The sequence below is a fragment of the Bradyrhizobium sp. T-1 genome (assembly GCF_053592855.1).
Genome location: NZ_CM132115.1, coordinates 449,865 through 507,535, shown reverse-complemented (window position 1 = coordinate 507,535; position 57,671 = coordinate 449,865). Strand labels below are relative to the sequence as shown.

The window sequence follows — 57,671 nt, the reverse complement described above, 5'->3', positions numbered from 1 at the left end:
ACGCAAGCGGGCGCGCACTGATCAAGACCGGGCAGAGCTGCAACGTCGCGGTGCCGCTGACCTCGGTGCAATATTCATCCGCCGGCACCGTGGTGCAGGTGATCCGCCGCAATCGCGTCGAGACCAAGCGCGTCGAGACCGGATTGATGTCGGGCGGCAATATCGAGGTCCGCGACGGCCTCAACGAAGGCGATATCGTCGTCGCCCGCGCCGGCGCGCTGCTCCGCGAAGGCGATCCCGTGCGACCGGTGATGGCGAGCGAGGCGGCGAAGTAGGTGACGATCTCGTAGAGTGGGCAAAGCGACTTGTCCGCCGTAGCTCGAAGAGCGAAGGCGGAAGCGTGCCCACGTCTTTCTCGCGAATGTCGGAAAGATTGGTGGGCACGACGTGTTGCGCCTTTGCCCAACCTACAAAAGCTCGCGAGCTCTTAGAAAATTAGCCGCCGGCCTGGTCGAAGTGCACGTCCTCGAGCAGCGAGGAGGAGACGGTCGGGACCTGATCGCCTTCGGAAGCGCGGGAGATGGCGACGCGGGTCTTGTTGAAGACGCTTTCGGCGCTGCTACCCTGCGCATTGAGATTGATGAGCAGCTCGCTGACCAGCGTAGAGTGCTCGCCCTTGCCGTCGTCGACGACCTTGCCGGGCGAGGCGGAGGAGAGGATCAGCGCGTTGTCGGGCGTGCCGATCGGCGCGAGACCGTGCGAATAGGAGCGGAAGCGGCGCTCATAGGGATTGCGGCGGGACGCATCGACCACGACGAGCTTGGCCTTGGCGCCCTGCTGCTTCATCATATCGAGCACGCCCTCGATCGAAACGCCCTGGCGGCGGACGTCGCTCTCCTTCCAGATCACGGCATCGACCGGCAGCATGTAGCTCTCGCGGCCAGCCTGCACGCCGTAGCCGCCGAAGAACAGCATGACGACGGTGTCGTGCTTGATCCGCGACTTGAGGCGGTTGACGGCGCGGACCATGTCGTCCTTGCTCGCGTCTTCCACCATGTCGACGTCAAAACCGTTCTTGCGCAGCGACGAGGACAGCGCGCGCGCGTCGTTGATCGACTGCGCCAGCGGCGCGCTGGCGTCGGGATAGTGACCGTTGCCAATGACAAGCGCCAGACGCGAGGTCTGGCCGACCGAGCCCGTGATCTGGTCGGTCGAAACGGCCTTGGCGGCGTCGAGCGCACGCATGTTGAGGGCAGCGTGGGCGCCGATCGCCAGCGACACCGTACCGACGAGGGCCGCCGCGAGCGCAATCGAGCGTCTGGAAATGTCGAGCTGCCTTAAATTCATCTCGGTTCATTCCTGTCAGTGCCAAAGACCTGCCAAGCGCGCGCACACTGTTTGAGTAGCGCGATGGCGTCTTTAGGTTTGAGGGATTGGCCGGGGGAGTGCCCCCGAATTGCGCGCAATTTGCGGCGCCGCACCAAACAAACCCTTAACCGGATATCGCCGGCCCGGCAATAGACCGCCCAAAATTTGATCTAAGCCGCTGAATATGCTCGTTAATTTAACCCTCCAGAATTCTCCATTTTTGGCCCCTCCGTAGCCTTCCGGAGGTCGATCATGCAGCTCCCGTGCCGAGTTTTTCCGTGACGTCAGTCACATTTGTATTTCCTGCGAATCCGGGTAGCTTTTTCAAAGACTTGCAGGGGCGGGTCATGGACCAGGCCCCCGGATAAGTCCCCCGCGACCAGGTATTTCATGAGCTTTCATTATTTCGCAGGTGCCGCGTGCCGGGCGCTGACGGCCCGGAAAGACGGCCCCTCCCTGTATGACGTCTGCGATCCCGTATTGTCGGGACAGGCCGGCGGCGATCCGCACCTCGCCAAGTTCTACAAGACGGCGCTCGGCAATCCCGCATTGCGGGTGCTGCTGCGGCGCGCCGGCCTGCCCGAGCTGCGTGACGAGGCCAGGCTCAGACGGCTGCGCGAGGCTTTGGTCCGCGCCCGCGACGATGCCGAGCCTGACTGGGCAGCGGTCGGCCAGCCCGTGGCCGAACTCGTCGACAGCATCGCGCTCGATCATCCCAAGCCGCCGCCCGCCATGTTCGTCGGCGCCATGCCAGCGCCGGCGCAGATCGACGGCGTGATCCGCGACTGTGCGCAGCATCTGCTCGGCTCGTACCGCAAGAACGGTTTCCTGCCGACCTATGCCGCCTTCAACCTGATCGGCGATCCCGACCTCCGCGGGCGCGAGCTTATCATGGCGCTCACCGGGCTGAATGCGCGCGGCTACAAGAATTCGTCGCTGCTGTTCAACCTCGCCCGCGTCTTCATCGCGCGCTCGGAGGCCCGCGCCGTGGTCAATCCGCCCTGGAGCGGCATCGCCGAGCCGATGTGGGAGCCGGTGCAGATCCGTCACCGCTCGGCCTATTACGATGCGTTCTTCATCGAGGCATTGCTCAGCTATGTCGAGACCGGGCTCGCCTCACCGGCCGACAAGACGGCAGCGGAGCGCGCGATCGCCGACATGGTCGATTTCTGCGTCAACATCAGCCGCGAAGAGGTGGTGGCGACCGGCGGCCAGCGGTTCAACGTCATCACCGCGCTGGCGCCCGCGCCGCATCCGCGCTTCTCCCGCTATTTCGCCCAGATCAAGCAGGACCTCGGCTTCGGCGTCTATGTGCCGGACTGCGACACCACGGCGTGCTCGATCTCGGCGGCGACGCAGGCCGGCTGTACCGATCCTATCCTTGAGCAGCCGCTGCTGGATTTCTACGCCGGCTACCAGGTGCATGCCGGCGTCAACGAGCCGCGCGTGACGGTGCCGCTCAACGACAATATCGACTACGAGGGCGGCGTTGCGACCTGGATCGACAACCTCCGGGGCGAGCGGCCCTATGGCAACGACCTCGATCCGACGCTCAATCTCGACGTTCTCGAGGTGAGCTTTCGCAATCTGGCGCGCTGGAAAGTTCTGGAGACGCCGGCGCGGCTCGCAACCGTGCATCGCATCATCGGCTTCCAGAAGCGGCTGGCGGCGAGCGGCGCCTTCGCCAATCCGCGCTCGCACATCTACTATCTGCCGGAGCTCTACAGCGCCTATTTCGGCCGCTGCTATGCCGCCTTCCTGGCGCTGCCGCTCGCCGCGCAGGCCGCGATCGATCCCGACGGCGATTTCGACTTCATCCGTCACCGCGTGCTGTCCTACGTCCAGGGCGAGCTGATGGCCGCCGAGATGAACGTGTTCGACGCGGCACTGGCGCTGATCGCGCTCGGCCATCTCGGCGCCGACCCGCGGGCCTTTGCGCCCGCTCTCAACGTGATCGTCAATGCCATCGGCGAAGGCGGCCGCCGCGGCCCGTTCCGCGCCTATGAATGGAACAAGATGAAGACGCCAACGCGGATCCTGGTCGGCGGACCGGAGGTCACGTCGGCGTTCGTGCTGATGGGGCTGGCGGTGGCAAGGCGGCGAATTGTGAATGGCGAATAGCGAATGGGGTTGGTCGACCCCCATTCGCCATGCCCTACTCGCCATTCGCCCGCAGCAATGACGGGAAGTTGAAAGCCTCTGTGTTCGGCATATGCTGGCCGAGTGGCCCAAAGCCGACCACAATTGCGGGCACTATCGAGATTGTTTTCACACGCGGACCGGCATGTTGCGAAAAATCCTGATTGCGCTGTCTCTGCTCGCTGTCCCCTCGCTCGCGGCGGCAGCTGACATCACCGGCACCGCGAAGGTCCGCGATGGCGACTCCGTCCTGATCGGCAACACGCGGATCCGGCTCGGCGGCATCGACGCGCCCTCGGTCGACCAGCTCTGCCTCAACACCAAGAGCGAGCGCTGGACCTGCGGCGTCGCCGCGCGCGACGAGCTCGCCAAATACAGCGAGGGCAAAAACTGGGTCTGCCATGCCCGCTCGATCGACCGGCGCGGCCGCACCGTGGCGCGCTGCGAGGTCGGCGGCGAGGACGTCCAGAAATGGCTGGTGCGCAACGGCTGGGCGCTGGCCTTTGTCCGCATCTCGAAGGACTACGAGGCGGACGAAGCTGCCGCGCGTGAGGCCAAAGCCGGGATGTGGCAGGGCGCCTTCATCGCCCCCTGGGACTGGCGCGTACGCAACAAGAAGACGACGATCCTTGGTGCCACCAAGCCGCCGGAAGGGGCCCATTCGGTGCTGCTCGCCTCGGCCTCGGGGCCGGTCGCGCCCTCGCCGGACTGCACCATCAAGGGCAACGTCAACTCGTCGGGCGAGTGCATCTACCACCAGCCAACCAGCCGCTGGTACACCCAGATCAAGATGAAGATCAGCAAGGGCACCCGCTGGTTCTGCTCGGTCGAGGAGGCGGAGGCCGCCGGCTGCAGGGAAACCAAGAGATAAGAGCCCCAGACCTGCGTTTTGCGCGCTTTTCTCAGGCGCCCACGCCGCGTAGAAGTGTAGATCAGCGACCCACCAGACAGTCTTCACGACACAAGGAAGATAGCAATGACCGTTCGCGCGGGCCGGGAATTTCTGGCCATCCCCGGGCCCACCACGATGCCCGACGCGGTGCTGCAGGCGATGCATCGTCCGGCGATCGACATCTACTCCAAGGAGATGCTCGACCTGACCGAAAGCCTGCTCCGCGACATCTCGACTCTGTTCGCGACCAAGGGCAAGTCCTACATCTACATCGCGAACGGCCACGGCGCCTGGGAAGCCGCCTTGAGCAACGTTTTGTCGCGCGGCGACAAGGTGCTGGTGCTCGAGAGCGGACGGTTCGCGATCGGCTGGGGCAATGCGGCAGCGCTGATGGGCGCCGATGTCGAGGTGCTCAAGGGCGACTGGCGCCGCGCCGTGCGGCCGCATGAGGTCGAGGAGCGGCTGCGCCGCGACACCGAGCACAAGATCAAGGCCGTCGTCGTCGTCCAGATCGACACGGCTTCGGGCGTGCAGAACGACATCGAGGCGATCGGCAAGGCGATCAAGGCGGCCGGCCATCCCGCATTGTACATGGTCGACACCGTGGCTTCGCTCGGCTGCATGCCGTTCGAGATGGACAAATGGGGCGTCGACGTCGCTATGTCCGGTTCGCAGAAGGGCCTGATGACGCCTCCCGGCCTCGGCTTCGTCTCCGCCAACGCGCGCGCGCTGGAAGTGCACAAGAAGGCCAACATGGCGACGCCCTATTGGAGCTGGAGCGAGCGCGAGGGTACCGAGAACTATCGCAAATATGCCGGCACGGCGCCGGTGCATCTCTTGTTCGCTTTGCGCAAGGCGATCGACATGCTGAACGAGGAAGGGCTGGAGAACGCCTTCCGCCGTCACAGCCTGCTCGGCGAAGCCACGCGCCGCGCCGTCGGCGCATGGACGGAAGGCCAGGTGCTCGGCTTCAACGTCGCCGAAGCCAGCGAGCGCTCCAACACCGTGACCACGGTGACCATGAGCAACGGTCACGATCCCGCGGTGCTGCAACGCTATTGCAAGGATAAATGCGGCGTCGTGCTCGGCACCGGCATCGGCGACCTCTCGGGGCAGGCTTTCCGCATCGCCCATATGGGCCATGTCAATGCGCCGATGCTGCTCGGTACCTTGGGCGTGATCGAGGTAGGCCTCAACGCGCTGAAGATCCCGCATGGCAAGGGTGGGTTAGAGGCAGCGGTGTCGTATCTCGGCGAGCAGGTGGCGGTGTAAGGCACTGCTGTCGTCCCTGTGAACGCCTCCTCTTTCTTCCTTCTCCGCTTGTGGGAGAAGGTGGCGCGGAGCGCCGGATGAGGGGGATCTCTCCGCGCACAGAGCCGCCTACTGCGTTCGCGGATAGATACCCCTCACCCGTCTCGCCGCTATCGCGGCGATCCACCCTCTCCCCGGTCTGAACACCCACAAGGGGAGAGGGAAGATCAGCGCTCGACACGATACGCTTCGACCTGCGTCCTCAGCTCATCCAACGGTGCAGTCGGCTTGTTCGGATCGACGCGGTATTCTCCAGTCGCCAGCCATCGCAGCACCATCGCGTCCACCACCGGCGAATGGTGAATGACGTCGCCGTAATTGCCGAGATCGTGCGTCACCGCCTTGATCGCACGGAAATCGTGAAGCCGCACATTGGGAAGCTTCGTCAGGCGCTGCGCGATCACCGCTGTGAGATCCGCGACGATCTTCAGCGTCTCCGGCGAAGCATCGCGCATGGCGACGAATTGCAGGATCGAATAGGGCGGGAAATAGATGTCGAAGGTCACGTCCGGATGGCGCGTGATCAGGCCGACGGCGTCCTGCTCGAAGTGCCGGACCATGGCGTCGTAGCCATAGCCTTCGCCGAGGAAGCGGCTGCGCGAAGGCGCGGTGATGTAAGCGAAGGAGGCGAGCGTCTTCTTCGCATTGTAATCGCGCGGCAGGTCGAAATCCCGCGGCAGCGCATAGATGTCGTCGACATCTGCCAGCGCGAACTTGACCGGAAGATACGGCGCCGCCCGGCTCAGCGGCTCCCGTAGCGGCGGAACAGAGCGCAGCAGTGCGAACAGGGATTCCTTCGCCATCTCCGCGCTGAACAGATAGGACGCGATGCCCTTGGCCGTCCTGCGGTAGAGATCGACGGAGAGATACGGATCGGCCTCGATGTCCGCAGCATCGACGAAAATAAAGTCGTCCATCTCCCAGATCACGCGCCGGGCACCGCGGTCGATCGCCTGCTCCAGCACAAAGCTCTGCTGACGCGAGTTCGATCCGGTCATGGCGAGCTTGAGCGAATGCACGCCGAGCACGCGATCGATGTCGCTCTGGCGAAAGTGAATGGCGAGCGAAGTGCCGATGAAGGCCGTATCGAACGACTGGCTGCGGATCAACCCGGCGTTCTGCACGCGCGTGTCGTCGGAATAAAAGGCCTCGCGCGAAGGGCGAAATAGTTGCAGGGGATCGACGAGATAGGTGAGCACTGCTGCACCCAGCATGCAGGCGACACTCGCGAGCAGAAGACGCACCAGATGTGTGAGCGTGCCGCGCATCAGAACCGGAAATAGATGAATTCGCTGTGGCTCTGGATGCCCAGGATGCCGAAGGCGAGCACGAGCGAGGCGCCATAGAGGAACAAGGGCCGCATGCGCCCTGCCCGCAAGGCTTCGCCGACCGTGCGATTGCCGTGATCATATCCCATCAGCGATTGCGTGTTCGGCGCCAGCCACACCAACGCGGCATAAACGGCGACCAACACCAGCGCCGCGATCTCCTCGCGGCCAAACACGATGTTCGAGGGATCCGCCATGGCGCGGAGCACCCGCAGCGCCCACGCAACGCTCTCGGCCCGGAAGAACACCCAGGCGACGACGACAGCAAGGAACGTCAGCGCGGCGCCGACAATGCGGGCCGGGCGCGCAAGGATCGTAGGCACGTTCGGCACGAGCGCGTTGAAGACGTGATTGACGCAGAGATAGGCGCCGTGCAGCGCGCCCCACACCACAAAGGTCCAGGCCGCGCCATGCCAAAGGCCGCCGAGCAGCATCGTGATCATCAGGTTCACGTAGCGCAGCACGCGACCCCGGCGGTTTCCCCCGAGCGGGATGTAGAGATAATCGCGCAGGAATTGCGACAAAGTCATGTGCCAGCGGCGCCAGAAATCGACGATGCTGGTGGCCTTGTAGGGCGAGCTGAAATTGACCGGCAGGAAGATGCCGAACATCAGCGAGATCCCGATCGCCATGTCGGAATAGCCGGAGAAGTCGAAATAGAGCTGGAAGGTGTAGGCCAGCGCGCCAAGCCAGGCCTGGTCGAAGCTCGGCGAGCGCGCCTCGAAGGCGAGCGCGACCAGCGGCTGGATGCCGTCGGCAAGGCAGGTTTTCTTGAACAGGCCGGTCGCGAAAATGATGATTCCGCACAGGATCAGATGCGCGTCGGGATGCTTGGTTTCCTCCCGCGCGAATTGCGGGATCATGTCCTTGTGGTGGAGGATCGGTCCCGCGATCAAATGCGGGAAATAGGTCACGAACAGCGCGTAATGCGGCAGCGCATAGGCCGCGACCTGGCCGCGATAGGCATCCACCAGGAACGCAATCTGGGTGAAGGTGTAGAAGGAGATGCCGACCGGCAGCAGGATGTGGAGCGCAAGATGCGTGCCGGCCAGCGCATTGACGTTCTCGGTGACGAAGCCGGCGTATTTGAAGATGCCGAGCACGAGGAGATCACCTGTGACACCAATCACGAGTGCGGCCTTCCGTCGTGACGGCCCGAGCTTCGCCACGATGAGGAGATGACCGACACCGTAATTGAACACGATCGAGAGCAGCAGCAGGGCCACGAACTGCCAGTTGCCGATCGCGTAGAAGACGATCGAGGCCAGCGCCAGCCAGATCACCGGGGTCAGATTGCTGCGCCGCCCCAGGGCAAAATAGCCGGCCAGCACCACGGGGAGGAACAGCAGGATGAACGGATAGGAATTGAACAGCATCAGGCTGGACCAGGGGACGGGATTATCGCTCCTCAAAGCATAGAAGGGGCGGATCAACAACCCGTCGACTTGGCGCAGTCCTTGGCGCTGCGGCGCTGGCAATTCGCGGAATCGGGACGATATAAGGTAGAACGCGCAATTGAATGAGGATCGAGTGACCCAAGCCAAGACACCTTCCCAGCCACCCGTCGCCCCGCGCCGGCCGCATTCCTTGACCCGGCACGGCATCACCGTGACCGACGACTATGCCTGGCTGAAGGACGCGAAATGGCAGGAGGTGCTGCGCGATCCCCAGGTGCTCGATCCCGATATCCGCAAATATCTGGACGAGGAGAACGGCTACACCGAGAGCCTGCTCGGCCACACCGCAAGCCTGCAGAAGACGCTGGTGCGCGAGATGCGCGGACGAATCAAGGAAGACGATTCCAGCGTACCGTCGCCGGACGGCCCGTTCGCGTATTTCCGCAAATTCCGCGAGGGCGGTCAGCATGAATTGTTCGGCCGCATGCCGCGCGACGGCGGCGACAGCCAGATCGTGCTCGACGGCGACGCGCTCGCCAAGGACCACAAATATTTCAAGTTCGGCGGCAGCCGCCACTCGGACGATCACAAGCTGCAGGCCTGGAGCGCCGACACCAAGGGCTCGGAGTATTTTACGATCCGCGTCCGCGACTGGGCGAGCGGTCAGGATCTCGACGACGTCGTCGAGGAGACCGACGGCGGCGTGGTCTGGAGCAAGGATGCGAAGTCCTTCTTCTATGTGAAGCTCGACGACAACCACCGGCCCATGCAAGTGTGGCGGCATCAGCTCGGCACCAGGCAGGCCGACGACACGCTCGTCTACGAGGAGCAGGATTCCGGCTGGTTCACCCATCTGCATGAGAGCACCAGCGGGCGCTTCTGCGTAATCGCCGGCGGCGATCACGAGACGAGCGAGCAGCGGCTGATCGATCTGGCCAACCCCGACACGCCACCGCGCCTGGTCGCGGCGCGCGAGGAAGGCGTGCAATATTCGCTCGCCGATCGCGGCGACGAGCTCTTCATCCTCACCAATGCCGATGATGCCATCGACTTCAAGATCGTCACCGCGCCGCTTTCTTCACCCGAGCGCAAGAACTGGCGCGACCTCATCCCGTATCGTCCCGGCATCTACATCATCGACCTCGATATCTATGCCGGCCATCTGGTGCGGCTGGAGCGCGCCAATGCGCTGCCGGCGATCGTGATCCGCGAGCTCGCTGGTGGAGAGGAGCACGCGATTGCCTTCGACGAAGCCGCCTATTCGCTCGATACGATGGGCTCCTACGAATTCGAGACGACGAATTTGCGCTTTGCCTATTCGTCGATGACGACGCCGTCGGAAGTCTACGACTACGACATGACGAAGCGGACACGCACCCTTCGCAAACGCCAGGAGATCCCGTCCGGCCACAACGCCACCGACTACGTCACCACCCGCATCATGGCGAAGGCGCAGGACGGCGCCGAGGTGCCGGTCTCGATCCTTTATCGCCGCGGGCTCAAGCTCGACGGCGCGGCGCCGCTGCTGCTCTACGGCTACGGCTCCTACGGCATGGCGATGCCGGCCTCGTTCAGCGCCAACCGGCTGTCACTGGTCGATCGCGGCTTCGTCTACGCCATCGCCCATATCCGTGGCGGCGCCGACAAGGGTTGGGGCTGGTATCTCGACGGCAAGCGCGAAAAGAAGACCAATTCGTTCGACGATTTTTCCGCCAGCGCGCGCGCGCTGATCGATGCGAAGTACACGAGCGCCAAGCGCATCGTCGGCCATGGCGGCTCGGCGGGCGGCATGCTGATGGGCGCGGTTGCGAACCGCGGCGGCGAATTGTTCGCCGGTATCGTTGCCGAAGTGCCGTTCGTCGACGTGCTCAACACCATGCTCGACGACACGCTGCCGCTGACGCCGCCGGAATGGCCCGAATGGGGCAACCCGATCGAGAGCGAGAAGGATTTTCGCACCATCCTGTCCTACTCGCCCTACGACAATGTCGCAGCGAAGGAATATCCGGCGATCCTGGCGATGGGCGGCTTGACCGATCCGCGCGTCACCTATTGGGAGCCCGCCAAATGGATCGCCCGCCTGCGCGCGACCATGACCGGCGGCGGCCCGGTCCTGCTTCGCACCAACATGGGCGCCGGCCATGGCGGCGCCTCGGGACGGTTTGACCGGCTCGATGAAGTCGCGATCGTGTACGCGTTTGCACTGTGGGCGACGGGGATGGCGCAGGCCTAGCCCGTAGGGACGGGGGCGCAGCTACCGTATCGACGCACGCAGTCCTTCGGCGTGCAGCGCCGTGGTTTCCCAGATATCGAAGCATGGTCGATTGAGGCGCCGACCGCAACTGCGCTTGGCGCCGATGGGCTGCGGCGGCAAGGCGACCGCTGGGGACGGCGCGTAGACCAGCCACGTTCCGTTCACGGTGCCGCTTACCACATAGTTCGGATTGGTGAGCGTGCCGGTCACGCGAAGCACATAAGTGCCTGCAGCACTCGTATTGCTGATCCCGAACGAGTTGGAGAGACCCGTCAACGCGCTGGCGGTATCGCTGTTCTGCAATCCGCCTGCGGACAGCCCCGGATTGCGCGACGCGAGGCCGTAGAACGAGAAGCCGCCAAGCGCCGTCACGACCACGGGCGCTGGATTGACCGTCCAGCTACCCGCATTGGTCCCGGCCAGGGTGTAATTGCTGTTGGTCAGCGCGCCCATCACGCTGAGCGTATAGGTGCCGGCATTGGTCATGTTGCTGACGGCGAACGAACTGGACAGCCCGGTCAGCAGGCTTACGGTCTCGCCATTCTGCAAGCCGGTTGCCGACAAGCCCGGATTGGATGGTGACGAACCGTAGGTCGAGGAGCCGCCGAGCGCGGTCACCGTCACCGGCGCCGGATTGACCGTCAGGGTCCCCGTGCTGCTGAACGCCAGTGCGTAGCTCGATGTCGTCGACAGCGAGCCCTGCGCGATCGTGATGGCATAGGGACCGCCGCTGACCGAGGCGCTTGCGGCCGATCCGCTCGAGGTCACCACAGGACTGCCCGTGAACACGGAGCTCGCGCTGTCGGTGGTAAAGGCGCCGCCGACGCCCTGATATCCTGAGACGCTGTAGCTTAATGCAACCGCAGAGGTCGCATCCGCGCCATATGTCTTGGTGGCGTTTGTCGACGTGAATGTCAGTGTCGGCTGGTAGGAAAACACGTATCGATTGCCCGTGGCGGTGACGTTGGCCGGCGGCAGCGTCGCGTAGGTCGCATTCCAGATCGCCGTGTTGGCGCTGTCCAGCCCGCCGAAAACATCCGAGCCGGGCGCGCTCGAATAGATCAACCACCGTCCGGATGTGGCGGTCACGGCGCTGCTGCCGACATGATTGATGAAGGCGCCGGTCGCGGAGAGGACCGGACTGATGGCGCTGACGGGCGATGCGAGGGTGAGATCGCCCGACGTTTGGATCGTCGCAGTGCCCGTCGCGGTGACGCCCGACGTTGCCGCGATCGATCCGATCGTGAGCGACGCGCCGTCAATCACGGCAACGCTGCCGGTGTTCGCCGCGAGGGTCGCGATGCTGTTTCCGCCGGCAGTAAGGATGAAGGTGCCGTTCGCGCCCGATAGCAGCAAACTCGCCGCGCTGATCGTGCCGGTCGCCTGCGTGAAAGTCCCGTTTTGCGAGAGGCTCAGCAGCCCGCTTGTCGAGGAGATCGATTCGTGCAGGTCGGTATCACCCGATGCAATCAGCGCCAGCGTGCCCGTGCCGTTGTTGGTGATCGAGCTCCCCCGGAGCCGCAGGGCGATGGCCGAGCTTGAGCTGCCCGACAGGCTCAGATTTCCGGTCGCCGCCGTCACGGTGGTTCCGCTGGCAAGGAAAAAGCCGTAGCCCGAGGTCGATGTTCCCGAGATCGACATCGTCCCCGATGTCGTCAGCGACGCCGAGGTCTTCACCTCGGTCCCATAACCGGACGTATTGGTGCCGCTGATCGAAAGCGAGCCGCCGCCGGTGTTGGCGAGCGAGCTCGTCCCGCTCCAGAGCACGCCGGCGCTGCCGGAATTGGCGGCGCCGGCATCGTTCGACGTTCCCAGGACCGTGAGAGCGCCACTGCCGGAATTGCTCACGATCGTTCCGGCGAAGCGCGTCCCGGTGGTCGATCCTGACCCGCCGGTCGCGCTCGACATTCCGTTGACCGTGACATTGCCGCTGGCGACGTTGAAGGTCACTGCCCCGAATTGCACACCCGTTGCCGTACTCGACGTTCCCGATATCGAGACCGTCCCCGATGTCGTCAGATTTGCATCATCCTGCACGCCGTTGCTGCTGGCGGATTGGCCGGTGATGGTGATCGAACCGCTGCCACTCGCGCTGAGGGCGCTGGCTGCGCTCGTGAAGCGGACACCGAGGCCGGAGGTCGAGCTTGTTCCGCTCAAGGTGCCCGTCCCGCTGCCGACATTGATCGTCGCCCCGTTGAGGGTGATGGCCGTCGTGCCGTCGGTCGTCGTACCGCTTGCCGTCAGGCTGCCACCCGATGTCGAGATTGCCGCATTGGCGATGCTCACGGCGCGGCCGGCATTGAGCGCGAGCGCTCCGCCATTGGTCGTCATGCCGGCATTGACGAGAATATCTCGTCCCGCAGTCAGGCTCACCGCATTGCCGCTGGCGCCACTCACCGCGGTCGCGACGGTGATGTCGCTGGTGCCGCTGGTGGTGATCGTGATGCTTGCCGATGCCAGCGCGGAAATGCCCGATATCCCCGAAACGGTGCCGATGGTCAGTCCCTGATTGTTGACCAAGGACACCCAGCCGACGCCGGTCGCCGCAATCGTGCCGACCAAATTGGCCTGCCCGAGCGAAAAGCTCCCGCCGCCGGACAGCAGGAGGCTGCCTGCGGTGATCGTTCCCCCCGACTGCGTCACCGCACTGGTGTCGCCGATCGCGAGAACGCCGGATGAGGAAGTGATGGTCGCAGCCAGATTGGTGCCGCCGGTGCCGTTGAACGTCAGCTTACCGCTGCCGCTGTTCGTGATCGTGTTGCCGCTCGACGACAGGTCGATCCCGAGAGATCCGGAACTGGTCGCGCCGCTGATCGTCAGATTGCCGCTCGACGCCGTCAGCGTGTTGCTGCCCTTCGCGGAAAATCCCGAACCGCTGGTCGAGCTGCCCGACAGCGTGACGGTACCGGACGTGGCCAGGCCCGTGCTGGTGTTCATCCTGATGCCGTTGAGGCTCCCACTGACGCCGCTCAGGGCAAGCGTTCCCGCACCCGAATTGGTCAGCGTCGTCGTCCCGGCATTGAACCAGACCCCGTTGGCCGAGGTGGAGGTGCCGCTCAAGGTCAGATTGCCCGAGCTGTCGGTGATCGTGTTGCCGCCGTTGACGTACAGCCCATAAGCCTGCGACGCAGAACCCGTGTTCGTGCCGGAGATCGAAACCGAGCCGGACGTCGTGAGATTGGTGTTCAGCGCCACGCCGTAATTGGTGACGGTCGTGCTCGAATTCCCGGTGATGGTGACCGAGCCCGCGCCGTTCGCCGAGAGCGTATTGGCGCCGGTGGTGAAAAAGACGCCCTTGCCGTTGGTCGCCGTGCCCGTCAGCGTGGCGGTGCCGGTCCCAACGCTGATGGCGGCGCCATTGAGCGTGATGCCGGTGGTGCCGTCGGTGGTGCTGCCGGTTACGGTCAGAGCGCCGCCTGACGTGTTGATGGTCGTATTGGTCATGGTGACGCCGCGGCCCGCATTCAGCGTCAGTGCACCGCCGTTCGTCGTGATGTTGGCGTTGACGACAATGTCCCGCGCCGACGTCAAGGTGAGCGAGTGGCCGCTGCTCCAGGTCACCGCATTGGCGACCGTGATATCACCGCTCTGTGCGCCCGCACTGCCGGTGTTCACCGTGACATTGGCCGTCGCCAGCGCAGCCTGCAATGTCGCCACGTTGAGAACGGAGCTGTTGCCCGACGGCGTGAAAGGCGTGCCGGCGGACATGTTGCTGTTGCCGCCGGACGATATCGTCACGTTATAGGGATCGAGCAGCAGGGTCCCGGTGATCCCACCGGCGGCGGTGACGTCGACATGTCCGTCGTAGCCGAGCACACCATGGCTGGAGACTTCGACCGCACCGCCTGCTCCCGACCCGGCAGCGGTCGCGGAGATCGTGCCGCGAAAATCGGTCACGGCATCGGACCAGATCACGACATTGCCGCCGGCGCCCGCACGTCCGTTGGCCGAGATGAGCGCGCCCTCGTCGATCGACGTCGTCGCCGCCGTCCGCACCGGCATGCTCACGAGCTTCGCGGCGGCGTCCGTGCCGCCGCGCATGTCTCCGCCGATCAGCACCGCGCCGCCGGTCGCACCATCGGCGGACACGCGCGCGGTCGACGTCAACGTCACCTTACGGCCGGTCGCGACGATGACGCCGCCCTTGCTCACCTTGTTGCCGTTGGCCGAGAGCCTGCCGGAGACGGTGACCGCACCGCCATCGCCGCCGTCGAGGATGATGTTTCCGCTGCGGCCCCTGACGCTCCGCGCCGTCACGCTCCCCGACACATTGATGACGTCGCGCAACAGCTGCTGCGCCGTCGCCGCCTTGATCTCGACGCGCCCGCCGGCCGACTTGATGCGGCCGGTGACATCGATCAGCGCCCGGCCGTTGGCGGCGGTCGCGCCGGTGGGAATTGCGACCTGAAGAAAACCCTCGCCGGTCGGATCGAGCGTCACCGCTTCGCCCGAGCCGAGCCCGACCCTGCCGAGCGGCACATTGATGGTGCCGCTGTTCGAAACGGTGCCGCCGATCAATCCAACGAAGGAGCCCGGAGCGGCCGAGATCACCCCGGCATTGCTGACCGCCGCGGACGCCCCCTTGCCGACGAAGCCGAGACGTCCGGCATTGAAGTCAGCCGTATCGATATCGAGCGTCGAGGCGACGAAGCCGCCGCCAACCTGGACCGTTCCGGTCGAGGTGATGGCAATGCCGTTCGGATTGACGAGAAAGACCTGACCGTTCGCATTGATCTGACCGGCGATGACCGAGGACGTCTGCCCCGTGACCCGGTTGAGCGTGGCCGAGCCGGCATTGGGCTGCACGAAATTGACGGCGCCGGTCTCCCCGACCGAGAACGCGTTCCAGTCGATCACCGACCGTAATGAGCTCTGCGTGATCGTGAGCGCATTGCCGGCAGCGTCGATCCTGGCCTGGCCCGAGACGACCTTTCCGCCCTGCGGCAGCAAGGCTTGCGCAAATGTTTGCGAACACCAGGCCATGGCCTGCGAGCAGACGAGCAGCGCCACCGCTCTTGCGCGATGCCTCCACAGCTGCGCCGTGGGACGACAGGCCGGCATCAATAGGCCACCGAGGCGATGGCGTTGGCGCGCCATCCAAGCCTTGTTCCCGGCAGGTCCGTGAATCCGCGCGCGGCCTCCAGTCCGAGCGAGGCCCCCGGCAGCACGCCGACGGCGTCGACGGCGCTGCGCAAGCCGGCGCCGACCGAGCCGGCATTGAATGCGGAACGTTCGACGACCGTCGCGTTTGCCAGCCAGCCGCGGCCGGCGGCACCGAAGACGTAAGGCGACAGCGTCGCGCGGACGGCGTCGAGCCGGAACGAACGGGACAATTCGCTGCGCAACGTCGCGCCCTGGTCGGCCGTCAGGGTGCCCGACGCAAAGGCCGAGACCGCGTCGGCGCCGTCGAGCGAGATCTGCTCCGAACGCAGCATCGGCTTGTCGAAGCTCGCCTGCCCGGAGCCGATCAAGTCCCAGCGAACGCCCCATAGCAGGGGCTGGGCCAGATGAAAGTTGGCCGTCACCTTGGTGAAATCCGGACTCGCGCCGAGCCGCGACAGAGGAATCCCGGATGACGCAACGTCAAGGACGTACCGGCCGCCAAGCCCGCCCGAGAACGTCATGCCGGCCTGGATGCCGGCGCCCCATGGCAGTGTGGTCGCATAGTCCGGGCCGAAGCGCGCGACGGCGTAACGGTCATGGCTCAGCATCACGCCGAAGGTCGGCGCGCTGATCTGCTGGTCGACATGCTCGATCGATGCGTTCGCGTAGAGCGATGATGCCCGCGTCAGGCTGATCGGCGCCCGCAGTCTGACGGCGACGCGCTCGAACGTGCCGAACGAGCCGACCACACCCGACGCCTCCGGCGTTCGCGTCGTCGAGTGCGTGTACTCCGGATTGACGGTCAACCCGTCGACGCCGACCGGGACGATCAAGCCTCCGCCATAGACGGCGAGCGGAGCTCGCCCCTGTGCTGCAGCTTCGAGGTTCGCGCCGAGGCCCGCCGAGCCGTAGACCTGCTCGCCCAATCCGAGCGCGCTGTTGAGGGCCAAGGTGCCGCGAAGCTGCCACGTACCGGATGAAGCCGGCAGTCGATCGTCGGCGCCCGCCGATGCCGAAACCAGTCGATGCGCGCCATCGAGGATCAGCTTAGTGCCACCCTCGCTATCGCCCCGCATCAGCGTGCTCCGAAGCGCGAGGCCCGGCAGGTCGCCCGCGATCAGCAGCGCCCGCTCGAGCTCGGCGAGCCGCAAATGCCTGCGGCCGACCAACTGCGCGGTTCGCGCCGCGACGACCGATCTGGCGCGCGACGGCACAGCGTCGACATTGATCGTCTCGATGAAGCCATCGATCACCAGGAGCTGCAACACTCCGCCATCGACGAGGCGCTGCGGCGGCACCGCGACACGCACGAGCGGATAGCCGGCCTCGTGATAAAGGCGCTCCAGTCCGGATGCGACGGCATAGATGTCCGTCACGCTGATCCGTCGGCCGCTCAGTCCCGTGGTCAGGGTCCTGCCGGCGGCGGCGACCTCAACGAACTCACCGCCAATCCGGACCTCGCGGAGCAGCACCGTCATGCTGCGATTGCCCGCCGGAGGCGCGGCGACCGACGCTCCCGGGAGAACTGTCGTCTGTTCACCCGTCAGAGCGGGCGGGCGCAAATCCTGCGGCGTAAGCTGACTTGGCGCAGTGACCTGCGCGCGGGCCCATCCAGCAAATGACCCGACGCCCAGTCCAGCGCAAATCGCCATGCGAAGACAGCCGCGGAGCATTCAAGACATCTCGAGCAATATTCATGGAAAAATCGCACCCGAGAACAACTTCAAGCGCGCACTTTAAAAGGTCGACCTGCGCGCGAAACTGCAGCGTTAACTTTAACAAAGCGTTGCGAATTGAGGATTGGATACCACTTCCTCGTGAGAAGGGTATGATGATGCAATCGCATCACGGCGCATGTCCGTAATCCCACGGACACGCGCCGCAATTCACGCGCTACACCGCGCCGTGGGCTTCCACATAAAGCGCGTAGATGGAGTGGCAGCTCGCCATGTAGAGGCGGTTGTTCTTGGGGCCGCCGAAGCAGAGATTTTCGCAGCGCTCCGGCAGCTTGATGAAGGCGAGCGGCTTGCCTTCGGGGTTGAACACCATCACGCCGTCGAGATCCTCCGGCCTGCCCTTGAGCTGGTAGACCTTGCGGCCGCCGACATCGGCCGGCTCGGACTGCAACGCGCCGTTCGAGCCCCAGCCGCACCAGAGATTGCCGTCGCGGTCGACGCGAAAACCGTCGAGCGAGCCCTGGTCGGCGGCATCGATCAGCTTGGTCTTGCCGCTGAGCGAACCGTCATCGCCGACATTGTAGCTCCAGATGCTGCGATTGGGCGTGCCCTTCCATTCGACGATGTAGAGCTTCTTCTCGTCCGGCGAGAAGGCGAGGCCGTTGGGATTGACGAGATCGGTGAGAACGGCGGAGAGCTTGCCGTCCTTGGCGATACGATAGACGTTGGTGGTGGCCTGCTCGGGCTTCTCCTTCTTGCCCTCCCATTCGCCATTGATGCCGAACAGCGGGTCGGTGAACCAGATGCTGTCGTCCGACTTCACCACGATGTCGTTCGGCGCGTTCAGCCGCTTGCCCTCGAACTTGTCGGCCAGCACGGTGATCTTGCCGTCCTTCTCGGTGCGGGTGATCCGGCGGGTGACGGAGTGCTCGCAAGTGACGAGGCGGCCCTGGCGATCGCGGGTATTGCCGTTGGCGTAATTGGCGTTGGCGCGAAACACGCTGGTCTGCCCGGTCTTCTCGTCGAATTTCATGATCCGGTTGTTGGGAATGTCGGAGAACAGGAGATAGCCGCCTTCCGGGAAATAGACCGGACCTTCAGCCCAGCGCATGCCGGTCGCGACTTGCTCGAGGGTCGAGGAATAGAGCCGGTACTTTGCGAAGCTCGGATCGAGGATCTGAACGGCGGGGTCCGGATAGCGTTGAGCCGGCGTGAACGGAAACGACTGGGCGCCGGCGACGCGGGCGAGAAGCGTCGAAGCCGCCGCCGCACCGGCGCCGGACAAGAGATTGCGTCGCGTGAAACTCATAAAAGTCCTCCCTGCTTGATAAAAGGCCGGCACTTGATGTGGCCGGCCTGATGCTTGAATCGTTTGTTTCTGGCGTGAACGGCCTTAGCGGCCGTTCTTCTTGCGCCATTCCGCGAAGTCGGTGAGCGTCTGCGGATCGGTGGCGGGATAGAGGCCAAAGATGCCGCGGCCCTTGCCGACTTCCTCGGCAACGAAGTCCTCGAACGCGGTCATCTCGAACGTTTCATTCGCGATCTCGTCGGCGAGATGCGCAGGGATGACGATCACGCCGTCGGCATCGCCCAGGATGACGTCGCCGGGAAACACCGGCGCATCGCCACAGCCGATGGGAACGTTGATCTCGATCGCCTGATGCAGCGTGAGATTGGTCGGCGCGCTCGGGCGATGGTGATAGGCGGGGATGCCGAGCTTGGCGATCTCGGCGGAATCGCGGAAGCCGCCGTCGGTGACGACACCGGCGACGCCGCGCTTCATCAACCGCGTCACCAGGATCGCGCCGGCCGAGGCCGCGCGTGCATCCTTGCGGCTGTCCATCACCAGCACGGCGCCGGGAGGACAATCCTCCACGGCCTTGCGCTGCGGATGCGAGCGGTCCTTGAAGACGTCAATCGTGTTGAGATCTTCACGCGCCGGCATATAGCGCAGCGTGAAGGCTTCACCGACCATGGTCGGCTGGTCCGCACCGAGCGGATGCACATCCTGGATCATCTGGATGCGCAGGCCGCGCTTGAACAAAGCGGTGGCGACAGTGGCGGTGGAGACGGATTTGAGCTTGGTACGGGTGGCTTCGGAAAGTTTTGTCATTGGTCGAACTCTCTCATGGTCGTCATTCCGGGGCACGCGAAGCGATGAGCCCGGAATCTCGAGGTTCCGGGTTCGATGCTTCACATCGCCCCGGAACGACGGTGGGTGAAACTAGTAAATCGACGGCTCGCCGATCGGCGCGCCGAAATCGGTCTCCAGGAAGTCGAAGTCGCAGCCGTCGTTGGCCTGCTTGATGTGCTTGGTGAACATCCAGCCATAGCCGCGCTCGAAGCGGCGCTCAGGCTGCTTCCAGGCGGCGCGGCGCTTGGCGAGCTCGGCCTCCGGGACGTCGAGATTGATGGTGCGCGCGGCGACGTCGAGCGTGATGCGGTCGCCGTTCTGCACCAGCGCCAGCGGGCCGCCGATATAGGACTCCGGCGAGACGTGCAGGATGCAGGCGCCGTAGCTGGTGCCGCTCATGCGCGCATCCGAGATGCGGACCATGTCGCGCACGCCCTGCTTCACGAGCTTGGTCGGGATCGGCAGCATGCCCCATTCCGGCATGCCCGGCCCACCCTGCGGGCCCGCATTGCGCAGGATGAGGATGTGATCCTCGGTGACGTCGAGATTGGGATCGTCGACCGCCTTCTTCATCGCGGGATAGTCGTCGAACACCAGCGCCGGCCCGGTATGCTTGAGGAAGCGCGGCGCGCAGGCAGACGGTTTGATGACGCAGCCGTCGGGAGCGAGATTGCCCTTGAGCACGGCGAGCGCGCCTTCCTTGTAGATGGGATTGTCAACGCCGCGAATGACATCGGCATTGTGCACTTCAGCGCCGTCGATATTTTCGCCGAGCGTCTTGCCGGTCACGGTGATGCAGTCGAGATGCAGATGGTCCTTGATCTGGCCCATCAGCGCCGGCAGGCCGCCGGCATAGAAGAAGTCTTCCATCAGATAGGTATCGCCACTCGGGCGCACATTGGCGATCACGGGCACCTTGCGGCTCGCGATCTCGAAATCGTCGAGCCCGATGTCCTGTCCGGCGCGCCGGGCCTGTGCGATCAGATGGATGATCGCGTTGGTCGAGCAGCCCATCGCCATCGCGACCGCGATGGCGTTCTCGAAGGCTTTTCGGGTCTGGATCGTCTTCGGCGTCAAATCCTCCCACACCATCTCGACGATGCGCCGACCACATTCGCTGGCCATGCGGATGTGGTTGGCATCCGCAGCCGGGATCGAGGAGGCGCCAGGCAGCGTCATGCCGATCGCCTCCGCAATCGCGGTCATGGTCGAAGCGGTGCCCATGGTCATGCAGGTGCCGTAGCTGCGGGCAATGCCGGCTTCGATGTCGAGCCAGTCCTTGTCGGAGATCTTGCCGGCGCGGCGTTCGTCCCAATATTTCCAGCCGTCGGAGCCGGAGCCGAGCGTCTTGCCCTTCCAATTGCCGCGCAGCATCGGACCCGCCGGCAGATAGATCGCCGGAATGTTCATCGAGGTTGCGCCCAAGAGCAGCGCCGGCGTGGTCTTGTCGCAGCCGCCCATCAGCACCACGCCATCAACGGGATGGCTGCGCAACAGCTCCTCGGCCTCCATGGCAAGGAGGTTGCGATAGAGCATGGTGGTCGGCTTGAGAAGCGATTCCGACAGCGACAGCGCCGGCAATTCCACCGGCAGACCGCCGGCCATCAGGATGCCGCGCTTGACGTCGTCGACGCGCGACTTGAAATGCATGTGGCAGGGCTGCGCGTCCGACCAGGTGTTGATGATCGCGATGCACGGCCGATCCTTCCACTCCTCAGGGGCGTAGCCCATCTGCATGGCGCGAGAGCGGTGGCCGAACGAGCGGAGGTCATCGGGCGCAAACCAGCGCGCGCTGCGGAGCTGGTCGGGTGTTTTCTTCTTGGTCATGATTGGGTGCCCCATTTCTGGACGGTGTTCCGCTCGATGGCGCGGAAGATCAGGTTCTCGACAAAGAGCCCGATGATAATCACCGTCAAGAGACCAGCGAACACTGCGGGTATGTCGAGCAGGTTGCGGTTCTCGAAGATGAACCAGCCGAGCCCGCCCTGCCCCGAGGACACGCCGAACACCAGCTCGGCCGCGATCAGCGTGCGCCACGCAAAGGCCCAGCCGATCTTGAGGCCGGTGAGGATTGAGCCGAAGGCGGCGGGGATCAGGATTTTTGCCACATAGGGCAATCCGCGCAGGCCGTAATTGCGGCCGACCATACGCAGCGTGTTGGAGACGCTCTTGAAGCCGGAATGGGTGTTGAGCGCGACCGGCCACAACACTGAATGGATCAGCACGAAAACAAGACTGCCATTGCCGAGCCCGAACCAGATCAGCGCAAGCGGCAGCAGCGCGATCGCCGGCAGCGGGTTGAACATCGCCGTCACCGTTTCGAGGAAGTCGGTGCCGATCCGGGTGGAGATCGCGAGCACGGTGAAGATCGCGGCGAGCACGATGCCGGCCGAATAGCCCATGAACAGGACTTTTAGCGAGGTCCAGGCCCGCAGCGGAATCGTGCCGTCCTTGACGCGCTCGAACAGCGTCAGAATCGTATCGTGCAGGGTCGGAAACAGCAGGGGATTGTCGAGATAGACGCCGTAGGCTTCCCACACAGCGGCCAGGAACAGGATAATGACGCTCTTGCGGACGAAGCCGTCGTTCCAGAGCAGCTCGGCCACGCTCAGCTTGCGCTCGACCTCGCTCGCACCGGTCGCCGCAGCAACCGGCGTGTCGCGCAGTAGAATTCTTGCTTCGCCCATGAGCGGCTCCCCTAATGCGCCGTGGCTTCGCCGGCGAACAGGAGATCGTGGATCTCCTTCTCGAGCCGTCCGGCGCTGCCGTCATCATTGCTGACCTTGTCGACGTCGATCACCTCGGCCTTGACGCGGCCGGGATGCGGCGACAGCAGCAGGATGCGGTTGCCGATGCGGATCGCTTCCGCGATCGAATGGGTCACGAACAGCACGGTGAACTTGGTTTCGCTCCAGAGCTGGAGCAACTCGTCCTGGCAGGTCCGGCGCGTCAGCGCGTCGAGCGCAGCGAACGGCTCGTCCATCAGCAGGATGTCCGGCTCCATCGCCATGCCTCGCGCGATCGCAACGCGCTGCTTCATGCCGCCGGACAGCGTGTGCGGATAGGCATCGACCACGCGGGTGAGACCAACTTTCTCGATATAGGCCCGCGCCCGCATTTCCGCGTCCTTGCGCGAAAGCTTTCGCGCGGTGAGCAGAGGGAACATCACGTTGGCCAGCACGCTCTTCCAGGGCAGCAACTGGTCGAACTCCTGGAAGATCATCATGCGGTCGGCGCCGGGACCGTGGATCTCGCGGTCGCCGATCGTCATGCGGCCTTCGCTCGGCGACATGTAGCCGCCGACGGCCTTGAGCAGGGTCGACTTGCCGCAGCCGGACGGTCCGAGCAGCACGAAGCGGTCGGACTTGTCGACGGTGAAGCTCACTCTCTCGGTGGCGGTGACGACGGCGCTGGAGGTCTTGTAGCGCAGCGTCACGGAGCTGACGTCGAGCAGCGCCATCAGTTGCCCTTCAGATCGTGCGCCACGGGGAGATAGTAGTCGGTCCAGGCCTTGGGCTGGGTCTTCAGCGTGCCGGTCTTGTAAAGATGGGCTGCGAATTTCATCGTGCCCTGCGGCTCGAGATTCCACTCCATCATGCCGGGTTGCTTCAAGAGATCGAGCAGCTCCTCCACCGAGGTCTTGTCGCCGGTGATCTCCTTGTAGATCTCGACCGCCTGCTTGGTGTCGCTCCGGATCAGGTCCTGCGCTTCCTTGGTCGCGTCACGCACCGCCTGGATGATCTTGGGATTAGCGTCGGCGAATTTCGTCGTAGTGAAGAACTGCGCCTGGCTCAGCGGACCGCCCATCACATCAGGCGAGTTCAGCACGACGTGCGCGCCCGGCACGTTCTTCAGCTCCAGGAAGCTGAACGGCGGGATCGAGAAGTGGTTGTGCACCTCGTGCTTGGGATTGGCGAGCGCCGCATAGGCGTCGGGATGGCCGAGCTGCACGGTGTTGGCGTCGAGCTTCGACCATTGGTCGGCGCCGAAGGTTTCGGCGGCGGCGATCTGCAGCACGATCGCCTGGGTGGAAACCTTCACCGTCGGCACCGCGATCTTGTCGCTCGGCCCAAAATCCTTGATCGACTTGATGTTGGCATCGCGGCTGATCAGCGTCATCGGCTGCGCCGAGGTCGCGACGATTCCCTTCACGCCGCCGCGGGTGCGATCCCACAGCAGCAACAGATTGCCGGTGCCGGTATTGAGAATGTCGACGCCGCCCGCGAGCAGCGCATCGGTCTGCGCGCCACCACCGGAGAAGGTGACCCATTTGGTGGTGACATTGGGCACGCCGAGGCTGGCGGCGTGCTTCTCGATCAGCTTCTGCTTCTCCATGATGTGGCTCGGCATGTAGAAAATACCGGGCTGCCGCGACAGGGAAATCTCGGATTTCTGCTGCGCCCGCGCCGGCGAGGTCGACAAGACGGCCGAGGCGATCAGGGCGACGGCTGCACAGCCACGCTGGAATTGTGTGATCATTGTTGTTCGTTTCCTCCGGCTGGCATTGACGCGCAGCCTAACTGATGCACTAATGCATTAGTGCATCAAAGGCAAGCCCGCCGGAGCCGCCATGGAACCAGCCCATCCCGCGCCACACGCGGCCGTCCGCCCCGGCGCGCGGCTCGACCGTGCGCGACAGGCCGCGCCGCAGGTGTTCGAGCGGCTGCGCAATGCGATCATCGCGCTCGAATTGCCGCCGGGCTCATCGCTGTCGCGCACCGACCTCGCCGCGCAATTCGGTGTCAGCTCGACCCCGATCCGCGACGCCTTGATGCGGCTGGAGGAAGAAGGGCTGGTCGACGTCTTTCCACAGCACGCGACCGTAGTCAGCCGGGTCGATGTCGGCCGCGCCGAGCAGGCGCATTTCCTGCGCCAGGCGCTGGAACTCGAGATCGTCCGGCTGCTCGCCGAACACCATGATCCCGCCCTGGTCGTCCGCCTCGATCATGCGATCGCGCTCCAGCAGCAATTCGCCAAGGCCGGAGATTTCGAGAGCTTCATCGCCGCCGACAATGATTTCCACGCCCAGCTCTATGCCGCCGCCGGAAAGCAGGACCTCTGGATGCTGGTACGAAGCCGCAGCGGACATATCGACCGGCTGCGCCGGCTGCATCTACCTTCGCCCGGCAAGGCGCAGAACATCGTGCGCCACCACAGACTGATCATGCGTGCAATCGAGGCGGGCGAGGCCGATGCTGCACAACAGCATCTGCGCAAGCATCTGTCCGGCACGCTGAGCGAGCTCGACACCATCCGCAGCCACCATCCCGAATACCTCACAGACTGACCGCACGGGCTGCTCTGACGGCTTGCGCATGCAAGCATGCATATGAAAACGCGTCGGAATTCGCCCGCCATATGCAAACTCGTCCGATCGGCCGCGAAGTGCTTGCAGGACAGGTACAATCCGCGCAACAATTTCGCATTTGGAGCTTTGATTTGGGTCGCTGGGTGCATTCCCATCCGGCCCGGAGGTTTTAACGTGGCCAACATCCTGATCGTGGATGACGATCCGGCCGTTCAGTTGACAATCCGACTGCTGTTGGAGCGGGCCGGTCATCACGTGACGGTCGCCGGCGACGGCCGCAAGGGGCTAACTCTGTTCGAGGGCAGCCAGTTCGACCTGCTGTTCCTCGACATCTTCATGCCCGGCATGGACGGGCTGGAAACGATGCGCCACGTCCGGGCCCTGCAACCGGCGGTCCCGATCATCGTCATTTCCGGTCGGTCGATCACGCCGGACGCCTACGCCGAACCGGACTTCCTGAAGATGGCGACCAAGCTCGGCGCGGTCGCGAGCCTGCAGAAGCCGTTCCGGGCCGACGCGCTGCTGGCGGCGGTCGACGGTTGCCTGAAGTCGAGGGGGTCCGATGTCAGTGCCAGCCGCCGATGAGGGGAGCATCACCGCCCCCCAAGGCCAGAGCAGGCGCGATCGTCCAGGGAGCCCCGCGAATGTTCCCGTGAGGCTCGGAACGACGCTTGCGACACGTCTCGCCATCGCCATGATTCTGCTGGTGGCGATCACCGTGGGCGCTGTCGGTTGGCTCGGCTATCGCAACACCACGCAGGCAGTCATCCCGCGCGTCCTGGAGCGGGTCGGAGCCCAGTCACGCCTGTTGGCGAGCAATCTTGAATCCTATGTTGCCGGAGTGCGCGGCGATCTGATCGGCTATCGCGCCGCAGCGGCCATCAACGGCCTGATCCGCGCCCACACCGGTGGCGGCACTGATCCTGCTGACGGGGTCTCGGAGCAAACCTGGCGCGAACGGATCGCGGCGCGGCTCGCAGCCGAGATTGAGGCCAAGCCCATCTATGGGCAGTTTCGGATCATCGGTGTTGACGACGACCAGCGCGAGCTGGTCCGGGTCGATCGCTCCGGACCGAACGGAGCAGCACGGATCGTTCCCGACGGCGAACTGGAGCGCAAGAGCGACCGGGCCTACTTCCAGGAAACGATACGGCTCGGGCCGGGCGAAGTTTATGTGTCGCCCATCGATCTCGCCACCCGGCACGGCGGGACGACGGCCCTGCACGTTCCGACGCTGCGCATCGCGATGCCGCTGTTCGCGCCGGACGGCAAGCCCTTCGGCATCATCATTGCCAACGTCGACATGCGGCCGGCGCTCGATAGTGTCCGCTCGACCGAATCCTCAGGCGGCGCGATCTACGTCGTGAATTCGCGGGGAGATTATCTCGTTCACCCCGATCGCGCGCGGGAATTCGGCGCACCACACGATCGCCTCAATGACTGGCGCAAGGACTTTCCATATTTCGCCTCCTTGATTGGCACGCTGGACGCTTCCACGCGGCTCATGACCGATGGATCTGGCCGGCCGAGTGGCGCCGCGATCGCGCCCGCGCTGCTCGCGGGCAAGGATTGGGTCGCCATCATCGAGACGATTCCGGCGCCTGTGTTCGGTCTCGTGCCAGCGGCCATTAAAAAGACCTCCTTGCTCGTCGGTGTGCTGGCCGTCCTCGCCGCGGCCTCGCTCGCCGTGCTGCTGGCGCGCTCGCTCACCCGTCCGATCGGGCGCTTGACTACGGCAGTGGAGGCCATCGGCAGCGGACGCTCTGCGGACATCCCCGTCGATGCACCGGGCGAGACCGGCGCACTCGCGCGGGCCTTTGCCCAGATGGTCGAAGAAACGCGCGCGAAAGCGGCCGCGCTCGAACGCGAGGTTGCGGAGCATCGCCGCACCGAGGCCGCGCGAAACCATCATGCGGCGCGCGAGCTGCTGTTCAGCGCCGCCGTCGAATCGTCCGACGATGCGATCGTGATGCAATCCCTCGACGCCATCATCACGGGCTGGAATCCTGCGGCCGAGCGTCTCTATGGATATTCGGCGAACGAAGCGATCGGGAAATCCACCTCCATCATCGTCCCGCCCGACCGTCGCGAGCACGGCAAGGATTATTTGGGGCGGATCTCGAGGGGCGAGCCGATCGAACGCTTCGAGACGGTCCGGCTGCGCAAGGACGGCACGCCGGTCGAAATTTCACTCAGCCTATCGCCGATCAGGGGACCCTCGGGCGAGATCATCGGCGCCTCCGGATCAGCGCGCAGCCTGACCGAGGCGCGGCGCGCGGAACGGGCGCTGCAGCAACAATTGGAGGAGCGGCGGCAGCTTTTCGACACCTCGCAGGATCTGATCATGATCATGAACGCGCGCGGCCAGGTCGTGCAGATCAGCCCGAGCAGCGAGACCATTCTCGGCTACCGGCCCGACGAGATGATCGGGCGCAGCGGCGCCGATTTCATCCATCCCGACCACCTCGATCAGTCCCGCGAGGAGATGCGCGAGCTCAAACGCGGCGGCCATCCCAAGCTTGCCGACACGCGCTGCCTCCACAAGGACCACCGCGAGGTCTGGCTGTCATGGCTCGGCAACTGGTCGGATCAGGCCAAGCGCTACTTCTTCGTCGGGCGCGACATGACCGAGGCGAGGTTGGCCGCCGAGTCCTTGCGTGAAAGCGAGCAGCTTGCGCGCAACATCGTCGAGACCGCGCTCGACGCCTTCGTCCAGACCGATGAGCGCAGCACTATCCTGAACTGGAGCTCGCGAGCCGAGGAGCTGTTCGGCTGGCGGCGCGACGAAGCGCTCGGCAAGAATGCGGTCGACATGATCGTCGCGGAGAGCGAGCGCGAAAGGGTCAGGGCCGGCCTCGCCCGTTTCCTCGAATCTGCGGAAGGCCAGACCCTCAACCGTCGCCGCGAGCTCAAGGTTCGCCGCCGCGACGGCAAGGAATTCAAGGCCGAGCTGAGTGTCACGGCGCTGCGGCGCCGCGAGGGCATCCTGTTCAACGTGTTCTACCGCGACCTCACCGACAAGATTGCCTCCGAGGAGCGCATCCGCCACGCCGAAAAGATGGAGGCAGTTGGCCAGCTCACCGGTGGCGTGGCGCACGATTTCAACAACATCCTCACCGTCATCACCGGCACGATCGAAATCCTGGCCGATGCAGTGGCGAAGGAACCGGGGCTTGCCGCGATCACGAAGATGATCGACGAGGCCGCCGGCCGCGGCGCCGAGCTGACCCAGCATCTGCTCGCCTTTGCACGCAAGCAGCCGCTGCAGCCGCGCGAGATCGACATCAACTCGCTGATCATCGACACCGCAAAGCTGCTACGGCCGACGCTGGGCGAGCAGATCCAGATCGAATCCGTGTTCGAGGACGAGAGCTGCGTCGCGGTCGTCGATCCGAACCAGCTCACCACGGCCATTCTCAACCTCGCGCTCAACGCGCGCGACGCGATGCCGCGCGGCGGCAAGCTGATCGTGGAGACGGGCGCTGCCTATCTCGACGAGGTCTATGCCAGCGCCAACGATGTCCCGCCCGGACATTACGTGCTGATCGCGGTGAGCGACACCGGCACCGGCATTCCCGCGAGCATGCTGGCGCGCGTATTCGACCCCTTCTTCACCTCGAAGGGGCCGGGCAAGGGCACCGGGCTCGGACTCTCCATGGTCTACGGATTCATCAAGCAGTCCGCGGGCCACATCAAGATCTACAGCGAGGAGGGCCACGGCACCACGATCAAGATGTATCTGCCGCCGGGCAAGACCCCCACGGCCGTGAGCGACGGCGTGACGCCGATGGCAGCCGAAGGCGGACACGAGACGATCCTCGTGGTCGAGGACGACCGTTTGGTGCGCGAGTATGTGCTCGCGCAGCTGCACTCGCTCGGCTACGTCACCCTGCAGGCCGCCAACGCAGCGGAAGCATTGGCGATCGTCACCGCCGGAAAGCCGTTCGACCTGCTGTTCACCGACGTGATCATGCCCGGCAAGATGAACGGGCGACAGCTCGCCGACGAGGTGCTGAAGACGCGTCCCGACCTCAGGGTGGTCTATACGTCAGGCTATACCGAGAACGCGATCATCCACCACGGCCGGCTGGATTCGGGCGTGCTGCTGCTGGCGAAGCCGTATCGCAAATCCGATCTGGCGCGCATCATCCGCAAGGCGCTGAGCGCGTGATGTTTGGGAGTCGTTCCGGACGCGCGTAGCGCGACCCGGAAGCTCGAGATTTTCAGGTGCGCAATTGCGCACCATAGCTGGATGCTCCGCATCGCCCCGGAATGACCGAAAGAAACGTCCGCGATGCAACCGAGCCCTAGGACGCCCGCTGGGCTGCGGTCATCACGATGCGGATGAGATCGGCGGCATTGCGTGCGCCGAGCTTCTTCATGATGTTGGCGCGGTGATCCTCGATGGTGCGCGGGCTGATGCCGAGCGTACGGCCGGCCTCCTTGTTGGAGGCGCCGGCAGCGAACTGCTCCAGCACCTCGCGCTCACGGCGGGTCAACGGCTCGCGTCCGGGGAAATGCAGTGAGCCGAATTTCGGTGACGCGTTCTCCGCCTGCCTGCGTGCATAAGCGCCGATCGCCTCGTCGAGCCGGCCGACGATCTCGCTGCCGCGGAATGGCTTCTCGATGAAATCGAGCGCACCGCTCTTGATGGCGCCGACCGCCATCGTGATGTCGCCTTGCCCGGAGATCATGAAGATCGGAGCCGGATAGTCCTCGCCGTGCAGCTCCTTCAGAATGTCGAGACCCGACTTTCCGGGAATATGCACGTCGAGCAGGATCGCAGCGGGTGTGCGGTTTCGCGCCACGGACAGCAGTGCTGCGCCGTCCGCAAAACAGATCACCTCATAGCCCGCCGCCTTCAACACCATCGACAAGGTGTCGCGAACAGCAGGGTCGTCATCGACCACGAAGATCTCACCACGGGAGCTTTGTTCGACCATGTGCCACGTCCATTCGCCAAATCGATCGCCAAAGTCGATCGCAAAGTCCATTCGGCATTCAAGGACTCGCGTCCGCGCCTAAAGTCATGGCTTTCGGCGCAGATTCGGCCCACCCCGCATTTGTACGGGACATGAACTTAACGCACAAGTAGCGCTGAGGTGCCTTATTGCGGGAGACGGAGAATATCCATGCTAAATTACGCAGGCACGCCCCCGCTTGCCGCGATGGCTGAAACGGACAGCCGAGAGCTGATCGCAGCTGAACTTCGCTCCCTGATCGCCCGCATCGAGATCAGTATGCGTCTGATCGACGCGGCGATGGAGCCCGACGACGATCGCGCTGTCGTGAGCGCCGACCTGGGTTCCACCGAGATTGTCGTGCTCGACGACGTGACGCCCCGTTATGCCACGGCGAGCGCCGCCCTCAACGCCTGCCGGGCGGAGCTCGGCCAGGCCCTTCAGAACCTGTCGGAATCCGTCAATCCGGCATAGGCCGGGATTGGCGCGGCCGATCGGCCGCAGCCGTTGCATGGCAGCTCCGCACCTCAGGCGCGGTGCCGCTCCACGATTGCGTCGGTGGCGACGCCGCCCCAGGTATGGATCGTCGGCAATCCCATCGCGGTCTTTCCGAGATTGGCGAGGCTGATGCGCAACGCCGCGAGGTCCAACGGCTTCGGCAAGCTCTGAAGCTCGATTCCGACGGAGCGGGCGAAGCTGCGCGCAGCGCTGCGGCGCTTGCCGTCCATGCCGCTGATCACGATCACCGAGCCCGAGAATTTCGCCGCCGCCATCTCGCGCAGCACGTCGATGCCGTCGCCGTCCTCCAGCACCAGATCGAGCGTCACGCAGTCGAAGCGCGCCGCGCGCAGCTTTTCGATGGCTTCCGCAACCGACGGCGCAACGGCAACTTCGTGGCCGGCCTGCTTGGCGGCGACCGTGATCAGGCTGCGCTGGGTGGCGTCGTCATCGACCACCAGGAGCTGAAGCGCGCGCCGTTCGGCGACGTCGGACAGGTTTGACGAAATGGGAGAGAGAGAGCTTCTTGGCATGGCCGGCCCCTGAAATTGCGACCTGCCGTTGATACATGGCACGCGCTTAGGCCACGTAAAGCCGGGTCTGCGAATTCGGTCGGATGTTTTCAGAAAATGTGAAGCAATGCGTCAGCGGAGGGCGGCGCCGTTCGCGTGGCGATCACGCCACTGCATCATGGCCGCTGGCGGCGCCGCGCTTCTTGCGGTTCTTGCCGCGCAGGAACTGGATGTCCATCTCGGCGCCGTTGACGCGCACCAGCTCGCAGCGGCGGTAGGCCAAGCCCGTGGACGACAGCAGCAGGAAGAACTCCTTCAGGTTCAATCCCTGGATCGAACCTTCCACCGTGAGGATGGCATCGGTGTCGGAAATCGCGTTGAGCGTACAGTCGCGCCGCCACGTGCCGTCGATGGCCATGATGCAAACATCATAGCCCCGACTGAAGGTGACGCGCTCTGCGCCTTTGCCATCCTCGGCCATGCCTATCGTCCTGCCATCGCCGCCATCCGCGGCGCCTCGGCGGCCGGCCTGGCCGCCGCCGCACGCGGATCGTTCGGCTTGTAGAGGCCGCGGCGATCCGCAATCGGCCGGAACGTATCGGTCAGTCCGACCACGGTTTCAGCCGCGCCGAGCACCAGGAAGCCGTCGGGCTCGATCTGGCGGGCCAGACGGTTGAAGATGTTGATCTTGGTCTCCTGGTCGAAATAGATCAGCACGTTGCGGCAGAAGATGACATCGAACGTACCGAGGTGGGAGAAGTCCTGGAGCAGATTGAGCTGCCGGTGCTGGATCATCGCGCGCAGCTCGGGATTGACCTGCCAGGTCTCGCCGGTCTGCTTGAAATATTTCATCAGCATCTGGATCGGCAGGCCGCGCTGCACTTCGAACTGGCTGTAGACGCCGGACTTGGCCTTCTCGAGCACCTCCTGCGAGAGGTCGGTCGCGATGATCTCGACACGCCATCCGGTGAGCGCCGCGCTCATCTCCTTCAGGGTCATCGCCAGCGAATAGGGCTCCTGCCCGGTCGAGCCTGCGGCGCACCAGATCCGCACGCTGCGGCGGCCGGCCCGGGCCTTGAGGATTTCCGGCATGATGGTATCGCGGAAATGGTCGAACGGGACCTTGTCGCGAAAGAAAAAGGTCTCGTTCGTGGTCATGGCTTCGACCACGCTGGTGATCAGCGCGCTCGAGCCGCCTTGCAGCTTCTGCACGAGCTCGGGGATGCCGGAGAGGCCGGCCTTGCGCGCCAGCGGCAGCAAGCGGCTTTCGATCAGATATTGCTTGTCGGCGGACAGGTCGAGACCGGAGCGCTCTTTCAGCAACTTACGCAGATACTCGTAATCAGGCGCGTTCACAGGATACCTCTTGACGCTACTGGCAGGTGTGTTTTCAGGCGGCCGTCTCTTCTTCGCGCGCGACCAGCCCGACTTCCTGGAACTTCGCCAACACGATTTCCTTGTCGAACGGCTTCATGATGTACTCGTTGGCGCCGCCGCCCATCGCTTTCGTGATGTGGTCGATGCCGTTCTCGGTGGTGCAGAACACCACCTTGGGTTCGTCGCCGCCGGGCATGCGACGCAACGTCCCCAGGAACTGGAAGCCGTCCATGACGGGCATGTTCCAGTCGAGCAGGATGGCTTCCGGCATGGCCTTCTTGCAATGGACCAGGGCTTCGACGCCGTCTTCCGCTTCGATGACCTGGAAGCCCAGCGCTTCGACGATACGGCGCGCGACCTTGCGAACGATGCTGGAATCGTCAACCACCAAACAGGTCTTCATCTTGGTTCTCCGGCTTAAATGTCTTTCGTGAAAGTTCAGGCAGCCATTTGCACTTCGGTCTTGAGCTCGAGGACGCGATCGACGTCGAGGACGACCATGAGCTGGCCGTCGAGGCGGTGGACGCCGCCGGCGAGCTTGGCCATGCGGGGGTCGAGGTTGACGGGGTTCTCTTCCTTGCTGTCCTCGGCCAGGCGCAGCACCTCGCCGATCTGGTCGATCAGCAGGCCATAGGATTCACCGCGCAAATCGACGCCGACCGCCATCGCCGTCTTGCCGTCCTCAGGCTTGGGCAGGCCGAGCCGGGCGCGCATGTCGACCACGGTGACGATGCGGCCGCGCAGGTTCAAGACGCCTGCGATCTCGCGCGAGGCCAGCGGCACGCGGGTGACGCGCTCGGGCATGAACACGTCCTGGACGCGGGAGATCGGCAGGCCGAACAGCTGGCCGCCGATCATCGCGGTGACGTATTCGACCATGGCGCCTTCGGTGGACTGCGTCTTCTTGCTCATCTCGTGTCTCCTCAGGTCCCGCTCAGGCTGCCGCGCGGCTCAGCTCGGAGGCGCCGGCCGCACCTGCGGTCTGCTCCTTCAGCGCCGCGATCAGACCGGGACGGTCGAACTTGGCGACATAGTCATGGAAGCCGGCCTGGCGGCCGCGCTCGATCGCCGCCGGCGACACCAGCGCCGAGAGGCCGATGATCGGCATCGCGCCCAGATTGCTGTCGGAGCGGATCACTTCCGCGAACTCGAACCCGTTCATGTCGGGCATCTCGATGTCGGTCAGGACCACGTCGAAGCTCTGCGCGCGGAGCGCCGCCAGGCCCTCCTGCGCAGTCGGCGCGGTACGGACGCGATAGCCGGCCGCCTTCAGCACCGGCGCCAGCATGTTGCGGAAGAACGCCGAGTCGTCGACCAGCAGCACCGACTGCGAGTGCATCGACGGCTTCATCTCCTTGCGGGTGAACCAGTCGGAGAACGCCATCGGCAGGAAGTGGCCGACGTCGATCACCTCGGTGGCCTGGCCCTTGATCACGGCCGAGCCCAGAATGCCGCTAGCCGAGCCGCCGACCTCGATGTTGAGCCGTTCCTCGACGATGTCGATGATCTCGTCGACGACGAGGCCCATGGAGCGGCCGTCATCGGCAAACACCAGGATCGGCTGGGCGCCTTGCGAGGCGATGGTGACGCCGTCCATGGAGACCAGCGGCATCAGCTGCTCGCGGTACTGCACCATGTAGCGGCCGTTCGAGAACTCGATCTTGTCGGCGGGGAGCTCTTCCAGGCGGGTGACGAGCCCGAGCGGGACCGCCTTCGGCTGGGACGAGCCGGCGCGGAACACCAAGAGCGAGGTGGTCTGCTCGCCGCTTCCGATGTGGTGCGCGCCATTGTCATCGGCCATGTCATGGGCCGAGGAGCCGGCGGCGCCGAGCGCCTTGGCAATGCCGTTGGGGTCGATGATCATGATCACCGCGCCATCGCCCAGAATGGTGTTGCCGGAGAACATGTCGATGTGACGCAGCTTGGTCGACATCGGCTTCACGACGATCTCTTCCGTATGGAAGACGCCGTCGACCACGATACCAAAGGTCTGGCTGCCGACCTGCGTCACCACGATGAAGCCGTTCTCGGGATCGGAGGCCGCGCCGTCGTCGATCTTGAGCAGCTTCTTCAGATGGATCAGCGGCAGCAGCTTGTTGCGCAGCCGCAGCACCGCGGTGTCCTTGATCCGCTCGATGCGGTGCTCCGAGTTGGCGCGGGCCCGCACCAGCTCGACCACCGAGAGCTGCGGGATCGCAAAGCGGTCGCCGGCGGCTTCGACGATCAGCGCCGAGACGATCGCGAGCGTCAGCGGGATCTTGATGGTGACGGAAGAGCCTTCACCGGCCACCGACTTGATATCGATGGTGCCGCCGATCTGGTCGATATTGGTGCGCACCACGTCCATGCCGACGCCGCGCCCCGACACCGAGGTGATGGCGGCCGCGGTCGAGAAGCCGGGCGCGAAGATGAACTTGTGGATCTGGGCTTCCGACATCTTCTCCAGCTCGGCCTCGGTGACGAGACCGGAGGAGAGCGCCTTGGCCTTGATCTTCTCGGTGTTGAGGCCGCGGCCGTTGTCGGCGATGCAGATGATGATGTGGCCGCCCTCGTGATAGGCGGACAGACGAATGGTGCCCTGCTCGCCCTTGCCGGACGCAAGCCGCTCGGCCGGGGTCTCCAGGCCATGATCGGCGGAGTTGCGCACCATGTGGGTGAGCGGGTCCTTGATCAGATCGAGCACCTGGCGGTCGAGCTCGGTGTCGGCGCCGTGCATCTCCAGCTCGATCTGCTTGCCGAGTTCGCTCGAGAGGTCGCGGACGATGCGGGGCAGCTTCTGCCAGGCATTGCCGATCGGCTGCATGCGCGTCTTCATGACGCCTTCCTGCAGCTCGGCGGTGACGTTGGAGAGGCGCTGCAACGGCACCTTGAACTCGGTGTCCTCGTTGCGGCGGGAGATCTCCAAGAGCTGGTTGCGGGTCAGCACCAGCTCGGAGACCATGGTCATCAAATGCTCCAGCGTATCCACGTTGACGCGGATCGACTGGTTGGCGATGCGGTCGCCCTCGGAGGCGCCCTCGTCGGCCATCGACTTCTTCGGCGCGGCCTTGGGCGCCTTGGTGTCCTTCGGCGCTTCAGCAGCCGGCGCGGGCTCGGCCTTCACGTCGGCCTTCACTTCGGCCTTGGCTACCGGCGCGGGGGCCGGCGCCTCGATCGCGGTCTCTCGGAAGGCGCGCTCGAGCTCGTCGAGCGAGACTTCGCCCGGACGCAACGGGCGCTCCAGGGTCTGGTCGATCAGCGTGCCCGTGGTCATCTCTTTGGCAGGAGCCGCAGCCGGGGCTTCCGGCACCAGCGGCGGCGCGTCGGCAACGGGAGCAGCAGCGCCTGCGGCCGGCATCGGCTCCGCCGAGCCGGACATAGCCGCCATGCCCTGCTCGACCATCGCTTCCAGCTTGTCGATGAGATCGCGGTCGTTGCCCTCGGGCTCGGCTTCGGTCGCCTCCAGTCCTGCGAGGATCTCCTTGATGCGGTCGATCGAGGACAGGATCACCGTCACGGCCTGGCCGGTCACCGGCATGCCGTCGCGGAATTTGCCCATCAGCGTCTCGCCGGCATGTGCCAGCGCTTCAAGCCGCGGCAGGCCGAGGAAGCCGCACGTACCCTTGATGGTGTGGACCAGGCGGAAGATGTTATCCAGGATCTTGGCGTTGTTCGGCTCCTGCTCGAACTTCACCAGCTGATTGTCCACGGTGTCCAGGCTCTCGCTGGTCTCCGTCAGAAACTCCCGCAACAGATCATCCATAAGCTACGCCTTACTGAGCTGGACCTCGACGCCTGCGCCGCGTCTGGAATCGGCGGAAGTCCGCTCCTAGATCGTTAGACAACCCATTTCACGGTCCCGTTAATTTCATCCTCCGTGCTAATACGGATATTGAAGCGAAGTTTGCCGTTCGACCGCATCAGGCTGGCGTTTTCGCCCAATCCGGCACGCAGCATCGGGCTGGAGACGCGACAGGTAAACGCCTTGATAACAGCGTCACGACCAGCGCAAAAAAATCCTGCCAATGTTGGGGGCTACGCACGGGCCGCGCGAATTGAATCAAATCACGCGCAATCGGAATCGCCTTCGCGTCCATCCGTCGAAGGGCCGGTGAAACCCGCGAGATCCGCGCTCGCGGTAAATGGACTCTTACCTCACGCGCGCCGCGAACTCTAACACGCTAACCCAATCGCGCAGCAGCGGCTTGGTGCTCGGCGAGACAGTCTCTGATCACGGCCAGCAGCGCATTCGGCGTGAACGGCTTGCGCAGGCAGCGCGCAGCTCCGAGCTCCAGCGCCATTCTCAGGAAGTCGGGCGCAGGCGAATTCAGATCCGCGAAGGCATAGCCGGACATCGCGATCAGCGGAGTAGCAGGCGCGCGGTCATGAAAGAGCCGGATCGATTCGAACCCGCGCATGTGCGGCATGAAGATGTCGATGATCATCAGGTCGAACTGTTCGTTCTCGACAGCTCGGAGCCCCGCTTCTCCGCCGTCCGCAATCGTCACCCGAAAATTGTTGCGCTGGAGATAGATCTCGATGGCCATGGACACCATCGGGTCGTCGTCGACAACGAGAATATGGCGCAGACTTTCTGTCGTCGTTTGAATTTCCCGCTTCGGCGATTCAATAATTGAACCGTGGCGCACGCCTTTCTCCTCTTGCTTGCATTGAAATGGTGATGACTGCGCGCGCAGTCGGCCTGGTACGGCATGCGCGCGGGATGATTGCGAGATCTGCGACCAGGCCGGACAAAGGCGCGAGGCAAAGTCTGACGGCTGAAGAGAAGCGACGAATGAACAAGATGGCGTCGACCGGCGAATGCCCGATGGAAAGGCAGATCCAATATCTGCCGTGGGTTGCCAGCTTCCGGCTCATGAGCCCCCTGCCACACTTTCCCGGGTTGAGACGCATCACTGACTCGCCGGGCGCGCGAATCAACGCGCTGTTCTCATTTCCGCCGCAAATGCGACAAGCTGTCTGCCCTCTAACGGGTATATGGACAGCGACACAACCATTACAATAAATTTGTACCGCCGCGCAACTGGATGTCGAAGACGCGGCGCTGATCTCTCATGGAACCGGGCTGGATTGATCCTGCATGACCGCGAGCGGCCCACCGCCCAACCGATTGCTGCAAATGCTCGACGCAGCGGACTTCGATCTGTTGCGTCCTCATCTCGTCACGATCGAATTGGTCAGAGAGACTGTCTTGGGTGAGACGGGCGCGGCGCTGCGACACGTCCACTTCCCGCACCATGGAACGGTTTCGATCACAGTGAGCCTGTCCGAGGGACAGACGATCGAGGTGGCAATGCTCGGTCGCGACAGCATTGTCGGCGGCAGTGCGGCGCTTGCGGACGGGATCGCGGCGTCAGACGCTGTCGTGCTCTTCCCTGGAACCGCTTCCGCGCTCGACGTCACGGCTTTTCGAACCGTCGCCGCCGCCAGCCTACCGTTCCGCAACCTGATGATCAGGCATGAGCAGGCGCTGCTCGCATATGCGCAGCAATCCTTGCTCTGCAATACGTTGCACCCGGTTGAGGCGCGCCTGGCGCGCTGGCTGCTGCGGGCCCGAGATCTGTCAGATAGCGAAATCCTGCCGCTGACGCAGGAAGTCTTGGCCCAGATGATGGGCGTGCGGCGCAACGCCATTTCACTGGTCGCGCATGCACTGCAACGTGCCGGGGTCATCCGCTATAGCCGGGGCCAGATCGAGATCACCGATCTAGGCGCGCTGCAAGCCACCGCTTGCGACTGCTATACCGCCGTGAAGGCCCATCACACGCGTCTGTTGACGAGACCGCCTTGATGCCAGCGCGACGAAATTTGGCTGCATGCTGGCGTGTGCACACAAGGCGATATCGATTGATTGCCGTGCCGCGCCTGTCAACACTGAACCAATTGCCAATATATCCCAATGGAAGCATGTTGGAACCTGTTCGGGCAGAGAGCGGTGATTTCGCCGGCGGGCGCATTCACCGGCGAGGCGACGGGAGGCAGCTTTGGAAACGATGGTGCGCCCATCCAACGGTTTCCTGTCGGCGCTGTCGACAGACGACTATGAATTGATCCGTGCACATCTGCGCACGGTCGATCTGCCCCATGAGGCGGTGCTGGTGGAAACCGGCGAGACGCTCAAGCGCGCCTACTTCCCCCACCGCGGCGTGATCTCGCTGGTCGTGAAACTCGCCAAGGGCGAGCATGTGCAGGTCGCCATGATCGGTCGCGACAGCCTGCTCGGGACGCTCTCGACCATGGGCGACGCATGCGCGCTCAACACGGCGGTCGTGCTCGTTCCCGGCGCCGCGTCCGTCATGGACCTTGACCAGCTACGCGTCGCGGCCGAACAGAGCCCCACCGTGCGGACCTTGCTGACGCGGCATGGGCTCGCCGTTTACGCGCAGGTTCAGCAGACCGCGGGCTGCAACGCGGCGCATCCGGTGGAGTCGCGGCTGTCGCGCTGCCTGCTGCACACCCATGATTTGTCCGGCGATTACCGCCTGCTGCTGACGCAGGAGGCGATGGCGCAGATGATCGGGGCGCGGCGCAACAGCGTATCGCTGGTCGCCAACACCTTGCAGCAGGCGAATTTCATCCATTACAGCCGCGGCCACATCCAGATTCTCAATCTGGACGGGCTCCGCCAGACGGCCTGCGAATGCTACGCCACCGTCAAGGCCCAGTACGACCGGCTGCTTGGGGCCTGACGGCAGGCACGGTGCCGCGCATGGTAAAGTAAGTGCTTAACGCCGCCCTCAAACACCGCGCGTCTCGTGACCAGAACTGCAATCGGAAAGGCGTAGATGTCCCGGACGCCGCATAATAGGGACCGGGACAAGCATGTTCGACGCCGCATTCGCACCCGCGCCAGGCGCGCACGACACCGCCCCCCTGCGCGACCTTGAACCGCTGCGCGACCTTGAACCGCTGCGCGAGCCTGGCGCGTTCGACGCGCTGGTGCGCGAGATCGGGGAGGACGGCGCCCATGAGGTGCGCGCGGTGTTCTGGAGCGATACCAGCGCACGGCTCCAGCTGTTTCACACGCTCGCGCTCGGCCAGCATCGGGCCAAGATCGCGCGCGAGGCGCATTCACTGAAGAGCACGGCCAGGACGTTCGGCTATCTCCGGCTCGCGGCGCTGGCGTTGCGGCTGGAGAGCACCGCCGACAGCCTCGCCGACGCCGAATTTGGCGATCTGCTGCAGCAGATGGACGCGGCCTTTGCCGCCGCAAAGGCGCAGGAGCCGCAGGGTTGACCATCCCGTCGAAAAACCCGCCGTACTTATACGGTTTGCAATTTTCACAGATGACTAATCATAGGTGGCGATAGTCGCCGGAAACCAGGAGGGTTTCCATGTTCACCTATGAGACTGCGGACCAGAAAGAGGTCCGTCGCTTCCGCATCGCGCAGTTCAACGGCCGGATGGCAACGGTGAAGGCGGGCGAGTCCACGGTGACGGGTTTTGTCCGCTCTGTGCTGGAGCAGGAATCGACCATCCCGCCACGCTGGACCATCACGATCATCCCGAATGCGCCGAAGGAAGAGCCGAAGCTGCTGCGGCCCACCTCGCGCGCGCGCCCCTTCGCCGAAGACTATTTCTAGGCCCGGCCGCGAAGATAGCGCCAGCCGACAGGCTCAATCGATCGAATGCAGCAGCGCCGCGCGGACGAGGTCCGCGGTGTTGCGCGCGCCGAGCTTGCGCATCGCTTCTGCCCGGTGGCTCTCGAAGGTGCGCGGGCTGATCTGCATCCGCAGTGCCCCCTGCTTGTTCGAAAACCCCTCACTGATCAGCCTCAGCACTTCACGTTCGCGCTTGGTCAGCCGCTTGCTCGACAGGCTCGAGAGCTCGGAGCTCGGCTCGCGCGGTGGCGGGAGCACCCGGCCGACCTTCAACTCGACCTCCTCGGCCGTCGACGGCGCGGGCAGACCACCCTTGTGTGGGCCGGCGAGCTGCTTGACCAAGCCGCAGACGCGCTCGGTCTGCGCCAGCGCGTTCTCTACCACCTGCTGCAAATAGGCGCGGTCGCCCGCAACGGGCGCGAGCTGATCGCTGTGATGTTTGATCTCGCCCATGTAGAGCAGGAGTGCGGTCAGGGGACCATTGAGCTCGCGAGCGATGGCTGCAGCCATCTCGTCCGCCGCCTTGGTACGGGCGGCATTCAGCCGGACGAAATCGAGCTCTTCGGGCGCAGAAGCGCTGCTTTCGAACCATTCCGACGGCCGCGAATCGGTGACCGTATCGTTCTGTGACCCCATGTGACTCGTTTAGCGGAACCCGGGGCGAACTGTGGTTAACTTTTCGCTCCGTAAGACTACGGCTATTTTGTCTGTTTTGCGCCGAAATGCCGACATCGGCACAATTTATGCTTGCGCACACTGGCTTGGGACTATGCAGAGGTTGATAAAACTGCCCAAATCATAGGCAGACACCGAAACGCCTCCTTAACGGCCGCTCCCCCGCCCGATCCCGCCGCCCCCGGATTTTACGGATTAATTAACGGCGGCTTGCTTCTCTATGTCGCAATTGAGAGCGCGCAAATGCCTCCATGCATTGGGCCGATCAGGCCTGCTGGATCGTTGCGAGAGATTGCGTGCCATGGACGGGATCGACGAGTTATCGGAGTTTTTGCAGAAGCTGACGCCATTGTCGCGCAGCTGCCTGCTCAGCGAACTCGAGCGGCTCGAGCTGTGCGGCATCGACATGCCGGGCTCGACGGAGATTCAAGCCAAGCTGCGCGCCGAATTTCGCAAGGACGGGTCGACCCAGGCGCGCGCGACCAACCCGTCGCGCTACTTCTTCGCACCGCTCGAGCTGCTGCTGATCGACGGTGCCCCCGAGCACGCCAATGCGGGACGGATTTCGCGCAACACGCTGACCCCGATCTGGGAATGGATCTGCCGCGACCTTCTGCCGACCATGGCGCGCGACTACATCAAGGCGATCAACGACCAGGTCACCGCCAACAATCCCAAGGAAGTGCTGAAAATCGCAACGACCTTCCAGGTCAAGGTCCTCAAGGTGCTCGAGAACACCCTCGCATCGGCGGAGAGCACCGAGTTCGCGCGCGGCAAGCTCGCGCAATACACGGCTTCGCGCACCGCCTTCGACGACGTCAAGAAGATGCAGCAGGTGCTGCGCGCCGGCAACGCACTGCCGAAGTTCAATGAGAAGCTGCCGGCGGCGATCGCAAAATTCGGTGACGGCCAGGTCGCGCAGATCACCGCGCAGCTCGACGCCTTCAAGAAAGCCAATCCCGAGGCACTGCCCTTTGCACTGGCGCTGGTGGCCCGGCGCTTGAAGATGTCGTGGCAGCTGGTGCGCCTCGCCACCAAGGCTGCGCCGAGCAAGAGCGCGGCCGACGTCGCGGCTGCACCTTACGCCTGCGTCGTCCCCATGGTGCTCGACCGGCTCGACGACAAGCGCCTCGCGCTGAGGGTTGCGCTCCGGCACAACCGCGTGCTGGTCGCGCGCGACCTGCTCGCCGAGATCTACGATACCGAATACGCGCTCAAGGTTCGCATCGACGGCATCGAGCATTGCGAATGGGGTGCTCGGCTTCAGCAATTGATGGATGCGATCGCAGCGCTGGTGTCCGCCGAAGTCAGCCGCTTTCCCGCCAATGTCGGTCACATCCTGGGATCGCGACGGCTGCGCAGCCAGGACACGCTGGGTGGCAAGCTGACCTACCTCGCCTGGAAGGGGCGCGACGCCGTGCAGGACGGCGCGGCGGCGTTTCGCAAATTGATCGGGGCGACCTAGTTCCCGCAGCACTATTCGGGCGCATGCGGCATGCACAGGAAGCGATCGAGAAATCGTCCTGACATCACGAACCTGAACCACCAATAGATCATCCGCCGCGTCGTCATAGCTGCGATCCCTGACAGCCCACCACCGGCTACGTGGATCAATAGCGCATATGCAGCAATACGGATGTGAGGTGCTTCACACTCGCCCGTCCGGCACTTAGACGCGTTGTCGCATCACCGTCACGCGCGATGCCGTATCATGCGCGCATCGCGCGAAAATGAATTCGTGGATGGAACCCCTCCCCCCTATTCTCCGATGCATCGCATGCTGCATTAAAAGGACATTGGGATGAGATCGATCCGACTGAAATTGGCGGTGACCGCATGGCTCACGGGAGCGTGCGTGCTCGCTTCGGCCGCGATGGCGCAGACCGCGCCGCCTCCCGGCAACGCTGCGCCGACCGCCGACAATACCGTCTTGCTCACCGTCTTCTTCAAGCACGATCAGTCGCGCCCGCTTCATGAGCTGAATGCGCAGCTCGACAAACAGGGCTTTCGCAAGGCCTTTCCGCCGGCGGGGGTGGAGGTCGTGAGCTGGTACGTGATGATGGGCATCGGCCAAGTGGCGACGCTGCGGCTGCCAGCCTCGCGACTGCGCGAGGTCAACCGCATCATCGAGGACACCGCGTGGGGTCCGTACCGCACCGAGTTCTATCCGACCTACGATTACAAGCCGGTCGGCATGGCCGAACACGACAAAGCCACAAGCAATTGAGGCGTCCATTATTCAATTGGGCGAGGCGGGCAGAGCTTCGTCCAATTACAGGACACGGCCTCGTGCGACGTCGAAATGCGGGTCGGGAAAATCCTGCATGATTGTCGCACGCGCGCGCGCAGCGTGCGGCCAGACGTAAAGATTTCTCGAACCAGATCCGAACAATTTTAGAAATGATGGGGGCTTTAACGTTACCCAGATAATTCAACAATCGGCTGAAGCCCTCCTTATTTGAAACTGCTCCCGTCGCTAACACCGGTCGCGGAACGGGAGTGGCTTGCGATGAAAGATGAGATTGCTGAGTTCGCCGGACGAAGGCTCAAGACCTTCGGACGGCGGAAAATAACGCCGCGCGCATGCGTCGCCGACGGCAAGCGCCATCTGCGCGCGTTCCTTGCCGAGATCCTGGAGGATTTCGGCTTCGTCACCTGCGAATGTGCCAGCGCCGACGAGCTCAAGACCGTGCTCGCGGGCGAGCTGCCCGATCTGATCCTGTTCGGCGTCGCCGCCGATGGCATCGAGCCCGGCACGTTTCTGGAGACGCTGGTGCGCGAAGCCTTCGACGGCAAGGTCCTGGCCGTCGGCGCCCGCGAGTCGATCATCGTCAAGGCCGTGCAGCAGGTCGGGGAGGAATATGGCCTCTCGATGCTGCCGCCGCTCACCACGCCCTTTGCCGCGGAGACGCTGCGCGATCGCGTTGCAATGCTGCTGCCGGACGAGCCGGCGCCAAGCCCGGCCGTGCATGTCGGCGAAGCCCTGCATGCCGGCTGGCTCGAGCTCTGGTACCAGCCCAAGATCGACGCGCGCACGCTGATCCGCTGCGGCGCAGAGGCCCTGGTGCGGATGCGCCATCCGACCTGGGGCGTGGTGCCGCCGGCCTATTTCATCCCGGAAGAACACGATCCGCATCTGCGCGATCTCTCGGAGTTCGTGATCGAACGCGCCGTGCAGGACTGGCACTATCTGCTGGAGCGGCAAAGCCCGGTCGACCTGTCGATCAACCTGCCGGCGTCATATCTGAAGGAGCCGCAGGCCGTGCGCGATCTCTGCCGCCGTGTCCCCACCCATCCGGCGTTCGGAGGACTGACGATCGAGATCGACAGCGAGGAAGCGATCCGCGACCTCGATCTCCTCGTCGAGGTCGCGCGCGAGGTGCGCCTGCATAACATCGGCCTGTCGATCGACAATCTCGGCGTCAATTGGCCGTCGCTGATGGATCTCGGCCGGATTCCCTTCATCAAGCTGAAGGCCGACCGGCATTTCGTGACCGGCAGCGCGAACGACCGTCTCAAGCGCACGGTCTGCCGCCACATCGTCGAGCTCGCGCAGGGCTACGGTGCACGCGCAGCCGCCGAGGGCATCGAGAGCCGCGCCGACCTAGTCGCGGCAAACGAGCTCGGCTTCGATCTCGTGCAAGGCTTCCTGTTCGGAAAGCCGATGCCGCTGAAGAAATTTGCGCGGAGCGCGCTGACGCGAACGGTGATGGATCAGGCGTGAGGCACGAAAGCCCTCACGCATACCGCCGCGCGAAGAAGACGCAGACGACCACGAGCGCAGTGGCGGCGATCATGCTCCATGCGACCGGCTCGTGCAGCAGGAAACCGGCCAGGGCGAGGCCGAAGAAGGGCTGCAGCTGCTGCAACTGGCCGACGCGCGCGATCCCGCCGATCGCGAGCCCGCGGTACCAGAAGATGAAGCCGACGAACATGCTGAAGATCGAGACATAAGCGAGCCCGATCCAGGCCGGGGCACTGACGCCGCTCCATGTCGACGGCCAGGTTAGTATCACGACAGGCAGCATCAGCGGCAACGCCAGCAGCAGCGCCCAGGAGATCACCTGCCAGCCGCCGATCCGGCGCGACAGCGCCGCACCCTCGGCATAGCCGAGCCCGCACAACACGATCGCCGCGATCATCAGGAGATCGCCTGCAAGTGAGGCTGAGCCGTCGTTCGAGAGAGCGAAGCCTGCGACGGTGGCGCTGCCGAGGACCGCGAACAGCCAGAACAACGGTTGCGGCCGCTCGCCGCCACGCAACACGGCGAAGATCGCGGTCGACAGCGGCAGCAAGCCGATGAAGACGATGGAATGTGCCGAAGTAATGTGCTGGAGCGCGAGGGCGGTCAGCAGGGGAAAGCCGACCACGACGCCGATGGAGACGATGGTGAGCGAGGCGATATCCCTGCGCTGCGGCAACGTCTGACGCAGCAGAACGAGCACGGCCGCACCGATCAGCGCGGCGATGATCGCGCGCGCCGAGGTCAGGAACAGCGCCGAGAAGCCGCCGACCGCCACGCGCGTCGCCGGCAGTGAACCGCTGAAGATGATGACGCCGAGAAGCCCGTTGCCCCAGCCGCTGCCCGCAGATTGCATGTCCGTCCCAGCTTTCTGAGTTGCCATCCTCGGCGTTTCGCGGTGGCCAGACCAGTCACAATCCAGTACAATTCGGCAGAACTGTATGGGTGTGGGAGGCGATACACCTTGGACATCGAAGCGCAATCCAGGGGACGCGGCGGCGCGCGGACCATTGACGTGATGAGCGCGATCCGCGCCAAGGTCGCCGGCCGCGCGCTCGGCCCCGGCGACCGCCTACCATCGATCCGCAGCTTTGCCGCGACGATGGGCGTTTCGCCGTCGACGGTCGTTGAGGCCTATGACCGCCTGGCCGCCGAAGGCCTGATCCGCGCACGCCGGGGCTCGGGCTTCTATGTGTCGCCGACCGTCGCACCGCCGCTTGCGTTGACCGAGGTCGAGCCGCGCCGCGACCGGGCGGTCGATCCGTTCTGGGTCTCCCGGCAATCGCTCGACGCCGACGATGCCGTGCCCAAACCCGGCTGCGGCTGGTTGCCGCCGGAGTGGATGCCGGAAGCCGCGTTGCGCCGCGCCATCCGCGGACTTGCCCGCACCGACGCGAGCGTGCTGACCAATTACGGCTCGACATCCGGCTCCCTCGCGCTGCGCAGGCTGCTGCTCGCACGCCTCGCGGAGGACGAGATCGAGGCCTCGCTCGGCCAGCTGATGCTGACGGGTTCGGGCACGCAGGCAACCGATCTCATCTGTCGCTTCCTGCTCCGCCCCGGCGACACCGTGCTGGTCGACGATCCCTGCTACTTCAATTTTCGCGCGCTGCTGCGCGCGCATCAGGTCAGGATTGTCAGCGTGCCCTACACGCCGACGGGTCCTGACGTCGCTCGCTTCGAGCAAATTCTCGCAGCCGAACGTCCGCGCCTCTACATCACCAATTCAGCGCTGCACAACCCGACCGGCGCGACGCCCTCGCTTCAGACCGCGCACCGGCTTTTGACGGCAGCGGCGGCGCATGATCTCTCCATCGTCGAGGATGATATCTTTGGCGACTTCGAGCCGGAGCGCTCGCCGCGCCTTGCTGCGCTGGACGGACTGAACCGCGTGATCCGGATCGGCAGCTTCTCAAAGACACTGTCCGCCTCCGTGCGCTGCGGCTACATCGCCGCGCGCGCCGATTGGGTCGAGCATCTCGTCGACCTCCAGGTCGCAACCAGCTTTGGCGGCCCAAGCCCGGTCGCGACCGAGATCATCGCAAAAGTCCTCGCCGGCGGCAGCTATCGCAAGCACATCGACGAGCTCAGGCAAAAACTGACGCGCACGCGCCGCGACGTCGCGCGAAAACTTGGGGCGCTCGGCATCGAGCCCTGGCTGATGCCGCGCGGTGGCTTCTTCCTCTGGTGCCGCCTCGCCGACGGACGAGATGCCACCGCCGTTGCGCGCACCGCGCTCGACGAGGACGTGGTGCTGGCACCCGGCAACGTGTTCAGCGTGTCGCAGGCGGCGGAAAACTTCCTGCGCTTCAACGTCGCGCATATGAATGATCCGCGGATGTGGGATGTGCTGCGGCGGGCGTTGAAGGCGGGCGCCTAGTACAGCGGCTCCTCATAGACCGGCTCGCCGTCGAGCAGCAGCCGCTTGATCGCGGCGCGGCCCGAGGGCAGCACGGCGGCGACGACGCGGAGCTTTTGCTGGTTACGGGCCTGCTCGAGCTTCCTGCCCTCGCCTTCGGGCACGAAATAGCTTTCGAGGCCGTATCGGATCGTCAGCTTGTCGCAGAAAATGCGATTGGTCGAACCGCAGGAATAAGCGACGCGGCCGCGGATCAGCACTTCCGGCGCCGTGACCGCGACGGGCTCGGCGTGCACAGAAACGGGCTGATAGAGGCCGCTGGCATCAGGCGCGAGCTTGACGAACACGACGGGATTGCGCCCGGCCATCGGCTGGCCGGCGAGGGCGCCTGCCGGCAGCTGCGTGATGTCGTAGCCGAGCACGACATAGTCGCCGCGCAGGAGATCGCGGGGATCGACCGGCCGGGTCTGCAAGGTCACCTCACGGCCTTCGCGCAGGATCTGCATGCGGTCGGCGACCATCAGCGCCAGCAGCGCGCATTGCAGCAGGACGGCGACACCGAACAGCACCGCCTTCGGGATGCGTTGCCAGAAATTTGTGATGGCTTCGATCATCGCTCAGCCCTCGGCAGCAAGCGGTTGAGCGCTGATGCAAACACCACGGCAATGAGTCCGGCTGCCGCGAGAAAGGCCGAACGACGCAGCAGCGAGCCCTTCACCACCCAGGTGATCGCAGCGATGACGCCGGCGATGCCGAGCCAGCCGGCCACGATGCGCGGACGCACATCGTCGAGCACGCCGGAGACGACGAGGCAGAGCATGGCGCAGAGCAGCGCGGCATAAGCGAACCAGGGCTCGCCGGGGGCAAATGCCGGCCAGATCGGCGCCGCAACCAGCACGAGGCCGATCGCGCAGGCGGCGAGGATTTCACCGGCGCGCCTGGTGAGGCCGGCAGAGGCGAGCGCGAGAATCACGCCCGCGACGCCGCACGCAATCGTCCACAGCGGCTGGGCCTCCATCGCGGCCGTCCGAAGACGGAAGAGATCGTCGACTGTCGCCACTTCCAGGAAGGCGACGACGGCCAGTGAAAATGCACCGTAGATCGACAGAACAGATCCAAGCCGGTGCGCTCTTGGCGACGGCGCGGCTGATATCGCGAGCCCGGCGCCGAACAGCAGGGCCGCACCGTTCGCCAGCACGAATGACGGCTGGGCGCCATCGAAGTCGAAGCGAAGCGACGTTGCGACCCACCAGGGAAGTACCGCAACCGCAACGAGATGGGCGGCGACGCGGGAATCCCACGCGAGCGCGAGCGCGGCGGCGATGAGCCAAGCCACCAGGAACTGGAGATGAAGCGCATCCGGCACGTCATAGACGCGCATGCAGGTCCAGATGCAGGCCGCCGCAAGCCCGACCGCCAGCGCGCCGCGCGAGCCGGTCAGCAGCGCTGCGGCGAACGCTCCGATCGACCACAGCAGCATGCCGCCGGCAAAATCGTCGCCAAGATGATACATCTGACCGACCAGCGCGATGCCGGCGCCAAAGATGATCGCGCCGATGCTGGCGCAGAGGTCGGCGAGAACATGACGGCCGGTCGCGGCGAACCACGCGCCGAGACCGCCGGCGACGGCCATCCCGGCGAGCAGGATCGCGAAGCGCAGCAGCCGCGCGATCTCGGTCCAGTGCGCCGCGACGAAGGCAAGGAATGCAGCCGCGATGAGAAGACCACCGACGATGGCAACGACCACCGCGATGTTGATACCGGGCGACAGCGGCGGCAGCGCATGGCGGATCGAGGTGGCGGCCGCCGGCGCGATCACGCCATCGGCTTCCCATTGCGCAAGATCAGCCTCCAAGCGTTGCCGATAGGCCTTGTCGAACATCGTCGTGAATCACTGGCTCGCTGCCGTCGCGGAAGATTGGTCGGACCGCGCCGGTGACAGGTTCAAGCTATCGCCGGTCTGGGGGCTTCCGTCGCGGGACAAGAAACTCGAAAACAACCCCATGCACAGTAGCCAGCCTATGTCAGAACAGGACTCTTGCCAACAATTGCGGAATTACAGAAATTTCGCTTGTTCCGTCGGGCAAAACAGATGCACGATGGCATCATGGCAGGAGGTCGGTCGGCAGGGTTTTGGCCCAACTCTCTTGAAGGCGTTTGGTGCGCGTTGTTGTGCACTGTCACCGCAACATCCAGCATCCGCTCAGGCGAATTGAGAATATCGGGACAGCTGGAAGAAGGGTTCTGCTTGGTAGGACGGATCGGTGGCGAGGCGCGCAAGCCTTTGCCCGATGGCGGGCGCGAACTTCGCACCATGGCCTGAACACGCGGAGCAGACGATCAGGCGGGACTCCGGCCAGCGATCGATGATGAATTCCTCGCCCGCATCGGGCAGGCGGTCGGCGGGCGCGGTGTTGGTGTAGAGGCAGACGTCGCGATCGATGATGGGCCCGGCCGCGCCCGGGACGAGGGCGGCCAACGCTTCGCCGATCGGCCAGAGTTCGGCGTCGGTGGCATGCGGACCCCAGTCGTCGGGGCCGACCACGGGCCCGTGGTTGTGAGGCGCAGCTTTGACGCCGCGCTGTTCGAAGTCCGGAAAGCCGTAGACCACGTCGTTCGGACCTCGGTCCAGAATGAAGATCGGGAAACGACCTGAAACCACAGTGTCGGGGCTAGCAGGCTCGAACCAGCCGACCGCCTGTCGGGTCACGTTGAGCAGCGCGGTGAGTTGCGGGAGTGCGCGGCCGAGCCATGGGCCCAGCGCCAGGATCGCGCGCTCGGCGAAGAACTCTTCGTTGGCCGTGCGGATCGACACGCCGTCGTGGTGCGGCGTGAAGCTCGCGTGTTCCGGAATCACACGCTCGCCGGCACGTGCGCGCATCAGTCTCATGACTGTAGCGGTGTGCAGGATCGCGCCGCCGTCCTGCACGACGACGTCCCAGTCGTCGGGCAGGGCGAAAGCCGGAAATTCCTTGTTCGCAGCAGTCGCGGTCATCTTCGGATCCGGGCGCCCTGTCGCGATCGCGGCCGCGCGCGAGGACGCCACCATGGCCGAGCCGGGGCGGCCGGCCTCCAAAATAGGGGTTTCCGTCAGAATCGTTTGACCGCTTTCGGTCTGTAGCCGGATCCAGCCGGCATGAGCCGCGTCGCTCAGGCTGGTGTAGTTGGGGTTTTCGAAATTGAAGCGACGGAAAATACGACATGAACCATGGGACGAGCCGCGATCCGAACCTGCTGCGACAGGATCGAAGCCGAGCGCATCGACGCCGGCATCCAGCAATGCGCCCAGCGCTGCTCCGCCCATGAGCCCCAGACCCAGCACGGCGACTTCGCATTTTCGCATGTAGGCCTCGCGAGCGATGCACCAACGCGCCGATCATCCTGATGATTTCGCGTGTTTGCAAGGTCTACGGGAGGGCGATTACGGCCGGCATAGACAATGCCGTATCAGATCGATGGGGCCGCATAGTGATGCACCGTCAGTGCAACCTGTCAGAATAAGGACCACGCCGAAGCGGAATTTTGTTTGCTCGACGTTCGCCGCCGGACAGTACCAGTTTAGTGCACCGACCCGCGCATATCGGATGGTATGGCGTGGCTGCTCATCTTGGGTGACATTTTGGACGACCTGAGACCGTCATAGCATTAGCTCAAATTTGGCGATGCTAAACTCGGCCGGGCTCAACTTCACTTCGAACTTAGCGCTTTTTGATTTCTCACCCCGCTTCCCGGCAGTGGCAGGAGACAGGTTGAACTCCGCGGTCAGTACGCCGTCGATTTTGGCTTGCCTTCCAGGGAGACGCTCGGCGCCTTCAATCGCGACGGTTGTAGTGACAAACGCAGATTCGGGTAGGTCCTGCAACCAGAGGCTTCTCAAATTGTCGCTGCGATGCAGCTTTCGCTGCAAGCTCTGCTGAACAAAATCCTTGAAAGCATCTGGCCAGAGCCTCTTGGGCTGAGCCAAATGCGCAAGAAGGATTGCTGTCCATTTCGGATCTTGCACGTTCGCAAGAAAATAGAGGTCCCCGACCATCAGAGGCAATGCGCTCCTCCAGGCATCATACTGGGCAAGCGCAGCCTTCTGGCTTCGCTTATCTGACATAAGCTGTACGTAAACCGCCGGTCTTTTCGAACGCGCTGTATGTCCGACCGCTATCAGAAGCGGTTCTTCGCCATTGGTCGATATTAAGAGATCACCATTTCGATCGTCCTCAACCTCATATCCCGCAGCGGCCAAAATGATCTTCGCCGTTTGCGCTAGAGCTTCTTCGGGAGAGCGAGATTCATCCGTGATGCCTGTTAAGAACAGCTCAACCGTCGCCGGGATGTTTCCGCCTGGCAAGAACCGTCGCTGTATCCACCTGGACTCGACGTCGAGATTGCCCATCTCGTGTGCGGCCGCCGCGCCTTCATCAAAAAGCATAGCCTTCAGTTGGCGGGTTACGTCTACAGCGAAGCTGCTATCTGGACGACCAACAGAGCTCAGAGAGACCTCGGCCCGACTCGCGCGGCTAATCGAAACCCAAGGGTTTGCGGCAGCGGCTACACTTCTGGCGAGCGCCCCTTGATAGCCCCTTAAACCATGGCGCGTCCATGCGATGGAGTAGATCGAACGCCCCTTTGGCAATGCGTTATGGCCCTGCAACAAACGACCAAGCGCCACAATTAACGAAACAAGAAGCGTTCCTCGAGATGTTTTCGTGCTGGCTTCCCCAATAGGAAAATCGTTGTCGGGAATTACAATGATTCCTTCGAATCTGTCCGACTTAAACAGTGCGGAATCTGCTTTATCAGAGGGAACACCATCCTGGGTACGGTGAAGGACAATAGCATACGGTCGCACATCAGAGGGCACAGCGTCGAGGAAGTGTCCCACCGCTGAGATATTCTCTTCGACGGAGCTAATCACGACGAGCAAAATTGGGGCTCTTGCGCTCGCCAGCCCGCTCGTCCGCTGAGTTGCGGAGATAATAGACGCATCCTCTGCACTCAAGCTGCGGCTTGTATCAATCTCTACAGCGGGAATACCTCGCCTTTGGATTTCCTTGGCTGCAAAAGTCGCCGTTTGCCCGAATGCCGCAACCAACCAGCGGTCGCTTGTCCTTATTGTAATTGGAGCTACCGGGGCCTCTTGACCGAGTAAACCATCAGAACCAACAACGAACTGCAACTGACTGGGTTTGGCGAAGGCGCCGATGTGGAATCGAAGTCCCTGCTTGACACCTTCGATCCACGCGTCCCAGTCCATATCTGGTTTAAGACTGTCGTGAAGTTTTGCCGAGCACGTGAGGACCGGACGACCATTCTTGATCGCAAGTGTCATACCGCCAAGTTGGCTCCAATCATCAAATTTGATTGCATGACCAGCGATATATCTCTGAAGATTTCGCCGCGCTCGCTCGGCCAAGAATGTGTGATCACGCCAGTAAACCGCTGAGAACGATGAGACCGACCGAAGAAAGCGATAAACTTCTTGCGCGGCCTCCGAGATCAAATGATCCAATTCACAAAATTCGACGACATCCAGTCGAAGGCTAGGCAAATCGATAAGGGTCCGATCGACAGCGAGCCGCGTAAGCTTTGGCTGCAACTCCGATCGTGTTCCTACAATAACTTCCTGGCTTGGCATTTCAAAAGCATGGATTACCGGATGGTTTACCCTCACGGTTAGGTCGCCATGCCAGCTAGTAGAGCTCAGCGCGTCGGAGACAACTTCAAAGCCCAGAATGGTCTCCGCGCTCAGGCTCACTCTTTGGGCATAAAGCGCGTTCCCGTACGGCGGCCGAGTGAAAATGGGCAGCAGAAACGATGGGGCAGTTAGAGTGGGATTATGGGTCGCATGTAGCCGATACGGCTCCGCTCTCATCAAATCCGATGCTGGCTCGCCTAAAGCCATTTTTTGCTCTCAAAATACTCTCGAACCACGTTACGTACAGAGACATGAAAGTCACCGACATAGTAAGGCATATCAAATGGGTAAACGAGAAGGTCAGCGCCGAGATGGCGCGCGATCTTAGCCACCACTCCGCTCGCGACCCCGGACGGAACCACGATGGCCTTTACATTGCCTTTCAAAGCGACGGGAGATTTTAGCTGCACCTCGATGGTAGAGCATCTTTCGTCGAATTTCTGGGACAAGGTATTTGATATAAGGCTGTAATAGTGCGCTAGTGCGATGGATGCTGCGCTTATGCCAAGCCCACTCAACTGTCGGCATTTGTAGTAGTTGAGGTTGGACCCCCATAGCCGCTCTATCAACTGCACCGCGCTGGCAGTCTTCTGTGGAAGCTCGAAATGATCCTTTTCCAGCGTCGAATGCATCGCCGCCTTATATTTAGGGAACGCTCCAGAATCGAAGGGAAGCACACGTTGGGACTTGTTCGCGAGTTTGCTGTTCAGGAGGAAGCAAACCGGGGAGTAGCTTTCGAGATGATGGGACACACCATCCGCTTTAAAACGGTAAGCTGGCCGACCGTAAAAGGTATAGATCAACATGCCGCCGTAGACGGGACAGGCCTTCTTAGACGCAAACTCACCATCCCCTGCGATAGCTAGGAATGACGCCCAATCAGTCAAATGAGTCAGCGGAAGCTCCGCCGGCTTAGCTTTGGCTGCTACCGACAGCCCAGCAAGCTGTTTCTCAAATACTCTTTTCATTATTCCTCTTGCGCCTCGGGAGATGGCTCGGTGCATCGCACCGTACTTCCGTAACCCGGGAGACCGCTGGCTCTTTCGGCTCGTACCCAATAGATATTACAAGCTCGGAATATCTGCCGCGCGACGTGGAATCTCCTGATATGACGCTAGCGCGATTCAGCGCGGCTGCAGAACCGATCCCATCATAAAGCTCAACGATGCTGGGATGGTTCGCATTGGTAATGAGAAGCTTTGCCCCTCGCGAGGCAGCTGCCTTAACTTCATCTCGAAGTCGGATTTGATCTTTCCAATCAAAAATTTTCTGATTGTACTTCACGAACCCATTAGAATTGTGTCGCACGGTGTAGGGCGGATCAACGAAAACAAAATCGCCCTTTTTCGCAGCCTGAAGCGAGCCTGCAAAATCACCTGACAACAACTGCACCGGCTTTAGAAGTTTCGAGATCGCATTGAAATCGTCATCGGGGAAAATCACCGAGTCCTTCGTTCCACGAGGCACATTGAAAACACCACGCAAATTTTCCCGATAAATGCCATTGAAGCATGTCCGGTTAAGATAGATGAATTGCGCCGCTGTCTTCGCAGGACTTCGAAAAGCGGCATTCCTTATCTCATAGTAGAACTTGTCTGAATGATCGCGCTTGAACTCACGGAGATATCGCCAAACGCCATCGGGGTCCGACTTGACCGTGAGATAACAATCAATCAATCGCTCATTCGAATCCGAAAGTATGGCCTCTTTCGGACGCAGCGAGAAGAATACGGCACCGCTTCCTAGGAAAGGTTCGATGTAGCGATTGAACGTGCGCGGAAGCAGATAAGAATGACTAGACACAAGCCATCTCTTACCCCCAGCCCATTTCAGGAAGGGCTTAGCGACTTGGATAGGATCAGACATTTCTAGCGCTTAGCTGCTCGTCAAGAAATTCCAAGAAATCCAAGTCAGCATCTTTGTAGTTGCGCCCATATGGATGGGCAGGAATACGCCGCACTTCATTTAGCCGTTCCAGCCATTTCAGATACTTTTGCTGCCCCTTCCTGTCATCCGGGAGCTGGATACTCATCGTCTCCTTAAAGGAGTCCCAGTTATTTTGGTGCTCAACGATTTTCTTAAGGTCAATAAGCTCCAGATAGTTCTCAGGAGGCATCTGCTGATCGCCATCTTCGTACTTCTTGTTCATGGCAGACAACTTGATGTCCTTTTGAGGAATGCCCTTGTCGAAATGCTCACCGGGGTAGGATGTCTTTAGTACTGTGACAACGTGACGATGAACGCGGTCAACAAGGGCCTTTGTGGTCGCATCCGCACGCTCTGCAGTTTCCGAAGCCTGCTCAACAGCAAATTCTTCAAATCCAACGGGCACGAAGTCCGAGAACTTGGTGCGAACGATCAAGCAAAGCTGATGGAAGTAGCGCGGCGGGCCATCATATCGAGCGCACGCGAGGCAATGGCACTCATTCGCTCATTGAAGTCTTCGGAATCCAGGTTCAATTCGCCAGACAATTCGTCAAGCAATCCACGGGCAACTTTCTGCTGCTTGCTGTTAATCGTCGCGAACAGTTCAGCCTCCGAAACCGTCGAGAGCTTTTCGAACGCAAGAACTGGAAGCGCATGCTTTGCTTGCTTCTCGGCCTCAGTGAATCCGAACAAGCGATGCTGACCATCGATGATCCAGGCGCTCTTGAACCGATCGGGAAGAAACAAATTTCCAAATGTGATTTGGCGATCTTCAAAGGAAGACTGCTTCTCAAATCGAACATCCTCGCGGAAATTTATCAGAATGCAGTTCGGAAAGAAGCCGCCCGCATCCAAGTATCCGCCGATCTCCTTGATCCGCGATCGTTTGAGAACACGTTGATAGGCAGGCGCACCTTGGATATCGCGAAGACCGCGAGCCAAACGACTTTTAACTTGCGATCCGTTCCATAGTGTTTGCGTAGAGCATTGGAGATCGGACGCTGATAGGAGGCAAATTCGCCGATGTCTTTCTGTAGGCTTCGCGTCTGCTTTCGAAGACAAGACTTGCATTCGGCAATAAAGACAACATCGCCAATGCGACCGAACACATCGATCTGCTTGCGTACTGGATGGCCCTCAAAGGTCACTTGGATCTGAAAAGCTCGTCCGCAGCTAAGCTCCTCAAAGCCAAATTGATACAGGACGCTCCAGAAGCGATTTTCGAGAATCTCGTCGTGGGTCTTTTGCTTCTCAATCAGAGTTTTTTCGGCCGACAACGTGCGACGTACCGTCCACCCTTCGGCGATCCAAGCCTCGACATCGCCTGGACTAACCCTTTTTTGAAGGACCCTTGGCTTGCGACGCTTGTACTCGGTTATCCGCTGCTGCTTTTCGCCGATCACGCTGCCTAGTACTGGCTGATCTTTTGGCGTGGGAGCTTCTGATACAGCTGCTTGCCTGCTCCGTGCAGCGATCGCCCCTCGTCTTCTCCTCGCCATGCGAGTGATTCTCCCCAAATCCCTTCAGGGCTCACTGCTCGCGATGCGAGCATGATTGTCAATACAACCTTGGGCCTTGCTAACCGTCACAACATCACGCACGCGTACGGACAAGCACTGTCCGTTACCCAAATTCGCGACCCCAAAGAGGCGAACAACCGCGACCGATTTTAACTGATTGATTTTATTTGTACATTGAGTGGAGTCGAACCACCGAGCTCGCGCCGCGCAGCGAGTTCGGCCAGAAAATTTCGCACCGAAAGTCACTAGGGAGTGGATTCAAAACTATCTGGCGGAGAGGGAGGGATTCGAACCCCCGATAGGCTTGCACCTATGCCGCATTTCGAGTGCGGTGCATTCAACCACTCTGCCACCTCTCCTGAAGGCGCCATATGTAGAGGCAGGGCCCCTGTGGTTGGGGGCGTTAATAGGCGAGGATGGCGGGCCAGACAAGGCGCGAAAGGGGAAAATCCGGTGGTTGTTTTGCCGGGTTTGGGCTGTTCTCGCCGCGTCGAAGACAATCGGCACCTTTTTCTGGGCTACCCCTCTCCCTAACCCTCCCCCACATCCGCCTTCGCCCGAAGGCGGGCTTCGGCGGACAAGAGCGGGGAGGGAACGCACCTCCCTTGTCGCGGCGAAATGAGACCCAATCTCATCATGCTCAAAGGACTTGCCAGCCAAAGGAACTGCCATGGAGCAGCTGACGATCCCGGCCAATGGCGCCAAATTCCATGTGGTGCGGGCCGGACGCGGAAAACCGCTGCTTTTGCTGCATGGTTGGCCGGAATTCTGGCTGACCTGGGAGCCGGTGATCTCGCGGCTTTCGGACCGTTTCATGCTGATCGCGCCCGATCTGCGCGGGTTCGGCGACAGCGACAAGCCGGATGGCCCTTACGGGCCTGATGGCCATGCGGCCGACATGCTGGCCCTGATGGACGCCCTTGGCATCGACCGATTCGCTGTCGTTGGCCATGACGTCGGCGGCGCGGTGATGCAGCCGCTGGCGCGACGGGCGCCCGAGCGGCTGGCCGGGCTGTTCTTCTTCGATTTCGTCTATCCCGGGATCGGGCCGCGGATGGCGGCGCCTGATCGGCTCAACCACATCTGGTATCAGTCCTTCCAGCAGATGGAGATGGCGCCCCGGCTTGTGGGCGCGAGCCGCGAGAGCTGCCGGCTCTATATCGCGCACTTCTTGAAAAACTGGGCGCATCGCAAGGACGCGTTCGACGATGTGCTCGACGCCTTCGGCGACACCTACCTTGGGGATGGCAATCTCGCCGGCGGCTTTGCGCATTATCGCGCCTCGCATGCCGGGCGCGTTGCGATGATGAAGGGCGAAGCGCCGGTGCTACCGCCGATCAAGGTGCTGACTTGCGTGCGCTGGGCCGAGCACGATCCGCTGTTTCCCTATGAATGGACTGACCGTCTCGGCGAGACGTTCAGCGCGCTTGATCTGGCGATGTTTCCGGACGTCGGGCACTTCCCGCATCGGGAGGATCCGGATCGTGCGGCGGCGGAAATCGCGGGGTTCTTTCAGCGCATTGGCTGGAGTTGAGGTGGGCTGAGCCAGGGCGGGATCGTCCCGCGCGTGGCGGGTGAGGGTTCTTTCCTCTTGGGGATTGTCCCGTTGCGGAGAGACCCTCTCCCCAACCCTCTCCCGCAAGCGGGCGAGTGGGCCCAGCGCCGATGCCGCCGCATCGTGCAACCATTATGCGATAGCCCTGCCCGCATCCGCCTTCGCCAAGGCTTCGGCGGACAAGAGCGGGAGAGGCGAAGCAAGAAAACGGGTGGGACCGCCAGACGCGGTAAACACTGGCGGTCCCGTGCCGCTCATCGAAATGCTGGCCAGGAAGGGCGGCTTCGCAGGCCTGCGTGAGGCGACGGTTCGACCCTAGCGTGCAGCCGCTGCGCCGCAACGCAATCCACTCCTTAACCTAACCAGTCAAGGTTACTCCTTGTCGGCCTTGCCGCCATCCTTGTTG

49 protein-coding genes and 1 tRNA gene (2 of these 50 cut by a window edge) are annotated in these 57,671 nt (G+C 63.2%); 18 read left to right on the top strand and 32 right to left on the bottom strand.

Features of this window, described 5'->3' with window-relative positions:
* Positions 1-275 carry the end of an efflux RND transporter periplasmic adaptor subunit gene (locus ACWAT4_RS02415; RefSeq protein WP_212303668.1) on the top strand. The gene continues 604 nt to the left of window position 1, outside the view, so only the last 275 of its 879 coding nucleotides appear in the window; its start codon lies beyond the left edge, outside the window; its stop codon occupies positions 273-275.
* Positions 276-435: 160 nt separating this feature from the next.
* Here ACWAT4_RS02415 and ACWAT4_RS02410 read toward each other — a convergent pair whose 3' ends face one another.
* Entirely contained in the window at positions 436-1,287 is an 852-nt protein-coding gene (locus tag ACWAT4_RS02410) for a caspase family protein (protein WP_449729720.1), read from the bottom strand.
* Positions 1,288-1,698: 411 nt separating this feature from the next.
* On the opposite strand from ACWAT4_RS02410, the gene ACWAT4_RS02405 reads away from it, so the two are divergent.
* The 3 genes from ACWAT4_RS02405 (at position 1,699) to ACWAT4_RS02395 (ending at position 5,611) form a co-directional block, all read left to right on the top strand.
* On the top strand, positions 1,699-3,429 hold the full coding sequence (locus tag ACWAT4_RS02405) for a hypothetical protein (RefSeq protein ID WP_449729719.1): 1,731 nt from the start codon (positions 1,699-1,701) through the stop codon (positions 3,427-3,429).
* Between the two features lie 163 nt (positions 3,430-3,592).
* On the top strand, positions 3,593-4,318 hold the full coding sequence (locus ACWAT4_RS02400; RefSeq protein WP_212303671.1) for a thermonuclease family protein: 726 nt from the start codon (positions 3,593-3,595) through the stop codon (positions 4,316-4,318).
* 105 nt (positions 4,319-4,423) lie between these two features.
* Complete coding sequence (locus ACWAT4_RS02395) at positions 4,424-5,611, top strand: pyridoxal-phosphate-dependent aminotransferase family protein (protein ID WP_212447252.1); 1,188 nt, start codon at positions 4,424-4,426, stop codon at positions 5,609-5,611.
* A 206-nt stretch (positions 5,612-5,817) separates the two neighbouring features.
* Here the strand turns inward: ACWAT4_RS02395 and ACWAT4_RS02390 are convergent, their stop codons facing one another.
* Entirely contained in the window at positions 5,818-6,918 is a 1,101-nt protein-coding gene (locus ACWAT4_RS02390) for a hypothetical protein (RefSeq protein ID WP_449729718.1), read from the bottom strand.
* The gene (locus ACWAT4_RS02385) at positions 6,918-8,354 is read right to left on the bottom strand and encodes an MBOAT family O-acyltransferase (RefSeq protein ID WP_449729717.1); all 1,437 of its coding nucleotides are present in this window, start codon (positions 8,352-8,354) and stop codon (positions 6,918-6,920) included. Before ACWAT4_RS02385 ends, ACWAT4_RS02390 begins: the two co-directional genes overlap by 1 nt.
* 154 nt (positions 8,355-8,508) lie before the next feature.
* On the opposite strand from ACWAT4_RS02385, the gene ACWAT4_RS02380 reads away from it, so the two are divergent.
* Entirely contained in the window at positions 8,509-10,608 is a 2,100-nt protein-coding gene (locus tag ACWAT4_RS02380; RefSeq protein WP_449729716.1) for a S9 family peptidase, read from the top strand.
* A 21-nt stretch (positions 10,609-10,629) separates the two neighbouring features.
* On the opposite strand, the gene ACWAT4_RS02375 is transcribed toward ACWAT4_RS02380, so the two are convergent.
* The 8 genes from ACWAT4_RS02375 to ACWAT4_RS02340 form a co-directional block, all read right to left on the bottom strand.
* On the bottom strand, positions 10,630-15,726 hold the full coding sequence (locus ACWAT4_RS02375; protein WP_449729715.1) for a beta strand repeat-containing protein: 5,097 nt from the start codon (positions 15,724-15,726) through the stop codon (positions 10,630-10,632).
* Positions 15,690-17,210: a ShlB/FhaC/HecB family hemolysin secretion/activation protein gene (locus ACWAT4_RS02370; RefSeq protein ID WP_449729714.1), complete on the bottom strand. Its 1,521-nt coding sequence runs from the start codon at positions 17,208-17,210 to the stop codon at positions 15,690-15,692. The genes ACWAT4_RS02375 and ACWAT4_RS02370 overlap by 37 nt, the downstream gene beginning before the upstream one ends.
* A gap of 415 nt (positions 17,211-17,625) precedes the next feature.
* A complete protein-coding gene (locus ACWAT4_RS02365; RefSeq protein ID WP_449729713.1) occupies positions 17,626-18,717 on the bottom strand; it encodes an SMP-30/gluconolactonase/LRE family protein in 1,092 nt (363 codons plus the stop codon).
* Between the two features lie 84 nt (positions 18,718-18,801).
* Positions 18,802-19,521 (bottom strand): ribonuclease activity regulator RraA, encoded by a 720-nt coding sequence (locus ACWAT4_RS02360; RefSeq protein ID WP_212303678.1) that lies wholly within the window; start codon positions 19,519-19,521, stop codon positions 18,802-18,804.
* A gap of 111 nt (positions 19,522-19,632) precedes the next feature.
* The gene (gene araD, locus ACWAT4_RS02355) at positions 19,633-21,369 is read right to left on the bottom strand and encodes an L-arabinonate dehydratase (RefSeq protein ID WP_449729712.1); all 1,737 of its coding nucleotides are present in this window, start codon (positions 21,367-21,369) and stop codon (positions 19,633-19,635) included.
* Positions 21,366-22,229: an ABC transporter permease gene (locus tag ACWAT4_RS02350; protein WP_212303680.1), complete on the bottom strand. Its 864-nt coding sequence runs from the start codon at positions 22,227-22,229 to the stop codon at positions 21,366-21,368. Before ACWAT4_RS02350 ends, araD begins: the two co-directional genes overlap by 4 nt.
* Positions 22,230-22,240: 11 nt before the next feature.
* Positions 22,241-23,002, bottom strand: a complete 762-nt coding sequence (locus ACWAT4_RS02345) for an ABC transporter ATP-binding protein (protein ID WP_212447259.1) — start codon at positions 23,000-23,002, stop codon at positions 22,241-22,243.
* Entirely contained in the window at positions 23,002-24,021 is a 1,020-nt protein-coding gene (locus tag ACWAT4_RS02340; protein WP_449729711.1) for an ABC transporter substrate-binding protein, read from the bottom strand. The genes ACWAT4_RS02345 and ACWAT4_RS02340 overlap by 1 nt, the downstream gene beginning before the upstream one ends.
* A gap of 91 nt (positions 24,022-24,112) precedes the next feature.
* On the opposite strand from ACWAT4_RS02340, the gene ACWAT4_RS02335 reads away from it, so the two are divergent.
* From ACWAT4_RS02335 to ACWAT4_RS02325, 3 genes are all read left to right on the top strand, one after another.
* Positions 24,113-24,829, top strand: a complete 717-nt coding sequence (locus ACWAT4_RS02335) for a GntR family transcriptional regulator (protein ID WP_212303683.1) — start codon at positions 24,113-24,115, stop codon at positions 24,827-24,829.
* 195 nt (positions 24,830-25,024) lie between these two features.
* On the top strand, positions 25,025-25,435 hold the full coding sequence (locus ACWAT4_RS02330; RefSeq protein WP_449729710.1) for a response regulator: 411 nt from the start codon (positions 25,025-25,027) through the stop codon (positions 25,433-25,435).
* Entirely contained in the window at positions 25,413-29,021 is a 3,609-nt protein-coding gene (locus ACWAT4_RS02325; RefSeq protein ID WP_449729709.1) for a PAS domain S-box protein, read from the top strand. Before ACWAT4_RS02330 ends, ACWAT4_RS02325 begins: the two co-directional genes overlap by 23 nt.
* A gap of 136 nt (positions 29,022-29,157) precedes the next feature.
* Here the strand turns inward: ACWAT4_RS02325 and ACWAT4_RS02320 are convergent, their stop codons facing one another.
* Positions 29,158-29,793: a response regulator transcription factor gene (locus tag ACWAT4_RS02320; protein WP_212303686.1), complete on the bottom strand. Its 636-nt coding sequence runs from the start codon at positions 29,791-29,793 to the stop codon at positions 29,158-29,160.
* Between the two features lie 189 nt (positions 29,794-29,982).
* Here ACWAT4_RS02320 and ACWAT4_RS02315 point away from each other — a divergent pair, with 189 nt between their 5' ends.
* Entirely contained in the window at positions 29,983-30,285 is a 303-nt protein-coding gene (locus ACWAT4_RS02315) for a hypothetical protein (RefSeq protein ID WP_449729708.1), read from the top strand.
* Between the two features lie 53 nt (positions 30,286-30,338).
* On the opposite strand, the gene ACWAT4_RS02310 is transcribed toward ACWAT4_RS02315, so the two are convergent.
* From ACWAT4_RS02310 to ACWAT4_RS02280, 7 genes are all read right to left on the bottom strand, one after another.
* Positions 30,339-30,842: a response regulator gene (locus tag ACWAT4_RS02310; protein WP_212303688.1), complete on the bottom strand. Its 504-nt coding sequence runs from the start codon at positions 30,840-30,842 to the stop codon at positions 30,339-30,341.
* A gap of 142 nt (positions 30,843-30,984) precedes the next feature.
* Entirely contained in the window at positions 30,985-31,302 is a 318-nt protein-coding gene (locus tag ACWAT4_RS02305; RefSeq protein WP_128963451.1) for a PilZ domain-containing protein, read from the bottom strand.
* Positions 31,303-31,304: 2 nt separating this feature from the next.
* Positions 31,305-32,177 (bottom strand): CheR family methyltransferase, encoded by an 873-nt coding sequence (locus ACWAT4_RS02300; protein WP_449729707.1) that lies wholly within the window; start codon positions 32,175-32,177, stop codon positions 31,305-31,307.
* 34 nt (positions 32,178-32,211) lie between these two features.
* On the bottom strand, positions 32,212-32,601 hold the full coding sequence (locus ACWAT4_RS02295; protein ID WP_188106496.1) for a response regulator: 390 nt from the start codon (positions 32,599-32,601) through the stop codon (positions 32,212-32,214).
* 35 nt (positions 32,602-32,636) lie between these two features.
* Positions 32,637-33,110 (bottom strand): chemotaxis protein CheW, encoded by a 474-nt coding sequence (locus ACWAT4_RS02290; protein WP_449729706.1) that lies wholly within the window; start codon positions 33,108-33,110, stop codon positions 32,637-32,639.
* Between the two features lie 22 nt (positions 33,111-33,132).
* Positions 33,133-35,940, bottom strand: a complete 2,808-nt coding sequence (locus ACWAT4_RS02285; protein WP_212300029.1) for a hybrid sensor histidine kinase/response regulator — start codon at positions 35,938-35,940, stop codon at positions 33,133-33,135.
* Positions 35,941-36,358: 418 nt separating this feature from the next.
* Positions 36,359-36,766, bottom strand: a complete 408-nt coding sequence (locus tag ACWAT4_RS02280; protein WP_449731327.1) for a response regulator — start codon at positions 36,764-36,766, stop codon at positions 36,359-36,361.
* A gap of 512 nt (positions 36,767-37,278) precedes the next feature.
* Between ACWAT4_RS02280 and ACWAT4_RS02275 the strand changes: the two genes are divergently transcribed.
* The 4 genes from ACWAT4_RS02275 (at position 37,279) to ACWAT4_RS02260 (ending at position 39,781) form a co-directional block, all read left to right on the top strand.
* On the top strand, positions 37,279-37,989 hold the full coding sequence (locus tag ACWAT4_RS02275) for a Crp/Fnr family transcriptional regulator (RefSeq protein ID WP_212428206.1): 711 nt from the start codon (positions 37,279-37,281) through the stop codon (positions 37,987-37,989).
* A gap of 202 nt (positions 37,990-38,191) precedes the next feature.
* Positions 38,192-38,887 (top strand): Crp/Fnr family transcriptional regulator, encoded by a 696-nt coding sequence (locus ACWAT4_RS02270; RefSeq protein WP_449729705.1) that lies wholly within the window; start codon positions 38,192-38,194, stop codon positions 38,885-38,887.
* 133 nt (positions 38,888-39,020) lie between these two features.
* Positions 39,021-39,434 carry an Hpt domain-containing protein gene (locus ACWAT4_RS02265; protein ID WP_212428208.1) on the top strand — a complete coding sequence of 138 codons (414 nt, stop codon included), beginning with the start codon at positions 39,021-39,023 and terminating at the stop codon, positions 39,432-39,434.
* Between the two features lie 98 nt (positions 39,435-39,532).
* Positions 39,533-39,781, top strand: coding sequence for a hypothetical protein (locus ACWAT4_RS02260; protein ID WP_212303114.1), 249 nt, complete (start codon positions 39,533-39,535; stop codon positions 39,779-39,781).
* 33 nt (positions 39,782-39,814) lie between these two features.
* On the opposite strand, the gene ACWAT4_RS02255 is transcribed toward ACWAT4_RS02260, so the two are convergent.
* Positions 39,815-40,435: a LuxR C-terminal-related transcriptional regulator gene (locus ACWAT4_RS02255; RefSeq protein WP_449729704.1), complete on the bottom strand. Its 621-nt coding sequence runs from the start codon at positions 40,433-40,435 to the stop codon at positions 39,815-39,817.
* Positions 40,436-40,775: 340 nt separating this feature from the next.
* Here ACWAT4_RS02255 and ACWAT4_RS02250 point away from each other — a divergent pair, with 340 nt between their 5' ends.
* The 3 genes from ACWAT4_RS02250 to ACWAT4_RS02240 all read left to right on the top strand — a co-directional run bounded on the left by ACWAT4_RS02250 (position 40,776) and on the right by ACWAT4_RS02240 (position 44,198).
* Positions 40,776-41,939 (top strand): hypothetical protein, encoded by a 1,164-nt coding sequence (locus tag ACWAT4_RS02250; protein ID WP_212303116.1) that lies wholly within the window; start codon positions 40,776-40,778, stop codon positions 41,937-41,939.
* A gap of 336 nt (positions 41,940-42,275) precedes the next feature.
* Positions 42,276-42,701, top strand: a complete 426-nt coding sequence (locus ACWAT4_RS02245; RefSeq protein WP_212303117.1) for a hypothetical protein — start codon at positions 42,276-42,278, stop codon at positions 42,699-42,701.
* A gap of 282 nt (positions 42,702-42,983) precedes the next feature.
* Positions 42,984-44,198 carry an EAL domain-containing response regulator gene (locus tag ACWAT4_RS02240; protein ID WP_212303118.1) on the top strand — a complete coding sequence of 405 codons (1,215 nt, stop codon included), beginning with the start codon at positions 42,984-42,986 and terminating at the stop codon, positions 44,196-44,198.
* Between the two features lie 13 nt (positions 44,199-44,211).
* Here the strand turns inward: ACWAT4_RS02240 and ACWAT4_RS02235 are convergent, their stop codons facing one another.
* Positions 44,212-45,072 (bottom strand): DMT family transporter, encoded by an 861-nt coding sequence (locus ACWAT4_RS02235; RefSeq protein WP_212303119.1) that lies wholly within the window; start codon positions 45,070-45,072, stop codon positions 44,212-44,214.
* Positions 45,073-45,180: 108 nt separating this feature from the next.
* On the opposite strand from ACWAT4_RS02235, the gene ACWAT4_RS02230 reads away from it, so the two are divergent.
* A complete protein-coding gene (locus ACWAT4_RS02230) occupies positions 45,181-46,596 on the top strand; it encodes an aminotransferase-like domain-containing protein (RefSeq protein WP_449729703.1) in 1,416 nt (471 codons plus the stop codon).
* Here the strand turns inward: ACWAT4_RS02230 and ACWAT4_RS02225 are convergent.
* From ACWAT4_RS02225 to ACWAT4_RS02180, 10 genes are all read right to left on the bottom strand, one after another.
* Positions 46,593-47,189: a GDYXXLXY domain-containing protein gene (locus ACWAT4_RS02225; RefSeq protein WP_449729702.1), complete on the bottom strand. Its 597-nt coding sequence runs from the start codon at positions 47,187-47,189 to the stop codon at positions 46,593-46,595. The two genes, ACWAT4_RS02230 and ACWAT4_RS02225, sit on opposite strands and share 4 nt — an antisense overlap.
* Entirely contained in the window at positions 47,186-48,457 is a 1,272-nt protein-coding gene (locus ACWAT4_RS02220) for a DUF2157 domain-containing protein (protein WP_449729701.1), read from the bottom strand. Before ACWAT4_RS02220 ends, ACWAT4_RS02225 begins: the two co-directional genes overlap by 4 nt.
* 321 nt (positions 48,458-48,778) lie before the next feature.
* The gene (locus tag ACWAT4_RS02215; RefSeq protein ID WP_449729700.1) at positions 48,779-49,855 is read right to left on the bottom strand and encodes an FAD-dependent oxidoreductase; all 1,077 of its coding nucleotides are present in this window, start codon (positions 49,853-49,855) and stop codon (positions 48,779-48,781) included.
* A 357-nt stretch (positions 49,856-50,212) separates the two neighbouring features.
* Positions 50,213-52,240, bottom strand: coding sequence for a hypothetical protein (locus ACWAT4_RS02210; RefSeq protein ID WP_449729699.1), 2,028 nt, complete (start codon positions 52,238-52,240; stop codon positions 50,213-50,215).
* 221 nt (positions 52,241-52,461) lie between these two features.
* Positions 52,462-53,232 (bottom strand): hypothetical protein, encoded by a 771-nt coding sequence (locus tag ACWAT4_RS02205; protein WP_449729698.1) that lies wholly within the window; start codon positions 53,230-53,232, stop codon positions 52,462-52,464.
* Positions 53,216-54,130 (bottom strand): DNA adenine methylase, encoded by a 915-nt coding sequence (locus ACWAT4_RS02200; RefSeq protein WP_449729697.1) that lies wholly within the window; start codon positions 54,128-54,130, stop codon positions 53,216-53,218. The genes ACWAT4_RS02205 and ACWAT4_RS02200 overlap by 17 nt, the downstream gene beginning before the upstream one ends.
* Entirely contained in the window at positions 54,123-54,626 is a 504-nt protein-coding gene (locus ACWAT4_RS02195) for a hypothetical protein (protein WP_449729696.1), read from the bottom strand. Before ACWAT4_RS02195 ends, ACWAT4_RS02200 begins: the two co-directional genes overlap by 8 nt.
* On the bottom strand, positions 54,623-55,057 hold the full coding sequence (locus ACWAT4_RS02190; protein WP_449731326.1) for a DGQHR domain-containing protein: 435 nt from the start codon (positions 55,055-55,057) through the stop codon (positions 54,623-54,625). The genes ACWAT4_RS02195 and ACWAT4_RS02190 overlap by 4 nt, the downstream gene beginning before the upstream one ends.
* Complete coding sequence (locus ACWAT4_RS02185; protein WP_449731335.1) at positions 55,009-55,689, bottom strand: hypothetical protein; 681 nt, start codon at positions 55,687-55,689, stop codon at positions 55,009-55,011. The genes ACWAT4_RS02190 and ACWAT4_RS02185 overlap by 49 nt, the downstream gene beginning before the upstream one ends.
* Positions 55,690-55,979: 290 nt before the next feature.
* Positions 55,980-56,069: transfer RNA gene (locus tag ACWAT4_RS02180), tRNA-Ser, on the bottom strand.
* Positions 56,070-56,380: 311 nt separating this feature from the next.
* On the opposite strand from ACWAT4_RS02180, the gene ACWAT4_RS02175 reads away from it, so the two are divergent.
* Positions 56,381-57,244 carry an alpha/beta fold hydrolase gene (locus ACWAT4_RS02175; RefSeq protein WP_449729695.1) on the top strand — a complete coding sequence of 288 codons (864 nt, stop codon included), beginning with the start codon at positions 56,381-56,383 and terminating at the stop codon, positions 57,242-57,244.
* 393 nt (positions 57,245-57,637) lie between these two features.
* Here the strand turns inward: ACWAT4_RS02175 and ACWAT4_RS02170 are convergent, their stop codons facing one another.
* A protein-coding gene (locus ACWAT4_RS02170) for an ROK family protein (RefSeq protein WP_212424063.1) crosses the window boundary here: on the bottom strand, positions 57,638-57,671 show its 3' end. Its footprint extends 1,130 nt past the window's final position; the window shows 34 of its 1,164 coding nt (coding positions 1,131-1,164); its start codon lies off the right edge, out of view; the stop codon is at positions 57,638-57,640.

Bases quoted from the DNA above. Each gene is read 5' to 3' on its own strand.
- ACWAT4_RS02410 (WP_449729720.1), bottom strand. From the start codon at position 1,287: ATGAATTTAAGGCAGCTCGACATTTCCAGACGCTCGATTGCGCTCGCG.
- ACWAT4_RS02405 (WP_449729719.1), top strand. From the start codon at position 1,699: ATGAGCTTTCATTATTTCGCAGGTGCCGCGTGCCGGGCGCTGACGGCC.
- ACWAT4_RS02400 (WP_212303671.1), top strand. From the start codon at position 3,593: ATGTTGCGAAAAATCCTGATTGCGCTGTCTCTGCTCGCTGTCCCCTCG.
- ACWAT4_RS02395 (WP_212447252.1), top strand. From the start codon at position 4,424: ATGACCGTTCGCGCGGGCCGGGAATTTCTGGCCATCCCCGGGCCCACC.
- ACWAT4_RS02390 (WP_449729718.1), bottom strand. From the start codon at position 6,918: ATGCGCGGCACGCTCACACATCTGGTGCGTCTTCTGCTCGCGAGTGTC.
- ACWAT4_RS02385 (WP_449729717.1), bottom strand. From the start codon at position 8,354: ATGCTGTTCAATTCCTATCCGTTCATCCTGCTGTTCCTCCCCGTGGTG.
- ACWAT4_RS02375 (WP_449729715.1), bottom strand. From the start codon at position 15,726: ATGGCGCGCCAACGCCATCGCCTCGGTGGCCTATTGATGCCGGCCTGT.
- ACWAT4_RS02370 (WP_449729714.1), bottom strand. From the start codon at position 17,210: ATGACGGTGCTGCTCCGCGAGGTCCGGATTGGCGGTGAGTTCGTTGAG.
- ACWAT4_RS02365 (WP_449729713.1), bottom strand. From the start codon at position 18,717: ATGAGTTTCACGCGACGCAATCTCTTGTCCGGCGCCGGTGCGGCGGCG.
- ACWAT4_RS02360 (WP_212303678.1), bottom strand. From the start codon at position 19,521: ATGACAAAACTTTCCGAAGCCACCCGTACCAAGCTCAAATCCGTCTCC.
- araD (WP_449729712.1), bottom strand. From the start codon at position 21,369: ATGACCAAGAAGAAAACACCCGACCAGCTCCGCAGCGCGCGCTGGTTT.
- ACWAT4_RS02350 (WP_212303680.1), bottom strand. From the start codon at position 22,229: ATGGGCGAAGCAAGAATTCTACTGCGCGACACGCCGGTTGCTGCGGCG.
- ACWAT4_RS02345 (WP_212447259.1), bottom strand. From the start codon at position 23,002: ATGGCGCTGCTCGACGTCAGCTCCGTGACGCTGCGCTACAAGACCTCC.
- ACWAT4_RS02340 (WP_449729711.1), bottom strand. From the start codon at position 24,021: ATGATCACACAATTCCAGCGTGGCTGTGCAGCCGTCGCCCTGATCGCC.
- ACWAT4_RS02335 (WP_212303683.1), top strand. From the start codon at position 24,113: ATGGAACCAGCCCATCCCGCGCCACACGCGGCCGTCCGCCCCGGCGCG.
- ACWAT4_RS02325 (WP_449729709.1), top strand. From the start codon at position 25,413: ATGTCAGTGCCAGCCGCCGATGAGGGGAGCATCACCGCCCCCCAAGGC.
- ACWAT4_RS02320 (WP_212303686.1), bottom strand. From the start codon at position 29,793: ATGGTCGAACAAAGCTCCCGTGGTGAGATCTTCGTGGTCGATGACGAC.
- ACWAT4_RS02315 (WP_449729708.1), top strand. From the start codon at position 29,983: ATGCTAAATTACGCAGGCACGCCCCCGCTTGCCGCGATGGCTGAAACG.
- ACWAT4_RS02310 (WP_212303688.1), bottom strand. From the start codon at position 30,842: ATGCCAAGAAGCTCTCTCTCTCCCATTTCGTCAAACCTGTCCGACGTC.
- ACWAT4_RS02305 (WP_128963451.1), bottom strand. From the start codon at position 31,302: ATGGCCGAGGATGGCAAAGGCGCAGAGCGCGTCACCTTCAGTCGGGGC.
- ACWAT4_RS02295 (WP_188106496.1), bottom strand. From the start codon at position 32,601: ATGAAGACCTGTTTGGTGGTTGACGATTCCAGCATCGTTCGCAAGGTC.
- ACWAT4_RS02290 (WP_449729706.1), bottom strand. From the start codon at position 33,110: ATGAGCAAGAAGACGCAGTCCACCGAAGGCGCCATGGTCGAATACGTC.
- ACWAT4_RS02285 (WP_212300029.1), bottom strand. From the start codon at position 35,940: ATGGATGATCTGTTGCGGGAGTTTCTGACGGAGACCAGCGAGAGCCTG.
- ACWAT4_RS02275 (WP_212428206.1), top strand. From the start codon at position 37,279: ATGACCGCGAGCGGCCCACCGCCCAACCGATTGCTGCAAATGCTCGAC.
- ACWAT4_RS02270 (WP_449729705.1), top strand. From the start codon at position 38,192: ATGGTGCGCCCATCCAACGGTTTCCTGTCGGCGCTGTCGACAGACGAC.
- ACWAT4_RS02265 (WP_212428208.1), top strand. From the start codon at position 39,021: ATGTTCGACGCCGCATTCGCACCCGCGCCAGGCGCGCACGACACCGCC.
- ACWAT4_RS02260 (WP_212303114.1), top strand. From the start codon at position 39,533: ATGTTCACCTATGAGACTGCGGACCAGAAAGAGGTCCGTCGCTTCCGC.
- ACWAT4_RS02255 (WP_449729704.1), bottom strand. From the start codon at position 40,435: ATGGGGTCACAGAACGATACGGTCACCGATTCGCGGCCGTCGGAATGG.
- ACWAT4_RS02250 (WP_212303116.1), top strand. From the start codon at position 40,776: ATGGACGGGATCGACGAGTTATCGGAGTTTTTGCAGAAGCTGACGCCA.
- ACWAT4_RS02245 (WP_212303117.1), top strand. From the start codon at position 42,276: ATGAGATCGATCCGACTGAAATTGGCGGTGACCGCATGGCTCACGGGA.
- ACWAT4_RS02240 (WP_212303118.1), top strand. From the start codon at position 42,984: ATGAAAGATGAGATTGCTGAGTTCGCCGGACGAAGGCTCAAGACCTTC.
- ACWAT4_RS02235 (WP_212303119.1), bottom strand. From the start codon at position 45,072: ATGCAATCTGCGGGCAGCGGCTGGGGCAACGGGCTTCTCGGCGTCATC.
- ACWAT4_RS02225 (WP_449729702.1), bottom strand. From the start codon at position 47,189: ATGATCGAAGCCATCACAAATTTCTGGCAACGCATCCCGAAGGCGGTG.
- ACWAT4_RS02220 (WP_449729701.1), bottom strand. From the start codon at position 48,457: ATGTTCGACAAGGCCTATCGGCAACGCTTGGAGGCTGATCTTGCGCAA.
- ACWAT4_RS02205 (WP_449729698.1), bottom strand. From the start codon at position 53,232: ATGAAAAGAGTATTTGAGAAACAGCTTGCTGGGCTGTCGGTAGCAGCC.
- ACWAT4_RS02200 (WP_449729697.1), bottom strand. From the start codon at position 54,130: ATGTCTGATCCTATCCAAGTCGCTAAGCCCTTCCTGAAATGGGCTGGG.
- ACWAT4_RS02185 (WP_449731335.1), bottom strand. From the start codon at position 55,689: ATGGCGAGGAGAAGACGAGGGGCGATCGCTGCACGGAGCAGGCAAGCA.
- ACWAT4_RS02175 (WP_449729695.1), top strand. From the start codon at position 56,381: ATGGAGCAGCTGACGATCCCGGCCAATGGCGCCAAATTCCATGTGGTG.